The sequence below is a fragment of the Cellulomonas sp. Root137 genome, from assembly GCF_001426725.1.
Classification (GTDB): Bacteria; Actinomycetota; Actinomycetes; order Actinomycetales; family Cellulomonadaceae; genus Cellulomonas.
In genome coordinates this window covers 568141-624620 of record NZ_LMFG01000001.1, presented here as the reverse complement: position 1 = coordinate 624620, position 56480 = coordinate 568141, and the positions used below count along the sequence as shown (strand labels likewise).

The following is a 56480-nucleotide window of genomic DNA, read 5'->3' as shown; positions in this document are numbered from 1 at the left end:
ACCACGCACCTGCGCGCGTCCGGCTCACCGACCGGATGACCATCGTCACCACCGGCCTGCGCGACGCGCTCGACCAGGCAGTCGCCGTCGCCGGTGACAAGGACGTGTTCATCATGGGCGGCGGTGAGCTCGGCGGCTCGGCACTGCGCGACGGCGTCGTCGACCGGCTGCACCTGCACGTCGCACCGCTCCTGCTCGGCGCAGGAACCCCGCTGTTCGTCGGGACGCGGCAGACCCTGCGGCTCGACGAGTCCGCGACCGTGATCACCCGCAACGCGGCGCACCTGTTCTACGACGTGCTCTGACCCTGATCCGCCCAGACCGACGCCGCCTGCCACGCGAACCCGTCCGGGTCCGCGAACGACCCGAGATCGCCGACGACCGTGAGCCGGTGCGAGCCGGAGCCCGCCGGGTCGACCCCGGCGTCCTTGGCCAGGGCGCGTCGACCGTAGAGCCCGAGCGTGATCCGGCCGCCGCCCTTCTCGAACTCGACGTATTTGCGGCCGAAGCTCTTCGCCACGGTCAGCCCACTCTCGACGTAGAACCGCTTGGTCACGGCCACGTCGTCGACTCCCAGCAGGAGCACCACCTGGTCGACCTCCCCCGTGGCAGGGCCAGTGTCCTTCTTCGCCGACGTCGCGACCTTCCAGATCGTGCCGTCCGGTGCCTGGACCGAGCCGCCCACGCCCCAGAACGACTTCGTCACGGGCGTGAGGCTCACAGCGCCTGCGTCGAGTGCGGCGTCGACGAGGGCGCGGACATCGGCCGGCTGGGCGACCGTGAGGGACAGGGTGAACCCGCGGAAGCCGGTCGTCGGCTCCTGCGATGCCGTGACGTGCACGGGGAGGTGCGGACCGAAGGCCGCGGCGTAGAACTGCTCGGCGGCCGACGGGTCGGCCGCACCGATGAGGACGGAGTCGATGGTTGCCATAGCCACGACGCTACGAACGAGTGCTCGCCCGGTGCTTCTCGGATCCTGCTCCGTGTGTCAGAGGTCCGTGCCACGGTGGATCCCATGGAGATCACCCGCCTGCAACCGGCCGGTCTCGTGGTGAGCCCGGCATTCAGCCATGTCGCCGTCGTGCCCGGGGGCGCGACGACCATCTACGTCGGCGGCCAGAACGGCGTCGACGACACCGGGGCGGTGGTCTCGGACGACGTCGCCGAGCAGTCCGTCCGCACCATCGACAACGTCAGCACCGCGCTCGAGGCCGCCGGGGCGTCGCTCGCCGACGTCGTGCAGTGGACCGTGCTGATCGCACAGGACGCCGACCTCGGCGCCGCGTACGGGGCGATCGCGCCGCGGCTCGCCGGCTCCGACAAGCCCCCGCTCGTCACCGCCGCACGCGTCGCCGGCCTGGGGGTGCCCGGCGCGCTCATCGAGGTGAGCGCGATCGCAGCCGTCCTGCCGACCTGAGCTCCCGGAAGACGGACCAGCCCTCGGACCAGTCACCCAGGCCCGAGCTCGCGTTGAGGTGCCCTCCGGATCCCACGGTCACCAGCTCGCCGCCGACGAGCTCGACCAGCTCCTCCGCGTGCGCCGGGGAGCCGTAGGGGTCGTCGTCCGAGACGACCACGACGGTGCTGAACGGCAGCCGCGCGGGCACCCATCGGTCGAAGCCCACCGCGCGCGCGGGGAAGACCGGTCCGTGCACGTCCGGCGGGGCGACGAGGAGCGCGCCGACCACGCCGTCGGCGACGTGCTCCGCCGCCCACTGCAGGACGAGCGTGCAGCCCAGGCTGTGCGCGACGAGGAACGCGGGGCCGTCGATCCCGTGGACGGTCTCCTCGAGATCGCGCACCCACTCGTCGCGCACCGGGTCGTCCCAGGAGCGGTGCTCCACCCAGACGCTGCCGGGCAGCCGGGCGTGCCAGAGGCGCTGCCAGTGGTCCGGGTCGGAGTTGCCGATGCCGGCGACGAACACCACGGTCGGATCGCTCATGCGCGGACCTCGTTCCACGTCGGGGGTTCTGGAGCGTAGGGCCGGTGCCCCCGACGAGGGCGGCGAGGCGGAGCGGCTGTCGGGATCCTGACGGAACGCGGCAGCATCTCGACGCGCTCGGTCGCGCAGTACCATCGCCCGATGCTGAGCGAGGACTGGATCGAGCACGTGCGCCCCGGCGACCGGGAGCGTCTCGGCTGGATCCGCCCGGACGGTGAGAGCTTCGTCGCGCTGGACATCCTGGGGCGCGAGGTCACCGGGCCGGTCGAGTGGCTGGAGGCCGAGGAGGCCCTGGAGGAGCGCGGCCTGCACTGGCTCTCCGACCTGTGGCAGCTCGACCTGCCGGACGGCACCCGCGCACGCGTCCGGATCGTCGAGGTGACCCCGGACCGCCTGGTCGTGCAGACGGACGACTTCGGCTCGGTGGACGTCGAGGTGACCCGCCACGTCCTCGCGTTCCCCGCCCCGGACACCCTGCGCCCGTTCGAGGGCGACCGCTCGACGATCGACGTGCTCGGCTAGCGCTCGAGAATGCTCTTGAGGAGCGCCAGGTCACCGGTCACGAGGGCCGCATCGCGCTCGAGCTCGGCGTCGGTCATCCCCGGCGCCCGGCGCAGCGTGAACACCACCTCGCACCCGTCACCGTCGGCGATCGCCCGCAGCGGCACGTAGACGGTCTCGCCCGTCGGAGTCACCACCACGTGGTCGAGGACGCCGAGCTCGTTCTGCGGGGCGAACGTGACCTGCACCCGCCCCTGCGACGTCTCGACGAACCAGCGACCGTCCTCGTGGACCACGGAGGTCCCCAGCCCGGGAGCCCACCGGGGGAGGTTCGCCGGGTCGGAGACGAAGGCGTAGACCTCCCCCACCGGGCTGTCGATGTGCACGCTCAGATGCCGCGACTCGGTCGTCATGTGACGAGCGTGGCACGGCCCTCCCACACCCTCGCGCAGCACCGGCACGTATCCTGGTGCTCTGCCCGGCGACCTGGTCGGGGCGGTCGCGGATGCTGAGGAGCACCGCGGTCCGGGGCTAGAAACCTCCAGCGACTTCGTCCGATGAAGCCCTGGAGGTTTCTTCATGTCCGCATTCCTGGACAAGCCCGCCGCCCGCTGGTGGGCCCTCGCCGTCCTCGCCCTCACGCAGCTCGTCGTCGTGCTGGACACGACCATCGTGGCCATCGCCCTGCCCGACGCGCAGGCCGCGCTCGGGATGTCCGACGACCAGCGGCAGTGGCTCGTCACCGCGTACGCGCTGACGTTCGGCTCGCTCCTCCTGCTCGGTGGGCGGATCGCCGACTACTGGGGCCGCAAGCGCACGTTCATGGTCGGCATGGTCGGCTTCGGGCTGGCCTCCGCGTGGGGCGGCCTCGCGCAGGGCGGCACCGAGCTCATCGCCGCCCGTGGCGTCCAGGGTGCGTTCGCGGCGCTGCTGGCTCCCGCGGCGCTGGCCATGGTCACGGTCACGTTCTCGCACGGCAAGGAGCGCAACACGGCGTTCGCGATCATCGGGATCGTCGCCGGCACCGGGGCGGCGATCGGTCTGCTCCTCGGCGGGGTGCTCACCGAGTTCGCCAGCTGGCGCTGGTGCCTGCTGGTCAACGTCGTCTTCGTCGTGATGGGCATGATCGGCGGCGCGCTGCTGCTCACCGAGAGCAAGGCCGAGGGCGACAACCGCTACGACGTCTGGGGCACGGTCACGGTCGTCCTCGGGCTCGGCTCGCTGGTCTACGGCTTCACGCGGGCCGAGCACGGCTGGGGCTCGGCCGACACCCTCGGCTTCCTCGCCGGCGGCGTGGTCCTGCTCGCGCTCTTCGTCTGGATCGAGACCCGCGTGGAGCAGCCCCTGCTGCCGCTGCGCGTCGTCGCCCACCGGGTCCGCGCCGGGGCGTTCCTCATCCAGGCCGTCATCGGCTCCGTGATGCTCGGGTCGATGCTCTACCTGACGCTCTACTTCCAGATCGTGATGGGCCTGACCCCGCTGTTGGCCGGCGTCGCGAACGTCGCCATGACCGTCGTGATCATGGGCTGCACGCCGGTGTCGACCAGGGTGCTCGACCTGTTCGGTCCTCGACCCCTGCTCATCGCCGGCCCGCTGTTCTGCGCTGCGGGGCTGTTCTTCCTCGCGATGGCGATCACCCCGGACGGCAGCTACTTCACGCGCGTGCTGCCCGGCCTGGTCCTGCTCGGCATCGGGTTCTCCGGGCTGTTCGTGCCGCTGCAGAACCTCGCGCTCACCGGGGTCCAGCCGCACGACGCCGGCGTCGCGTCCGCGACCGTCAGCTCGACGTTCCACATCGGCGGCTCGATCGGCATCGCGGTGTTCACGGTCCTCTACGCGAACACCGTCGCGGACTCGCTCGGCAGCGGGGCGGGACAGCTCGCCGCGATCACCGACGGGTACTCCACCGCGTTCCTCGCCTCGGGCGTCGGCATGCTCGCAGCTGCGGCGATCGCCGCGTTCCTGGTCCGCGGCACCAAGGACCAGCTGATGCCGCAGCGGACGGAGCAGGAAGCCGTCCTCGCCGGCGCGCACTGACCCCGGCCGAGGGCGCCCCCTCCGGGCGCCCTCGGCGGGACCTCACTCGTACGCGACCGCGTCGAGCACCTTCATGCGGGCGGCACGCGAGCCCGGCCACACCGCGGCGAGCACCCCGACCACCACCGCGAGAACGAGCATCCCGGCGAGGCTCCCCCACGGGATGACGAGCGTCGAGAGGCCCTCGTCCGCGAAGAGGGTCGGCAGGGTCGAGGCGAGCGCCACGCCCACCACCAGGCCCAGCACCGTGCCGAACACCGCGGTCAGCACCGACTCGATGGTCACCGTCCCCGCGAGCTGTAGGCGCCCGAGGCCGACGGCCCGGAGCAGCCCGATCTCCCGCGTCCGCTCGATCACCGACAGGGCGAGGGTGTTGACGATGCCGAGCACCGCGATGACCACGGACAGTCCGAGCAGCGCGTAGAGGATGACCAGGACCTGGTTCACCTGGTCGGCCAGGCTCGACACGAACTCGGCACGGGTGAGGACCGACACCACGACGTACGGAGCGACGGTCTCGGCGACCGCGTCCTGCAGCTGGGCCGTGCTCACCCCGGCGGCCGCGGACACGAGGATCGTGTCGACCATCTGCTGCTCGCGCGGCAGCAGGCCGTCGAGCACGCCCCGGTCCACGACGAGCGGCGACCCGAGGATGTTCGTCGTGAAGACCGCCGTGACGGTGAGGTCCTGTGGCCCTCCCGTGCCGCTGACCTTGAGGGTGTCGCCGACGCCCCAGCCGTGCTCCTCGGCGGCGGACTCCAGGACGGCGACCTCGCCGGCACCGAGCCCGTCGAGCGAGCCGTCGACCACGTCGACCTCGACCGAGCCGCCCAGCGTCCCGGAGTCCAGACCGATCACGTACTGCACCTCGGGCGTCGCGTCGCCGACCGCGACCCCGAGCGGGGCGAACGCGATCGGGTCCGCACGGCCCGCCTCCGGCAGCGCGACGACGTCGTCCACCGCACCGGCCGGGATCACCTGCGTCGCGGACCGCACCACGACGTCGGCGTTCGTCTGCGCCTCGACCACTCCCGCGACGGACTGCTGCGCGGTCACGGCGATCACCGAGACGGCGCCGACCAGCGCCATGCCGATCATGAGGGCACCGGCTGTGTTGGCGGTCCGGCGCGGGTTGCGCACCACGTTGCCGCGGGCGAGCCGCCCGACGGGCCGCAACAGCCGCACGAACGGCCAGGCCAGGACCCCGACGGCGGTACGCGCGACCACCGGCGAGAGCATGAGCACCCCGACGAGCACCGAGGCCGCGCCCACGCCGAGCCAGACCTCCGCGGAGTCCGCCTCCGGCCGCAGCAGGGCGACCACCAGCGAGGCCACGCCGGCACCCGTGACGAGGAGCCCGCCGAACGCGCGCCAGCGCAGCGACTTCTCCGGGGTCGCGACGTCGTCGCGCATCGCCTCGACGGGAGGCACGAGGGCCGCCCGCCGCGCGGGCAGCGCGGCCGCGAGGACGCTCACGAGCGTGCCGACCAGGAGCGACACGACGACCGTCGTCACGTCGAGCGGGATGGTCCCCACGAGGTCCATGCCGGCCGAGCCGAGCCCGACGCGCAGCGCCGAGACGAGCCCGAGCCCGCCCGCGATGCCCAGCGCCGACCCGAGCAGCCCCACGACCGCGGCCTGCACGAGCACCGAGGAGAACACCTGCACCGGCGACGCGCCGACGGCGCGCAGCAGCGCGAGCTCGCGCATCCGCTGCCGCACCGACATCGCGAAGGTGTTGGAGATGATGAACGCCCCGACGAACAGGGCGATCGCGGCGAAGACCAGCAGGAACGTCGTGACGAAGCCGAGCTGGCTGGCGATCTCGGTCTTGTTCTCGGCGCGCAGGGCGTCCCCCGTGACGACCTCCAGGCCGTCGGAGGCGAGCGGGGAGATCCGGTCGACCAGCTGCGCGACGGACGTGCCGTCCGCCGTGTACACCGCGATGTCGTTGACCCCGCCCTCGGGTGCGAGCAGGTCCTGGCCGGTCTGCGGGTCGACGAGCACGATCGTCGCGCCCGCCATCGGGCCCCCGAGGTCGACGCGGCCGACGACCTCGACCTGGGTGACCTCGCCGCCGAGCACGGCGTCGGTGGTGTCGCCGACCGCGAGGCCCGACGACTCCAGCGTGGCCGACTCCAGGGCGACCTCGCCGGGCCGCTGCGGGCCGCGCCCCTCGACCACGTCGAGCGACGGGTCGTCCGGCACGTACATCAGGGCGAAGGACGGAGCCTGCGTGCTCTGCACGGCCGTCCCGTCGGCGCCGACCAGCACGATCGGCCCCGAGACGCCCGGGACCGCGTGGGCGACCCCGTCGACGGCGGCGATCTCCTCGACCAGGTCCCGCGGCACGCTCTCGCCCGTGGCGTTGGCCGTGCCCGTGACGACGGACGACCCCTCGGCCTGCTGCACGCGGACATAGACGTCGGCGGGTGCGGCGGCGTCGACGATCCCGTCGAACGTGCCGGAGAGCATGGTCCGCAGCGCGAACGTGCCCGCGACGAACGCGACACCCAGCGCGACGGCCAGCACGGACAGCAGGAACCGCACCAGGTGCGCGCGGATGCCGCGCAGCGCGACGCGTCCCATCACGCACCCACGGTCTGGGCGAGCAGGGCCGACGCACCCTGCCGGGCCGGGCGCAGGGCCGCGAGCGCGGCGAGGACCGACTCGGGCGTCGGGTCGGTGAGCTCACCGACCACGCGTCCGTCCGCCAGGAACAGCACGCGGTGCGCGTAGGACGCGGCGGTCGGGTCGTGCGTCACCATGACGACGGACTGCCCGAGCTCGTCCACGGACCGGCGCAGGAACCCCAGCACCTCCGCCGAGGACGTGGAGTCCAGGTTTCCGGTCGGCTCGTCGGCGAACACGACGGCGGGCCGGGACACCAGGGCACGCGCGCACGCGACGCGCTGCTGCTGCCCGCCCGACAGCTCCGACGGCTTGTGGCTCAGGCGGTCCGCCAGTCCGACGGCCTGCACGACCGCGTCGAGGTGCGCCTTGTCGACGGGCCGGCGCGCGATGTCCAGCGGGAGCGTGATGTTCTCCAGCGCCGTCAGGGTGGGCACCAGGTTGAACGCCTGGAAGATGAACCCGAGGCGGTCGCGGCGCAGCTTGGTCAGCCGGCGCTCGTTCATGCCGCTGACCTCGAGCCCGTCCACGACGACCGTCCCGGCGTCGGTGCGGTCGAGGCCGGCCATGCAGTGCATGAGCGTCGACTTCCCGGAGCCGGAGGGGCCCATGATCGCGGTCATCTGGCCGCGGCCGAAGTCGACGTCCACCCCCGCGAGGGCGTGCACCGCCGTGTCGCCCTTGCCGTACGTCTTCACGAGCCCACGGGCGCTCGCGATGGGAGTGGTCGGTTGGTTCGTCATGGTCCTCACCTCAGTGCACGTCCGGACAGCTGTTCCGTGACGATGGTCCCGTCACCCGGACGCGCGCGGCATCGGTGAAGCCCCTGGTCAGGCCCTGGTTCGACCCTGACCCGCCGGGCGGTCGAACCCTGGTGGTCCCCTCAGACGACGTACCGCTCGGGGTGCTCCCCCAGGGCCACGGACCGCTCCCACTCCTCGAGCGTCCGGGAGCCGACCGGCAGCGCGGGGGCCAGGACCTCACGGAGCGCCGCGATGTCCTCGGGCCGGACAGCGGCGGGGTCCGGGCCGAGCGTCAGCCACGTCCGCCCCGATCCGGCATCGCGGAGCTCGACCGTGGGGAGGACACCCCGGAGCGCGTCGAGCCCACCGACGGCCTCCACGTGCACCGGCGACAGCAGGGTGCCCCAGCCGTACCCCCACAGGGTCCGCGTGACGTCCCGCAGCGACGGAGCGCACCGGGTCACCCGTTCCCACGGGCTCTGGTCGTCCTCCGCGGTGACCTGGTCCAGCGTCGCGTACCCGGTGTCGGCGCCGAGCCGGTCCGTGGCGTCCAGGAGCCAGGGCGTCAGCAGCTCAGCGACCCGCACCAGGTCCTCGCCGCCCCCGTACATCGCCCAGCGGTGCATCGAGAGCCCGACCACGAGCCCTCCGCCGTCACCCCGGCCGTGCGCGACGGAGACCGGCATCCTGGCGTGCACCGTCACCGGGAGCCACTTCGGGTGCCAGTCGTAGCCCTCCAGCGCGGTCGCCATCCCGGTGAGCGTGACCGACCGCAGCGGTTCACCGCGGCCGAGCGCGAACTCCCAGTCGATGCCCGGCCGGCCGATGTCCGTGTCCTCCGAGGACAGGTCGTCCGACGCGACGACCGCCGTCGTGGTCCACGAGAGGTCGATCCCGATGCACTGCGCGACCACCCGCTCGAGCCCGTCCCGCAGCACGGCGACGACGGCCTCGTCCGAGGGCTGGCTGGACTGGACCACGACGCCACCGAACATCGCCGGCTCGCGCACGTGGTCCCCGCCCTCGCCGTCCGTGGTCATCCCTCCACTGTCCTCACCAGGCTGCCGCCGTGCCGAGGCCGAAGAGCGTCGCCCAGCCCCAGGTCACCATGCCACCACCGGCGGTGAGCGTCGCGGGGTCGTCGAGGATGCCCACGCCGCCGGTCGCGACGTCCTCGGCGAGCGTGCCGACGATGAGCGCGACACCGCCGACCACCACGATGCCGCCGACCACCGGGCCGAGCCAGCTCGGCGGCTGCCAACCGGTGGTGGGCGAGCTCGGCACCGGCTCCGGGGCCGGCTGGGGCACCGGCACCGGGACGGGCACGGGCACCGGCACAGGGACCGGCACGGGCACGGGCACGGGTCGGGGCGTCTGCGCGGGGCGGTAGTAGTACCAGAGCATGCCCGGCATGCTGTGCGACTTCACCACCATCTGCCCGCGCTGGTACGGGAACCAGTACTCGCCGTAGGCCGCGCCCCTGACCCCAGGGAGATGGGTCACGTAGGCCGCGAGCTGGTTGACGGCCATCTGGCGCTTGACCGGATCACGGTGCCAGCGGGCGGTCTTGACCTCCCAGATCTCGGGGTCGTCGACGATGTCCGCCCGGCCGCCGTTCCCGTTCACGCCGGCGTTCGGCACCCACACCTCGAGGCGCGCACCCGGCCGCTTGACCGCGGCGAAGTGCACCTGCACCGCACGGTGCTGCGCAGACCACTCGGTGATGTCGGGCGCCGACGCCGAGGCCGCCGCGATCGTCGAGCCGACCCCGAGGCCGGCCATCGACGCGTCGGAGATCGGGCTCAGCCCCAGCGGGTCCACCAGGTCGAGCGGGTCGTTGGCCACGTACGCGTACTCGTTCGTCGCCGACGCCGAGCCACCCGGCTGGCTGACCGGGTCGGGGCTGAGCAGCTGCCCGGTCTCCGGGTCGTAGTTCCGCTCGACCAGGTAGTAGTCGTCGCCGACGGTGAGCTCGCCGCGGTACCCGAAGGTCGGCGTGAGCGTGAGGTCGGAGAGCGACAGGCTCAGGTCGGCCTCACCGAACGCGTCGTACCCGGAGGCGGTCGCGACGTCGGCCGTCGCGAGGGTCGTCGTGACCGACCCGAAGGCGTCCTTCGCGAAGGTCCCGGTGGTGCCGTTGTCGCGCACGACGCCGAGCGGGCCGAGCACGCCGTGCACGTAGGACTGCGCACGCCCCCCGGCCGTCGTCGTGAGCACCTCGGGCGTCGCGGCCGTCCGGTCCCAGGCGAGCGAGGTCGCGACGGTGCGCGAGCCCCGCGTGGACGTGGTGCCGACCAGCAGGCCGTCACCGTCGTACGTCCGGCGCTCCGTCACCGAGAGGAGACCTGACCGCGAGACGGTGGAGGCGAGGCGACCGGCGGGGTCGTAGGTGAACGCCTGCGACGTGCCGGAGCCGGTCTCGCCCACCCGACGCCCGGCGGCGTCGTACGCGAACGTCGTCGTGCGACTGCGGGTCGTCTCCGAGGCCAGGCGCTGCCCGGCGTCGTAGGTGTAGCGCGTCTGGGTGCCGTCGGTCGTCTCCGTGACCCGGTTGCCGGTCGCGTCGTACGTCCAGGCCTGGTTCGTCGGCGTGAGCAGGTTGAGGTCGAGCGTCCGTGCCGAGACCAGCTGGCCCGCGGCGTCGTACCGGTAGCTCGCGGTGCCCGTGGCGAGCCCGCCGACCGTCGTCGTCCCCGTGACGCGTCCGGCGGCGTCGCGGGTGACCCGCACGTCGGACGTGGCGCCGAGCACCGACTGGTGGACCCGGCTCAGCAGGCCGTTGCTGTCGTAGGACATGGTGCGCGACTGCTGGCGAGGGAGGCTCTCCGTGGTCACGCGGCCGTCCGCGTCGAGCGTCCAGGTGGCGGTGCCCCAGGTCGGGTGGCTCGCCGACACCCGGCGGCCCGCGGCGTCGTAGGTCTGCGTGAGCACCTTGCCGCCGGGGTAGGTGACGCCCGTCGTCCGACCGGCGGCGTCGTAGGCCCACGCCTGGACGGTGCCGTCCGGTCCGGTCTGCCGCAGCAGGCGGCCGGCGGCGTCGGACTGGTACGTCGTGGTGCCGCGCGGGTCCGTCATGGAGGTCCGCACGCCGTTGGCGTCGTAGGTGTACCCCACGGACGCACCGCCACGGTAGGTGCGCTGCGTGAGCCGCCCCAGGGCGTCGTAGGCACGCTGCTCGCCGCGGTCGGTCGGGTCGACGACCGAGACCGTCCGCCCGAGCGCGTCATACCCGTAGGTCGTCGTGCCGCCGCTGCGGTCGGTCACGGACGCGAGGCGCCCGGCCGCGTCGTAGGTCCGCGTCTCGGCGGCGCCCGAAGCGTCGACCGTGGACGTGAGGACACCCGCGGTCCAGACGTACGTCGTGAGGGCGCCCAGCGGGTCCGTGGCCGAGGTTAGCTGACCTGCGGCGTCGTAGCCGTACACGATCCGACCGCCGGTCGGCTGGACCAGGCCCACCAGGTTCCCGGCGGCGTCGAGCTCCCGCACCTCCGCCGAGCCGTCCGGCCGGGCGGTCCGCACCGAGCGACCCGCTGCGTCGTAGCCGTAGGTCACCGACCGGCCTGCAGGCGTGGTCTCGCCGACGAGCAGGCCGTCCGCGTCGTAGGCCATCCGGTGCACGCCGCCCAGGGCGTCGCGCACGGTCACGTTGTTGCCCGCGGCGTCGTAGCCGTACGTCACCGTGACGCCGGTGGCGTCCGTGCTCGAGGCCACCCGGCCGCCGGGCGTCCATGCCGTGCGGCTGGTGGCGCCCGTCGCGTCGGTGACCGCGACCGGCCGGCCGAGCACGTCGTACTCCGCGACCGTCCGCCCGCCCGCCGGGTCCACCGACGCCGAGACGGCACCGCGCGCGTCGTACTCGTACGTCCGGACGCCGCCCGCCGCGTCGGTCGCGGAGGTCACGCGGCCGAGCGCGTCGACCGCCTGCGTGGTCACCCCGCCGGCGGCGTCGGTGACCGTGGCCACGCGACCGTCGGCGTCGTAGGTGTAGGTCGTCACGTCACCGGCCGGGCCGGTGACCGACTCGACACGGCCGAGCGCGCCGTACGCGTAGGTGGTCGTGCCACCGCGCGCGTCGGTCGTCGTCGCGATGCGGCCGGCCTCGTCGTACGTGGTGCGGCCGGCGTCGCCGACGGCGTTGGTCGCCGTGACCTGGCGGCCCTCGGCGTCGTACTCGTAGGTGGTGACGCCACCCGTCGGGCTGGTCTCGGTGAGCACGTTGCCCACCGCGTCGAAGGTGGACGAGCGGGTCCCGGCAGCGTCCGTGACGCTCGCCGTGCGACCGAGGGCGTCATAGGTGTAGGACGTCACGCGTCCGGCGGGGCTCGTCTGCGTCACGATGCGACCGGCGGCATCCCGTGCGTAGGTGGTCCGTCCACCGAGCCCGTCGACCAGGGCCGAGACGTTGCCCACCGCGTCGTACTCGAACGCCTGCGTGACGCCGTCCGCGTCAGTGACCGACAGGAGGCGTCCGTCCTCGACGACCGAGGTCGTCACCGCTCCGTCCGCCGTCGTCGTCGTCGTGGCCAGGCGCTCGTCGCCCTCGTAGCCGAACGTCGTGCGCGCGCCGCCGGCGTCGGTCTGCGCGACCACGCGACCGACCGCGTCGTACTCCCACGTGGAGGTCCCGCCCAGCGCGTCCGCGGCGGACAGGAGGTTGCCGTCCTCGTCGTACGTCACCGTGGTCGTGGCCTGGCTGCGGTCGGTCGACGAGACGAGGTTGCCCTCCGCGTCGTACGCGAGCGTCACGCGCTCGCCGGCCGCGTCCGTCAGTGCCGTCGGGTGACCCTGCGTGTCGTGCGCGACGACCGTCTGCTCGCCGGTCCGCGCGTCACGGACCGTCGTGGTCCCGTCGAGGTCGTCGTACGTGAACGACACCTCGCCGCCGTCGACGACCTGCGTGAGGACGCGGCCCGACGCGTCGAACGTGTTGGCCATGACCTCACGGCCGTCGGGACCCACCTCCGTGAGCAGGTGCCCGGCGGAGTCGTAGGTGTAGGAGGTGACCCCGCCCGCCGCATCCGTGACGCTCACCAGGTCGGTGCCGTCGTACGCGTACCGGACCGTGCGACCGTCGGAGGCCGCGACCTCGCTGACCAGCCCGGCGGAGGTCGAGGTCACGGTCAGCTCCGGGCCGGCCGTGTCGACCACGCGGGCGACCTCTCCGCCGGCGTCGCGGACCAGGGTGAGCTCCGTGCCGAGTGCGTCGCGCACGACCGCGAGCCCGCCCTCGTCGTCGAACGTCCACGAGGACCCGTCGACGAAGTCGATGCGGTCCCGGCCCTGCTCGTCCAGCGCCGGGACGCCGGAGAACTCCTCCGGGGCGGACCAGCCACCGGTGCCGTCGGGCGCGAACGACACGATGCGTCCGTCCGGCTCGGCCAGCTCGAGCACGCCGCCGTCCGCGGTGGTGAGGCGGACGTCGAGCAGGCTCGACCAGCCCTGGCCGAAGCGTCCCGTGCGCCCGTCGCGCGAGTTGTACGTGCGGGAGACGTCGAACCCGCTGCGCCCGCCGACCCCGTCGAGGTCCACCGCCGGCAGCACGAGGTTGCCCGTCGCGGAGTTCACCGGGTCGCTCACGTAGAACGAGCTCGCGCGGATGCCGTTGAGCTCGTCCGCCGGACGCGCCAGGTGGTTCGGGGACCCGTTGGTGATCGCGAAGACGTACCGGCCCGCCACGGACGAGCCGCGGCTGCCGTGAGCGAGGCCGGTGGGCGAGGAGTCGAGCAGCGCGCCGTTGGTGCCGGACCCGGGGAACGAGTACGACGTCTCCGCGGTGCCGGAGCCGCTCGAGAAGCCGGCGTGCGCGGAGCTGCCCCCGAGCCCGCCGTTGCCGCCGGACGCCGAGCCTGTCTCCCACTCGATCTGGTCGTAGTTGAAGACGATGTCGAAGTCGGCGTCGCCGCGGTCCGAGCGGTCCACCAGGAGGAGCTGGAACGTGTTGAGCTTGTCCACGGCGTTCGGGAAGTAGCCGACGCTCGGCCACATGACGCAGAAGGCGTCCCGGCCGGAGTACGTCGTCGACCCGTAGGTGACGACCCCCGCGCCTCCACGCGTGTCCACGTCCGCGAAGAACGGCGCGATGATCGGCCGCATGGTCGCCACCAGGCCGAAGGGCGTGTACGTCCCCAGCTGCTCGTCGAACGTGATGTTGCCGTTGTTGTTGACGAACGCCTGCGAGTAGCCCTCGCCGTAGAAGTTCAGCTCGAACGGCAGGTCCACCACGCCGGTGGACAGGTCGTCGTTGCGCGCGAGGACGTTGTCCGAGCACCCGGGCAGGTCGAGGACGGCTCCGGGCGCGGCGTGCGCCGCCGGTGCGACGACGAGGCCGACCAGGCCGGTGGCCAGCACGGCCAGCCCGCCGATGAGTGTGTGCGTACGTCCGCGAGCGCGCCCTGCAGGCATGCCGTTCCCCCCGAGCTCATTGCCTGGACGGCTCCAGGGCGAGGCTGAACGTATAGAGCCGCACGGCCGACGGGCGACGGTTCCGCCCAGGTTTCACCTGATCGGAGGCGGTTTCGGACGATCGTCACGCACGAGGCGAGATCTCGTCCCTCCAGGGGGAGGCCGCGGTGCTCGACGACGGATCGCAGGATCACCCGCAAGGATGCGGTCATGGACGCACTGACCCTGCAGACCACGTTCCTGGACCTGACCACGCCGCACGTCGCGGACGCCTGCCTCCGTCTCGGCGTCGCCGTCCGGTGCGGCCCTCCCTCGCTGCGACCCCTGTGGGCGGGCGTGCACGTGGTCGGCCGCGCCCGGCCCGTGCGCCACGTCGGGAGCGTCGACGTGTTCCTCGAGGCTCTCGAGCGCGCCGATCCCGGGGACGTCCTCGTCGTGGACAACGACGGACGGACCGACGAGGCCTGCGTGGGTGACCTGGTGGCGCTGGAGGTCGCGCGCGCGGGGCTCGTGGGGATCGTGATCTGGGGGCTGCACCGCGACACGGCCCAGCTGCGCACCATCGCACTGCCGGTGCTCAGCCTCGGCGCCTCCCCCGGTGGGCCCGAACGCCTCGACGCCCAGCCCGCCGATGCGCTGGCGTGGGCACGGTGCGGCGCGCACACGATCACGGGCGACGACGTCGTGCTGGCCGACGACGACGGCGTCGTGTTCCTGCCCGCCGCGCGTGCGTCCGAGATCGCCGTCGCCGCCGCACGGATCCGGGACACCGAGCGGCTCCAGGCCGCCCGGATGCAGCTCGGGACGACGCTGCGCCACCAGACCCGGTTCGCCGACTACCTCGTGTCCCGGGACCGGGACGGGACCACCTTCCGCCAGCACCTGCGCACCCTCGACGCCGCGATCGAGGAGTGACCGGGGTGGTCTGCTACGACGGTCCGGCCGCGGTCGTGAGGACGACGAGCTGGTGGGTCGCCCGGGTCATCGCGACGTAGCGGTCGACCGCGACGAGCGCCTCCGGGTCGACCAGCACCACCAGGTCGAACTCGAGCCCCTTGGCCAGCTCGGGGCTCAGCGACCGGACGCGGGCGGTGGCCGGGAACGTGGGGTCGCCGATGACGCAGGCGATCCCCTCGGCGTGCGCGGCCAGCCACGCGTCGAGGATCGCGTCACGCGCCGCTGCGTCGTCGTGGACCACCGGCACGCCGCTCGCGCGGACCGACGTCGGGACGTTCGCGTCCGGGACCGCGGCCCGGATGACCGGCTCGGCCTCCGCCATGACCTCCTCGGGCGTCCGGTAGTTGATGCTCAGCGACGCGGTCGTGACGCGCTGGAGGCCCACCCGCTGGAGCCGCTCCTGCCACGACTCAGGGAAGCCGCGGCGGGCCTGCGCACGGTCGCCGACGATCGTGAGGCTCCGGGACGGGCAGCGCAGCAGGAGCATCTGCCACTCCGCGTCGGTCAGCTCCTGTGCCTCGTCCACCACGACGTGCGCGAACGGCCCGGCGAGCAGGTCCGGGTCGACGGTCGGCAGCGTGGAGCCGTCGACCAGGGCGGCCTGCAGGTCCCGGCCGCGCAGCATCGACATGACGAGCAGCTCCGAGTCGTCCGCCGCGATCAGGTCGTCGACCACGTCGGCCATCCGGGCGCGCTCGGCGGCCAGGGCGGCCTCGTTCCGGCGCCGGCGCCTGGACACCTCCGGGTCGCCGAGCCGCTGCCGGGCGGCGTCGAGGAACGGCAGGTCGGACACCGTCCACGCCTGGGGGTCCTCGCGCTGGAGCGTGCGGATCTCCTCGGTGGTCAGCCAGGGGGCGCACAGTCGCAGGTAGGCGGGGACCGACCACAGGTCACCGACGAGGTCCGTGGCCTCGAGCACCGGCCACGCGCCGCTGAACGCGCCGGCCAGCTCCCTGTTCCTGGCCAGGGCGCTCCGGAGCATCTCGGGCGGGACGTCCTCGTCGTCGTGCTTGTCGACCAGGAGGTCGAGCAGCGCCTCCCAGATCTGGTCGCGCGCGTCGTTGTGCGGCGTGCCGGGGTCGGGGGCGCCGAACGCCTCGGCCCAGTCGGCGGTGCTCAGCCAGAGGTCCGCCCACTCCGTCTCGACGAGCATCCCCTCGGTGGGTGGCCGCTCCGAGAACCGCACGGCCGGCTCGATCGCCTCCACCAGCCTCGCCGACGCCTTCAGCCGGGCCACCTCCGCGTCGGTCTCGACGGTGGCCGCAGCCCCCTCGGGCGTGAGATCCCGCAGGGTGCACGTCTGCACCCCTTCTTCGCCGAGGCTCGGCAGCACGTCGGAGACGTAGGCCAGGTACGGCTCGTGCGGGCCGACGACCAGCACGTCACCGCGGTGGTGCCCGAGGCGCGGGTCGGAGTACAGGAGGTAGGCCGCGCGGTGCAGGGCGACGACCGTCTTGCCGGTGCCAGGACCGCCGTCGACGACGAGGGCGCCCCGGGAGCCCGCGCGGATGATGGCGTCCTGGTCGGCCGCGATGGTGCCCAGCACGTCGCGCATCCGGTCCGACCGGTCGCTGCCCAGGCTCGCGATGAACGCGGACTGGTCGTCGAGGGCGAGGTTCGGCTCGACCCCGTCGGTCGAGAAGACCTCGTCCCAGTAGTCGCCGATCCGGCCGCCGGTCCAGCGGTACCGGCGTCGGCTCGCGAGGCCCATCGGCTGCGCATAGGTGGCCCCGAAGAACGGCTCCGCCGCGGGGGAGCGCCAGTCGACCAGCAACCGACGCCCGGCGCGGTCGGTCAGGCCGAGCCGTCCGACGTACACCGGCTCGGCGTCGTCCGTCCCGACCATGCGACCGAGGCACAGGTCCAGGCCGTACCGGCGCAGGGTGCGCAGGCGAGCGGTCAGGCGGTGGATCTCCTGGTCGCGGTCCAGCGCCTGCTGACCGGCGCGCCCGGGGGCGGCGCGCTGGGCCGCGAGGCGGTCGGACAGCTCCGCGATCTGCTGCCCGAGGGTCTCGCCGATGGCCGCGAGGTGCTGCTCGTCGCGGGCGATCAGCGCGGGGTCCGCCTTGGCGGCGAGGTGGTCGGGAAGGTCGAACGCACGGGTGGTCACGGGGTTCACGGTCGGAGATTCTTCGCCGCGACGGGGGCCTTGCCGCAAGCCCCCCGGCCCGCTATACCTTGAAATGGAGGAGGAGCCGCGCCCACAGTCCGCGGCGCCAGCGGGCTCCCTGCTCTCCCGCCCAGACGCGCACGCACACGGTGTCGGGTGTCACGGGACCACCACACCCTTCCCGCCGACGGCGTCCGCCTCCAGGTCCCGGTGCGCCTGCGCGATGTCGTCGAGCCGGTACGTCCGCCCGAGCGGCACCCGCGCCTCGCCGGCGGCGACCGCGTCGAGGAACCCCTGCAGCACGTCCGCCGGCAGGTCGGCCGAGCCGCCGGAGTACGCGGTCAGCCGGACGCCGTTGGGCAACCAGTCCATCGGGTAGAACTCCGGGATCGTCCACTGGTCCGAGAGCATGCCGGTGAAGCAGACGGTGCCACCGGCGCGGGTGGCGCGCAGGGTGTCGGCCAGGGTGTTCACGCCGACCAGCTCGACGGCTCCGTCGACGCCCTCGGGCACGAGCTCGCGCACCTGGCGGGCCACGTCGCCGTCGTCGACGAGCGCGTGCGCGACGCCGACCCCCTCGAGCAGCCGGAGCTTGTCCGCCGAGCGGGTGGTCGAGAGCACGGTCAGCCCGCGGAGGCGTCCGAGCACCGCGATGGCCAGGCCCACCGACGACGTCCCCCCGCGCACGAGCACCGCGTCACCGGGGCGCGCCCGCACGCCGATCGCGAGCGACCCGTGCGCGGTCTGCAGCATCTCCGGGACCGCGCCGAGCACGTCCCAGGGCAGCTCGCTGGTGAAGGGGATGACCTGCGCGGCGGGCACGACGACGAGCTCCGCGTAGCCGCCGTCGAACGTGCGACCCATCCCGCCCATCATCGTCATGACCTGCGTCCCGACCGCGACCTCCCCGCCCGGCGCCGACTCGACCACGCCGGTGGCCTCGATCCCCGGGATCCGCGGGAAGCTGCCCGACGACGCCTGCCCGCGGCGGAAGTGCAGCTCGGACCGGTTGAGCCCGAACGCGCGCACCCGCACCAGCACCTGACCGGCCGCGACGTGCGGGGCCGGCACGTCGCGGACCTGCAGCACCTCCGGGCCGCCCGGGGCGTCGACGACGACGGCGCGCATCACCGCACCCCCAGCCGCGACCGCAGCCGCAGCAGGACCGCGGTGGCGTCGGCGACACCCGGCTCGTCGCCCAGCTGCTCGCGGAGCTCCCGTTCGAGCAGCGCGGAGCCGGCCGCGAGCGCGTCGGAACCCGCCGGCGTCAGCGCGACGAACGACGAGCGCCGGTCGCCCGGGTTCGCGCTGCGCACCGCCCACCCGTCGCGTTCCAGCCGGTCCACCAGCTTGCTCGCGGCACCGACCGTGATCGCCAGCTCGGTGCGGATCTCGTGCACCCGGCAGTCCTGCGGGTGGCGCCCGACCACCCGCAGCGCCGAGAGGGTCGCGAGCGAGACGGCCTCGGCGTCCCCGAGCCGCTCGTCGAGGTGGTTCCACAGCTCGGTCTCATACCGGACGAGTGCGTCGAAGAAGTCCATGTCGCCCTCAACTAGATGTCGACGAACTATATTCCTGTCAATCTTTCTCGCGCGGGTGAGGACGTTAGGCCTGCGTGACCTGCCCGGCAGCAGGGGACTGTGAGTCCATGAGTGCGCTGCTGGTCTTCGAGTCGATGTACGGCAGTACCGCTGCGATCGCCGAGGCCATCGCCGCCGGGCTGGCCGACCTGCGCATCCCGACCACCGTGTGCGAGGTGGGACTGGCGGACGTCCCGTCGTTCAGCACGCGGCCGAGCCTGCTCGTGATCGGCGCACCCACCCACCAGCGCGGACTGTCCACCGCGCGCACCCGGGACGTGGCACGGGGAGACGTCGCCGAGACCGTGTCGCGTGGTGACGGCGTCCGCGAGTGGCTCGACCAGCTGGTCGGCCGCGTCTCCGGCCAGCCGACCGCCGTCTTCGACACCGCGGTCGCCGGCCGGCTCTCCGGCTCCGCCGCTGCCACGATCGGCAAGCGGCTCACCAAGGCCGGAGCGGTCCTCGTGGTCCCGCCCGAGTCCTTCACCGTGACCGGCCGGAGCAGCGGGCTGCTGCCCGACGAGCTCGAGCACGCCCGGTCGTGGGGCCGCAGTCTCGCCCTGTTCGCGGCGGCCGCTGCCGCCGGCGGCGCCTGACCGCGAGCGACTCAGCCCTGCGCCGGCTCGGCCGCGACCAGGGTCGTCGCCGCCCAGGACGCGAGGACCTTGAGCCCGTCCGCGGACGGTGAGCCGGGGACGGCGGTGTACACGTTGAGCTGCAGCCCCGGGTCGGCTGGCAGGACCAGGGCCTCGTAGTCGAGCTCGAGCAGGCCGACCGCCGGGTGGTGGAAGACCTTGGTGCCCGAGCGGTGGTAGCGCACGTCGTGCGAGGCCCACAGGCGGCGGAAGTCCTCGCTGCGGGTGGACAGCTCGCCGACCAGGTCCGTCAGCCGCTTGTCGTACGGGTTGCGGCCGGCCTCGGCGCGCAGGATCGCGACGGCGTCGTGCGCCATCCGGTCGGCCTTCTCGCCCCAGAACGCGCGCGCACCGGCCGGGTCGAGGAACTGGAACCGGGCCGTGTTCACCGGCCCTCCGGGCGCGAGCTGCGGCGAGTCGTACAGGGGTGCGTAGAGCGCGCGACCGAGCAGGTTGGACCCGAGCACGTCGAGCCGCGCGTTGCGGACGAACGCCGGTGCACCGTCCAGGGCGTCGACGATGCGCTGCACCGCGGGACGCAGCACCGGTGCCGGGGCGCGGCGGGCACGCGTGCGGGAGACCCCCGAGGCGTTCGCGGCGCGGGCCAGGTCGAACAGGTGACCCCGCTCGGCCTCGTCGAGCTGGAGCGCCTCCGCGAGGGACTCGAGGACCTCCTCGGACACCCCCGACAGGTTCCCCCGCTCCATGCGCGTGTAGTAGTCGATGCTCACGCCGGCGAGCATCGAGACCTCCTCGCGGCGCAGCCCGGGCACGCGCCGGTTCCCGCCGTAGGCAGCCAGGTTCGCGCGCTCCGGGGTGATCCGGCCGCGCCGCGTCGTGAGGAACTCACGCGTCTCGGCTCTCAGGTCCATGCCATCGACGGTACGTCTCCCGGGACCTGCCGGGGAGGTAACACCAGACCCTCCCGGTCGTCCGGAACCCTTCGTACCGTGGCAGGCATGACGATCCCCACCCTCACCCTGAACAACGGCGTGACCATCCCCGCCCTGGGCTTCGGCGTCTTCCAGACCCCGCCCGACGAGACCGTCGCCGCCGTCCGCACCGCCCTGGAGGTGGGCTACCGGCACATCGACACGGCCGCCGCGTACGGCAACGAGCGGGAGGTCGGCCGGGCGATCCGCGAGTCCGGGCTGCCCCGCGACGAGGTGTTCGTCGAGACCAAGGTCTGGATCAGCGACTTCGGGTACGACGCCACGCTGCACGCGTTCGACAAGTCCGCCGGCAAGCTCGGCGTCGACACGATCGACCTGCTGATCCTGCACCAGGCGCTGCCCAGCCGGTTCGACCTCACGATCGACGCCTACCGCGCCCTCGAGCAGCTGCTCGCGGACGGCAAGGTCCGCGCGATCGGCGTCTCCAACTTCATGGCCGACCACCTGGCCGACCTGCTCGAGGCCACCACCGTGGTGCCGGCCGTGAACCAGATCGAGGTGCACCCGTACTTCCGCCAGCCCACGGTGCTCGCAGCCGACGCCGAGCACGGCATCGTGTCCCAGGCGTGGTCACCGATCGGCGGCATCACGTTCTACCGCGACGCCGGCCACACCTCCACGCTCGAGGACCCGGTCATCGGCGCCGTCGCGGAGGCTCACGGCAGGACGCCCGCGCAGGTGATGCTGCGCTGGCACCTGCAGCAGGGCCGCTCCGCGATCCCCAAGTCCGTCACGCCCGCGCGCATCGCGGAGAACTTCGCCGTCACCGACTTCGACCTCACCGACGACGAGCTCGCCTCGATCGACGCCCTCGACACCGGCCACCGCGGCGGCCCGGCCCCGGAGGTCGTGACCCTCGAGACGTTCGGCCGCGACATCCCGGAGGCGTGAACCGCTGAGTGTCGATTCTCGGCTCGGTCGCGAGTCTTTCCTGGTGACCGTCGTCGAGACCTGGAGGACACCATGACAACCACACCGCCGGCCCACCCGCCCGTCGTCGACCTGCCCACCTGGCAGTCTGCCCGCGACGCGCTGCTTGTCCGCGAGAAGGCGCACACCCGCGAGGGCGACGCGCTCGGAGCCGCCCGCCGACGGCTACCGATGGTGGAGCTCGACGGGACGGCCGAGGTGGTCGGACCCGACGGCCCGGTCCCGTTCGTGGACCTCTTCCAGGGTCGCGACGAGCTCGTGGTCTACAAGCACATGTGGCACGACGGCGCGCCCCACCAGGGTCAGTGCGAGGGCTGCACCCTCACCGCCTGGCACGTCCGCGACGCCGTCTACCTGAACGCCCGCGGCGTCTCGTTCGCCGTCCTGACCGAGGGCCGCTGGGACGAGGTGGAGCCGTTCGTCGCGTTCATGGGCTACACCCAGCCCTGGTACTCGGTGCGTGGCGTGGACGCTCCCGTCGGCGGCGACATGGGCTCGTTCGCGTGCTTCCTGCGCCAGGGCGACCGCGTGTTCCTCACCTACTCGACGACAGGCCGCGGGGTGGAGGTCGCCGACGGGTCGTTCGGCCTGCTCGACATGACTCCCTACGGGCGCGGCGAGGCGTGGCAGGACGTCCCGGCCGGACGCGAGCCGGGCTGGTTCTGGCGCTCGGACGCCGACGGCACGGCCGGCTGGGCCCCGACGAGCCGGCCCGCGCCGCAGTGGACCCGGCCCGGCGCGACCCCGGAGCAGAGCCTCGGGCGGCACGGCCACCACCACTGACCAGGTTCCGGCTACCGCTGCAGCCTCAGGACTCCCGCGCGCGTCGAGCCGAACCCGCACTGCCGGTAGAACGGTTCCAGGTGGGGCTCGTAGTCGACGTGCAGCCACTCGCACCCGGCCGACCGGACCTCGTCGACCAGCGCCTCGACCAGTCGCCGACCGATCCCGCGACGCTGCCGCTCGGGATCGACCACGGCGTCGAGGAGGAACGCGTGCGCGCCGCCGTCCCAGCACGCATGGACGAAGCCGACGAGGCGATCGTCCTCGAACGCGCCGATCCACGTGAGCGCGTGCCTGCTGAGCCGGCTCGCCCAGGGAACGACCTGCGCGGGCCTCCCGCCGTCGAACGCTCGGGCGTGGAGCCGGGAGAGGGCCTCGTCGTCGACGTCGAACCGCACGGCCAGATGCACGGTGCTCACGTCCGGGTGGCATCGACGGAGGATCTCGTCGACGACGCGCTCGACCGGTGCGGTGGAGTCGATCACCACGCCGCTCGTCGGCACGTCCTGCCTCGTCTGATGCCATCGCACGATGAGGTCCCGGTCCGTGGGCGTGCCGCCGCCCCACTCCTCGTCCGGCCGTGCGTCGAGCCGCCGGTGCAGCGTGGGGAGGTCGACCTCGAGCACGAAGACCTCGTCGAACAGGTCGAGGAACGTGGGGAAGTTCCTCGACCCACCGCAGAAGAACGTGGCCGCGACGCTGCGGTCCGCGGCGAGGGCTCGCACCTTGTCGACGTCCCAGAGGTGGTTCTCGTGCCCGCCGTCGACCGTCGGCACGCCGGTCGACGGATCGCCCTGGTAGGCCAGCTCCCGGTCGCCGTGGACGACCTGGTGGCCTCGCCGCTGCAGCTCGTCGGCCACGGTGGTCTTGCCGGTACCGGAGAGCCCTTCGACGAGATAGTTCCTCCTGCCCATGCGCGGGAACGTACCCGCACCGCGGCGGCGCGTCGGGTGAATTAGGTGCGCCGGAGCGCGCAGCGCACAATGGAGGCATGGCCACCGCGCGCGCACCCCGGTTCCTGGGTTCGCTGCGCCTCGCGCTCGTACCGTAGCCCTCGCCGTCCGTAGGACACCTGGCGAGGGCTCTCCTGCGCTCGTCGAGCAGATCTCGACTCGAGCGACGACTCCAGGACCGTACGGACGGACCACGACCATGCCTACCTCGACCACCCCCGGCGACCGCTATCGGCGCTGGCACGACGCCGGCGCCTTCGCGGCGACCGGAACCCCCGACGCACCGGCGTGGGCGATGATCCTGCCCCCGCCGAACATCACCGGAGACCTCCACCTGGGGCACGCCTACGAGCACACCCTCTCGGACACCCTGACCCGACGGCAGCGGATGACGGGAGCGGACACCCTGTGGCTCCCCGGCCTCGACCACGCCGCGATCGCCACGAACGCACTGCTCGAGCGCCGGCTGCGCGCGGAGGGCACCAGCCGCCACGAGATCGGTCGGGACGAGTTCGCACGCCGCGCGTGGGCGTGGAAGAGGTCGTGCGCCGACGGCATCGCCACCCAGATGCGTCTCCTCGGCGACAGCCCGGACTGGGACCGGCTGACGTTCACGCTCGACGACGGACCGAGCCAGGCCACCCGCTCGGCGTTCACGCGCCTGTTCGACGAGGGCCTGATCTACCGGGCCGAGCGGGATACCCTGTGGTGTCCCGGGTGCGCCACGACCCTGTCCGACATCGAGGCGGACGAGTCGACCGGCACGCCGGCCTGCTCACGGTGCCGGACCGCGCTGGAGATCCGCTCCACCCCCCAGTGGTACCTGCGCACCCGCCCCCTCGCTGCTGCGGCGACCGCGGCGATCACGAGCGGGGCGACGCGCATCGAACCGGCCGACGCCCAGCGGGACTACCTACGGTGGGCGGACACGCTCGACGACTGGTGCATCTCCCGGCAGCTGTGGTGGGGCCACCGGATCCCGATCTGGTACGGCCCCGACGGGGAGGCGCGCGCGTTCGCGTCGGACGAGCAGATCCCTGCCGGGTGGACCCAGGACCCGGACACCCTGGACACGTGGTTCTCGTCGGCGCTGTGGCCGCTCTCGACCCTGGGGTGGCCCGACGACACCCCTGACCTGCGGCGGTTCTACCCGAACGACCTGCTCGTCACCGGCAACGACCTGATCTTCTTCTGGGCGCTCCGGATGATGCTGCTCTGCACCCACCTGGCCGGACAGGCACCGTTCCGGCGCATGCTCTTCCACGGCATGGTCCGCGACGAGCGCGGCAAGAAGATGAGCAAGAGCTTCGGCAACACCATCGACCCGCTGCCGCTCATCGCCGAGCACGGGCCCGACGCGCTGCGGTTCTCGATGGCCAGGAAGGCTCGCCCCGGCGCGGACGTCCCGTTCGGTCTCGACGACCTCACGCGCGCCAGGGGGTACCTGACCAAGCTGCGCAGCATCGCCGGCCTGGCCGCCCGGCTCGGGTGCACCTGGGAGCCCGCGCGGCCGACGCCGCCGCACCTGCTGGACCGGTGGCTTCTGACCCGTCTCGACGACGCTCTGACGGAGGCGGACGCGGGCTACGACGGAGGAGACCTGGCCCGCGCGGCGGACGCCCTGACCCGCCTGGCCGAGGACGACCTGTCGGGCCTGTACCTCGAAGCGCGCAAGGACGACCTGTACGACGGCGACGGCGGTGCGATCGCCACGCTGTCCCACGCGCTGAGTGCGCTGCTCCTGGCCCTGCACCCGATGCTGCCGTTCCTCACCGAGGAGCTCGCCGAGGAGCTCGGCTGGACCGGGATCATGGACCAGGAGCCGTTCCCGACGCCCGCGCAGCCGGACGACGAGGCCGAGTCGGCGGGCGCGCAGCTCCGCGAGCTGCGCGACGCGGCCCGCGCCCACCGGGGTCGGCAGGGATTCGCCGCCGCGGCGTGGCTGCCGGCGCGGGGTGACGGCATCGCCCTGTGGGCCGAGCTGTGCCGCACGGCGCGCCTCACCGACGCGGACCCCGGGGAGGGCACCCGGATCAGCCGGCTGGGCGGGACGTTGACCCTTCCCGCCGCCCCGGAGCTCGACGACGCGCGCCGGCGCTCGCTGGAGCGGCAGCTGGCGCAGGTCCAGGAGCAGGAGGCCCGCCTGTCGTCGCGCCTTGCCGACCCCGGTTTCCTGAGCCGCGCACCGGCTGCCGCGCAGGCGAAGACCCTGGCCGACCTGGAGGCCAACCGCTCCGAGCGCGACCGCCTGCACGGGTTGCTCGCGCGCGCGGCCCGGCCGCGCACGTGACGCCACCGACCCAGCACGGGCGCGCGGGCTCCTGTGGCAGCCTGTCGGGCATGCCCAGCCGCTCGCGCGCCACGGCCGCGCTCGTCGCCCTCGTTCTCGTCGCCGCGAGCGCAGCAGGCTGTGCCTCACGCTCCGGCGCCGCCGCCACGAGCGACCCCTCGGCGTCCACGACGCCGACGGCGGCCTGCCCCGTCGTCGAGGGCCAGGAGATGCCGGACGACTGCGTCCCCTACGACGGCGAGGCGTCGATGGCCCTGAACGACGCGTACCGGCAGCGCTTCGAGCCCAGCGACGACGGCCGGGCCGAGGTCGAGCCGCAGCGCCTGGCCGCGCAGGAGGCTCTCACCTCCCTGGTCGGCGGTCCGTTGTCGGTCGACGCCGTGCAGGACGCGCTCGAGGTCGCCGGGTTCGACCGGGACCTGCCCTGGGTCGCGCCGGCCGGCGATCCGGCCGCACCATCGTCGATCGGCGTGATCATCTCCGTCGGCGGTCTGTGCCTGGTCGGCACGCTCGACGCCGAGCACGCCGAGGTGGAGACCGACGGCATGATCGCCGACGGCGGGTGCGTGCCCGCTCAGTGACGGGCGCACTGCCGAAAAGTGTGTGGCGGGATCTCGCGCCGCGCCTAGCCTGCGAGGGTGCCCTCCCGACTGACGGCCCTCGCGTTCGACGCCCACGACCCCCTCCGGGTGGCCGAGTTCTGGGCCGGGATCCTCGGACATGACGTCGTCGCGGACTCCAGCGGAGCCCTCCTGCCCGGGTCCGACACCCAGGTCGGACTGCGCTTCGTGCCCAGCCCGACGACGAAGGTCGGCCTCAACCGCACCCATCTCCACCTGACGAGCACCAGCCCGGCCGACCAGCAGGCGACCGTCGCGCACGCGCTCCGGCTGGGTGGCAACCACGTGGACGTCGGGCAGCTGCCCGAGGAGGGGCACGTAGTGCTCGCCGATCCCGAGGGCAACGAGCTGTGCGTGATCGAACCGGGCAACAGGTTCCTCGCGGGGTGCGGCTTCCTCGGCGAGGTGGCGTGCACGGGCACCCGGGACGTCGGGCTGTTCTGGGCGGAGGCGCTCGGGTGGCCGCTCGTGTGGGACCAGGACCAGGAGACCGCGGTGCAGTCCCCGCTCGGTGGCACCAAGGTCGCGTGGGGCGGTCCGCCGGTGCCGCCGAAGCAGGGCAGGAACCGCCAACGGTTCGACCTCGACCTCGTCGACGGTGACCTGGAGGCCGAGGTGGACCGGCTCGTCGCGCTCGGCGCCACCCGGTTGGGCGAGGTCGAGGACGGAGCCGTCGAGCTCGCGGACACCGACGGCAACGAGTTCCGACTGGGCTGAGCTCCTGGTCAGGCGTCGTCCGGCCGGGCCTCGCGGCTCCATCCCGGCGACGGCTGCGCGGACCGGGTGTGCGCGGGCGGTTCGGCGACCGGGCGGCCCTCGTACTGGGTGGAGAGCACGATCTGGGTGTCCATCTCCCCGTGCCTGCCGATGCGCTCGAAGATCTCCTCGAGGTGCGGCATCGACGCGGCACGCACCCGCAGGAGGGTGCACGAGCTGCCGCTGAGCTTGTGGATCTCGACGACCTCGGGGAACTCGTCGGACGCCGTGGTCCGGAGCAGGCAGCGTCCGGGTGAGCACCGCAGCTTGATGAACGCGGTCAGGGGGAGGCCCGCGCGCGCGGGGTCGATCCGGGCCTGGTACCCGGCGATCACCCCCGCCTCCTCCAGCCGCCGGACCCGGTCGGCGACCGCGGGCGCGGACAGGCTGACCTTGCGGCCGAGCTGGTTGAACGACAGGCGACCGTCGTCCTGCAGCTCGGAGAGGATGCGCCAGTCCGTGCTGTCGAGCGGTCTGCTCATCCGAAAACCGTAGCGCCGGAACGCCTCGCGATCGACAGGCAAAGTGACGGCAACGCCTCTGATCGGCCATTCACCGAAGGACAACGACTTCGTAGCGTCGATCGCATGACGCCGGGAACCGCACGACTCGCACTCTTCACCGGTGCCGCCCTGAGCAGCGCGGTCATCGCGACGACCAGCACCGTCGCCGCGCTGGTGGCGGTCGACGTCCTCGGGCGAGCCTGGGGCGGGGTGCCCGGCACCGCGGCGGTCGTCGGCACCGGGCTCGGTGCCCTCCTGGTCACCGCGCTCACCCACCGCGCCGGCACCGGGACAGCCCTGCGGCTCGGATACCTGGCGAGCGCGCTCGGCGCCGCGGCCGGTGCGGTCGCCGTGCAGCTCGGCCACGTCCCGCTGCTGGTCGGCGCCATGCTCCTGATCGGCCTGGGGAACGCCGCCGCGCAGCTGTCCCGGTACGCGGCCGCCGAGCTGGTGCCCGCCCGACGACGCGGCGTCGCCATCGGCCTGATCGTCTGGGCCGGCACCGTCGGGGCCGTGGGCGGCCCCCTCCTCCTGCTCCCGACCGCGCGCCTCGCGGAGGCCGTCGGACGGCACGCCCTGTCCGGGGCGTTCCTGCTCAGCGTCCCGGCGGGACTGCTCGCCGCGCTGGCGGTGAGCGGGCTGCGCACGGCCCGGCGACCCCGGACCGGGCGCGGGGTACCCGTGCGGACCGTCCTGGGATCCCCGGCCGGGCGCGACGGCCTCGCTGTGATGGTCACCGGGCAGGTCGTGATGGCCGCCGTGATGACGTCAGTGCCGGTGCAGCTCCACCTGCACCATCACGGGCTGGACGTCGTCGGCGTCGTCCTCGCCGCCCACACGCTCGGCATGTTCGTCCTGTCGCCACTCACAGGTCGCCTCGTCGACCGTCTGGGTCCGGGACGGGTGATGGTGCTCGGCCTCGGCACGCTGCTGGCCTCGACGGTCGTGGCCGCGTCCGGCGCCCTGGTCCCGCAGGCGGTGGGCCTGTTCGCGCTCGGCTACGGGTGGAACCTGTGCTTCGTCGGCGGCAGCGCGTCGCTGGCCGTCGGGCTGCCGGCGGAGCAGCGGGCCGACGTGGAGGGCTCGGTCGAGGCCGTCGTGTGGGTCTCCGCGGCGGCCGGCACCCTCACCTCGACCGTGGTCCTCGCGCTCGCCGGGTGGTCCGCGTTGACCCTGGCGGCCGGCGCCCTCGTCGTCGTGCCCGCTCTCCTGGTGCTGGTCGACCGACGGCGGACGCAGCCTCGGCGTACCGGATCGCCCGCGGACAGCCGGCGGTAGGCTGCCCAACGGCGGTGGTGGCCGACTGGCCGGGGGGTTCGCTCGATGCCGTTGTGGCTGATCATCACGCTCGTCGGGGTGGCGCTCGTGATCGCCGGGTTTGCCGGACTGGGCACGATCCTGCTCTGGCTCGGCCTGATCATCGTCCTCACCGGCCTCGTCACGGCCGTGCTGGCCCAGCGACGGAACCAGCGATGACCCCGACACCGCCGCAGACCTGGCATCGTCGCGCCGCCCGGCTCGGCTGGGTCACCGCCGCGCTCGCCCTGGCCGCCGCGCTGCTGCTGGGGTGCGCGATCTGGCTCCTGGCGACGAGCGCTCCCAAGATCGTCCCGGACGCCGAGCTCACGATCGCCATCCTGCCGGTGGACGTCGAGCTGACGGCACCGCGGCCCATCATCGTCCTGGGTGTGGGCCTGGCGGTCGCGGCGTTCCTGGTCGCGATGGCGGCCCAGCAGACCGCCGCCGCGATGCGCGTCCTGTCGCGGGGTCGCGGGCTCGAGCAGCCGGTTCCCCGCGGCACCGCGGCGCTGGGGCGTCGCGTCCTCGGCGCCTCGGCCACGCGCGCGCTCGCGCTGGACGACCCGCCCCCCTGGCCACGATCCGCCATCCCCGCCGACGCCGCCGCGGGACTGGTCGTCCACTGCACCGTCCTGATCCCGGCGCACGACGAGCAGGCCGTCATCGGTCGGACCCTCACCTCCCTGCTCGGGCAGGTCCGTGCACCGGACCGGATCGTCGTCGTCGCGGACAACTGCACGGACGCGACCGTGCAGATCGCTCGGGACCGCGGCGTCGAGGTCGTCGAGACCGTGGGCAACAGGCAGGCCAAGGCCGGGGCGCTCAACCAGGTGCTGGCCGGACTGCTGCCGACCGCCGGCCCGGCGGACGTCGTGCTGGTGATGGATGCCGACTCGACGATCACGCCCGACTTCCTCGAGGTGGCTCTCGGCCGGCTGGACGACGAACCCGACCTGATCGCGGTCGGCGGTCTGTTCTCCGGCGAGGAGGGTGGGCGGGTCCTCGGGCAGATGCAGCGCAACGAGTTCGCCCGCTACCAGCGGGTGCTCCGCCGTCGGGAAGGCCACGTGTTCGTCCTGACCGGTACCGCGTCGGTGATCCGCGCCTACGCGCTGCGCGCCGTCGCCGAGGCCAGGGGCTCGCTGATCCCCGGCCGGCCCGGGGACGTCTACGACACGCTGGCGATGACCGAGGACAACGAGATCACCCTGGCGCTGAAGACGCTCGGTGCGGAGCTGTCGTCCCCGCCGGAGTGCCGGGTCGTCACCGAGGTCATGCCGACGTGGCGGGACCTGCGCCGGCAACGCAACCGGTGGCAGCGCGGTGCGCTGGAGAACATCGCGGCGTACGGGCTGACGCGCACCACCGCCCACTACTGGTGGCAGCAGGTCGGGCTCGCGTACGGGGTCATCGCGCTGAACTCCTACCTGCTGCTCATGGCGATCGCCCTGCTCGCGGCCGACGGGTTCCGCTGGTCGGCGTTCTGGACCACGGTCGGGCTGGTCTTCCTGATCGAGCGCGTCGTGACGGCCTGGGCTGAGGGGTGGCGGGGACGGTTGGTGGCGTTCCCCCTGGTGATCGAGCTGGGGTACGCGCTGTTCCTGCAGTCGACGTTCATCACGTCGCTCGTGCAGATCGCCACCGGCAAGAAGTCCGGCTGGAACTACGTCCCGCGGCCCACGGTCACGGCGTTCGCCCTGCCCGTGCTGCTCGCCGCGCCCCTGCTGGGCCGGTGGAACCCACTGCCGTCCTCGGTGCTCCAGTCGACGTGGTTCGAGGCGTTGAGCCTGTTCGTGGGCGTGAACACGTTGGTGTTCGCGGTGCTGAGCGTGTTCCAGCTGCTGCCACCGATCCGTAAGTCCGCGCACCGCTTCCAGGCACGTCTGGCAGCGGCACGAGTGCGTCGCGCCGGGTCGGTCGTCGTGGGGCAGTGACTGGTGGCTCTCCTCAGCCTTCGTCGAGGGACAGGGCGGAAGACAGCTCGCGGTGGGCGTCGACCTGGTCGAGGAGAAGCCGCGCCTTCTGCTCGACGCCCTCGACGACGTCGGCCCCCGCGACGAACCGCAGTGGCGGAGTCTCGAGGGCGGCGATGGTGACGAGGGCCGCGCCGAGCTTGGCGGGGTCCCCGCCCTGCTGGCCGTTCATGCTCTTCCACGCCGCGATCGTCTGCGCGGTGCGGTCCGCGTAGTCCTCGATGGACAGCTCCGGCCAGATCGAGGAGGCACCCTCGACGAGGAGCTCGGTCCGGAAGAAGCCGGGCTCGACGATCGTCGTGCTGATCCCGTAGGGCTCGACGTCGTACCGGAGCGACTCCATCCAGCCTTCGAGGGCGAACTTCGACGCCGCGTAGGCGGCGCAGAACTCCTGCCCGATGATCCCGGCGGCCGAGGTGATCGTGATGACGTGACCGCTGCGCTGCTTGCGGAGGACCGGGAGGACCGCGCGGGTGACGTTCAGCGGGCCGAAGAAGTTGGTCTCCATCTGCGCGCGGAACTGCTCGGGGCTGATCTCCTCGAAGAAGCCGGCGTAGAAGTTGCCGGCGTTGTTCACGAGCACGTCGATCCGGCCGAACCGGTCGACCGCCGCACCCACTGCCGTCTCGGCCGCGGCCGCGTCGGTGACGTCCAGTGCGACGGTCAGCAGGTCCTCGTGCGCGCCGATCGCGTCCTCGACCCGCCTCGGGTCGCGACCGGTGGCCACCACCGCGTGCCCTGCGCTCAGTGCCGCCTGGGCGATCTGCACGCCCATCCCACGGCCTGCGCCGGTCACCATCCACACCTGCTGCTGCTCGCTCATGCTCGTGCCTCGATCTCGTCTCGGTCCGCCGCTTCGTGCGGCACCAGCCATGCAACCCGCCACGAGGAGGCTGGAGAAGTCACTGCTGGAGGGCGTACCGACAGCCCACCCCAGGACCGGCGATCCGACCGTACGGTGGCTGGGTGGACAACCGGGACGAGGTCAAGGACTTCCTGCGCACCCGCCGGGCACGGCTCACCCCGACGGACGTCGGCCTGACCGCTTTCGCCAGCACCCGGCGCGTCCCCGGGCTCAAGCGCAGCGAGGTCGCCGACCTGGCGGGGGTCAGCGTCGAGTACTACGCCCAGCTCGAGCGCGGCAACCTGGCCGGGGTCTCGGACAGCGTCCTGGACGCCCTGGCCCGCGCCCTGCAGCTCGACGAGGCCGAACGCACCTACCTGGCCGATCTGGCCCGCGCCGCTGCGCCGGCGACCCGGTCGCGCCGTAGGTCGACCGCCGAACAGGTCCGGCCGGGCGTGCAGCGCCTGCTCGACCTCATCGGCGAGACCGTCCCCGCCATCGTCAACAACGCCCGCCTCGACGCGATCGGTGCCAACGTCCTGGGTCGCGCGCTCTTCGCACCCGTCTACACGACACCCCACCCCGCCGACACCCCGGCCAACCACGCCCGGTTCACCTTCCTGGACGACCGAGCCCGCGACTTCTGGGTCGACTGGGATCGTGCCGCCGACGACGCCGTCTCCCAGCTGCGCACCGAGGCCGGCCGTGACCCCTACGACCGTGCGCTGAGCGACCTGGTCGGCGAGCTCAGCACCCAGAGCCCGGAGTTCCGCACCCGCTGGGCCGCGCACGACGTCCGCCTGCACCGCACCGGGCGCAAGCACGTCCGACACCCCGTCGTCGGCGAGCTGCACCTGGACTTCGAGGTGCTGGAGCTCCCCGTCGACCCGGGCCTCACCCTGATCACCTTCACCGCCCCCGCCGGCTCACCCGACGAGGACGGCCTCCGCATGCTGGCGAGCTGGGGCGCGACCCATCCGGCCACGGAGATCGGGCTGTCCGGGCCGCCTCGCTAGCATCCAGACGTGCCCATCAGGCTGGAGAACGTCGGCATCGCGGTCCGTGACCTCGACGAAGCGATCTCGTTCTTCACCGACCTCGGCCTCACGGTCGCCTCGAGCTCTTCGAGTACATCCACCCCGACGCGATCGAGACGGAGCCCACGCTCCCCACGAGATCGGCATGCACCGCGTCGCCTTCTCCGTCGACGACATCGACGCAGCCCTGGAGATCGCCGCGAGGCACGGCTGCCATCCGCTCCGCGGCGTGGCGACGTACGAGGACGTCTACAGGCTCACCTACGTCCGCGGCCCCAGCGGCATCCTCGTGATGCTCGCCGAGGAGCTGAAGACGACGTAGGGGCGACCCTCCGAGGGCTCCATGGCCCAACTCCACCCGACCCGGAATACTGACCACGACCGTCATCCGGAGGGAGATCGTCCGATGGACTCGACAGGGACCGGAACGGACTGGCGCGTGGTCGACGGCGTGGCGACGGCGTGGTTCGACGCGCCGTCGCTGGTCGGCGGGGCTGCGCTGGCCGGGCGCATCGTGGAGCTGTCGACCGAGGCCGTGGTCGACGTGCGCGCGACAGGCGTCCGGGTGCGCCTCGACCCGGACGAGCACGCCGAGGCCGTGTCGGCGGCCGCGCGGGAGCTCGGGCTGGTCGCGAACCCTGCGGTCCTGCAGCACCTGAGCATCGTGTTCGACTCCGCGGACCCGTCGGCGATCAGGCCGTTCTGGCAGCGCGCGCTCGACTACGCGCCCGGGGAGGACGGCGGTCTGGCGGATCCGTTGCGGCGCGACCCCGCGATACGGCTGCGGTCGTCGACCGAGCCACGGCCGTTGCGGAACCGCATCCACCTCGACGTGGTGCGGCCGGCCGGGGCGGTCGAGCAGGCGGGTCTTGGCGAGGCATACGGCTCGTACGGGGTCTGTCACGCCGACCCCGACGGCAACGAGGTCGACCTCGTGCCGGGCGACGCGCTCGGCGAGGGCAGCGGCACGGCCGACTGGCAGGCGGTCTTCAGCGCGATGGCGTGCTACCGCACCACCTCGCCGACGCAGCAGCGGGACCTGGCCACCGCGGCGGCGGCGCTGGCCGACGACGCCGGCTTCCCGCTGCTGATCGACCTGCGCCCCGGGCTCGTGATCCTCGACAGCGGCAAGGACCAGTGGGTCGACGATGCCCACGGCCTCGAGCTCGACTTCACCGACCTCGCCGCCACCCTCCAGACGGCTGCCCGCGAGCTCGGGGCGACGGCGGATCCGGGCCTGCCGCGCTTCGCCCAGCTCTTCCTCGACGCCGCCGACGTCGACGCGGTCCGCGCGTTCTGGGTCGCCGCACTCGGATACTCCCCCGACCGGCGGGACTGGAACACCGACATCATCGATCCGCGGCGGCTGAACCCCGTGCTGGTGTTCCAGGAGATCGACACGTCGGAGACGGAGCGTCGCCGGCAGCGCAACCGCCTCCACGTCGAGCTCGCGGTGCCGTCGGACCTCGCGCAGACCCGCCTCGCCACGACCCTCGCAGCAGGCGGCCGGCTCCTCGACGAGTCGGAAGGTCGCTGGCAGGTCGCCGACCCCGAGGGCAACGAGCTGGTGATCGTCAGCGGGGCATGAGCTCGCCGTTCCGGGCCGCAGTGGGATGCTGGCCGCATGCTCGAGGCGCTCACCGGCACCGGCCTGGCCACCGCGGCCGGTCTCAACGCGTACATCCCGCTGCTCGTCATCGGGGCGCTCGCGCGGTGGACGGATCTCATCAACCCGCCTGCCGGGTGGGAGTGGCTCACCAACGGTTGGGTCCTGGCCGTGCTGGCCGTGCTCCTGGCGCTCGAGGTGGTCGCCGACAAGGTCCCCGGCGTCGACAGCGTCAACGACATCGTGCAGACGGTGGTGCGGCCCGTCGCGGGCGGCATCGCGTTCGGTGCGGGCTCGAGCTCGCAGACCACCGTCGTCACGGATCCTGAGGCGTTCGTCGAGTCCGGCCAGTGGGTCCCGATCGTCATCGGGATCGTCCTGGCCCTCGTCGTGCACGGCGCGAAGGCCGCCGCGCGGCCCGTCGTCAACGTCACGACGCTCGGCACGGGGGGACCCGTGGTGAGCACCGTCGAGGACGCCACGAGCGTCGGGCTGTCGTTCGCCGCGATCCTGGCGCCCCTGCTGGTGCTCGTCGCGCTGGTCGGGCTCGCCATCGCGTGGTTCCGCTTCCGCGCACGACGCAGACGCGGCCGGTCGTCGGGAGAGACGTCGCACGAGGTGTCGCCACCGCCACCCCCGGTCGACGTCCCGTAACCGCTGCGCGGGCGGCCGCCCGCCGCCCGAGGAAACAGCCGGGCTGGCCCGGACTACGGCATGTCGATACCAGCCTCCGCCAGGTACGCACGCGAGGCGGCCAACGCCGCTGCGACCGTCGCGCGGTACGCCGACACATACTCCGGCGCCGAGTCGAGGTACGCCTGCTGGTTGACGGCGTCGATGTCCGCCAACCGTTGACGGAGGTTCGTCGACTCCTTGCAGTCGATGTCGATCAGGCCGATCCGCACCTGCTCCTGCAGGCTCGTGCTCAGGACGCCGGCGGGTTGCAGCGAGCCCTCCTCGTCCGGCGCGGTCACGTCATGAGCAGCGAGACAAGCGGCCCACTCGGCGATCACCGCCTGCCCTTCGGGCGTGCGATACGCAGACTGGACACCCATGGCGGGCGCGACGTCGTCGAACGAGGTGGGCTCGAAGATGAAACCCATCGGCCGTACCTGGTCCGCGCACGTCTGCATCGCCGCGTCGACCGCAGGTGAGGAGACGTGGATCTCGCTGCCTTCACCGTCGTACGGATCGAAGGTCGGGCCTGCGTACCCGCGCTGCCGGAGCTCGTCTCGGTCCCAGATGCCGTACTGCCTCGACAGGTCCGGCTCGGGGGTGCGCGTGACGGCGAACACGAAGTTGTCGGCATAGCCGGCGTCGGCCATGCACCGCGACCGGGCGAGGTCCCACGCGCTCATCATGATGTCGAGGTCGTGCTGGCTGGCATGGAAGCTTGAGAGGGGCGTGGTGACCAGACCGGTCACCGGGTCGATCACAGCGTGCGCGGACGTCGGCGACGGCTCCGGGGCGGGCGCGGTCGTCGGTGTGTTCGTCGCCGTCGTCGCCGTCGTCGCCGTCGTCGCTGGCGGAGCGGCGTCGCGCGTACTCGGCAGTGCGGCCACCGCCGCAGTGACCAGCCCTGCGACCGCGACCGCACTGATGGCGGAGACAGCGACCGCGCGCGTCCCGCGTCGGCGGCGACCGGCCGCGAGAACGCGGCGGTGGTCGACGGGCAGCGGCGGCGCCGGCGTCTCGAGATTCTTCAGGTGGGCGATGAAGGCGTCGTCGTTGCTCATCGGGACTCCTCAGCGACCGTAGAGACAGACAAGAGCGTGCGAAGTTGGTCGAGACCGCGCGACGCAGTGGACTTCACGGTGCCCACCGAGATGCTCAGGTCGTCAGCGACCTCACGCTCCGACAGGTCCAGCAGGTACCGCAGGACAACCACCCGACGCCGACGCGGGCTGAGCTGGAGCAGGGCGCGGACGAGGACGTCCCGGTCGGCGTGCGTGTGAGTGCCCGCTCCACCGGCGGCGATGAGCTCGGGCATTCCCTCGGGCGAGGTCAGCAGCTCTCGTCGGTGCCTACGCCAGGTGTCGATGCGCAGGTTGGTGAGCGTCTTGCGCGCGTAGGCCAGCGGGTCGCCCGACCGGGCTCGGGGCCAGGCCACGTACGTGCGGACGAGAGCCTGCTGCACGAGCTCCTCGGCACGGTGGACGTCGCCGCACAGGAGCCATGCCATGCGATTGAGCAGCGGCTCCGCCTCGACCATGAACGCCGTGAACTCCGCCGCCCGATCGTGCAGCGTGTGGTCGACGATCACCTCGACCATGCCGTCCGGCTCCACCGGTACGCCCCCGATCAACGTCGTCATGCCCAGAACACGCAGCGGGTGGCCGAAAGGTTGCTCCGTCTGCCGGACGTCCGCGGCGCGGGCCGCCACGACGTACTCGGTGGCATGGCGTGCGGGCCGACGCGGCGGAAGCCTTCGCGGTGACGGTCAGTGCGGCTCCGTGCCGCGCGATCACCGGTCTGCTGCCTGCGCCAGCTACGCGCCAGGACCCAGCGGCTCCCCATCCGGACCGTCTCCGGCAGCCGCGGCAACTCCGTCGCTACGGACCGCGTGATACGGGAGGACGACCAGCTTGAGGCAGTGCCAGGTCGCATATACCGCCGCCGCACTCCACGACCCGTCATCCGCCAGCAGCCCGTGGGCGAGGTCGTTGCGTAGGTTGACGCCGAGTTGCTCGCTCAGCAACGTCCGAAGCTCGAACGTCCAGTTCCGACCGAACGTTGCTTCAGTCTCGGGTGCTTCCAGCAATGAACCGAGGGCCTTCTCCTGCTCGGTGCCGTCCTCCGCGACGTACAGGGTGTGGACGCCTGCGAGCTTGAGGTGCCGACGCACGAGCTGTTCGACCTGTGGCACCAGGACTGACACCGCCGAAGGGAAATCACCCGACAGGCCGTGCAGCAGGCCGCGCGCCCAAAGGCCCTCATGCCCGGCCGGAACGAGGGGTGACTCCCGGCACAGCTGGAGGAGGAAGGCCATGTCGTAGCGCTGCTCAGAGGCCACGACCTGCCATGCCGGGTGAATGAGAACCTGGACCGTGAGTCCGACTCGCTGGTTGAAATTGCGGGCGACACCCCGGAGTGCCTCTTCGTCCGTGACACCACTGCCGCTGATGCCGTCCTGACGGCCGACCTTGCGGCCATCGCCAGCGAAGATCGTGCTGCCCAAGATGCGGGAGAACAGCCTGCCGGCTCTATCTCGCTCGTCATCCAGCTCCGACGGCAAGTCGATCAGCGGCGCGACGGTGGCCAGCCGCACGAGGGCCTCGAGCCGGTCCGTTCCCGAGACCGACCGTTGGGCGGCGGCAACGAAACTGGATACGTCTGGGCCCTCGCTGGAGATCATGCTCATCTCCTCCAGGGTTTCCTCTCGCAAGTCGACGAGCTCACGTCGGAGCTCGCGAAGCCAAGGCTCGATGCCACGAGCGGCTCGGTACTTGCGGGGCAGCCGACGCAGGGTGGCGATCGCCTTCTCGACGGAGAGGCTCGCAACCATCGCCGACCCGTCGTGCAGCAGGCGTGATTCGGCTTCGACCGAGTACAACTCAGCGATCGTCTCTAAAGCCTCATTCGCGGAATCGGCGTCATGCCGACGCTGCCACTCGACCACCTCGCGCAGCAGAGCGCGCCCAAGATCAGGGGCAGCCGTCTCTGTCAGCGCCCAGAGGTGCGCAACGACATCGGCCGCCTCCTCGGCGCTCGGCCGGCCAGCAGCCGCCCTCAGCAGCTCGGCTGCCCCGACGACCGCCCACTCGTCGGCCTGTCGCGACGACAGGACAAACGTCCGCAACGCATCCACCAGCCGCGTGACGACGTCTGCGGCCCTCCAGCGTCGTGCGATCTGCAACGCCCGTCGGTACCCGGCTTCTCCGCTGCGACGCCATGTATCGGAACTCATCGGGACATCGAGGTACGCGTCGAGCGCCACTGTTAGCAGCCCAGGATCGGAACGTCCGCCGTAAGCCCAGGCGATGTCGGCCACGCGCGAGCGCAGCGGAGCGGGAGTCAGCATCGGGGCGATCAGCGCGAGCAGAGCCAATTCTTCCGGCCTGAGGTCCCGCGGCAGGACGCTGCGCCCGCCGTCGATCATCTCCCACATCGGCCTGTAGGGATCGCTCCAGTCATCGGGTTCCAACATTGACGATGTTGCCCGCGCGAGGACCGCCAACACCCGCGCTTGAAGCGCGTCGGGCCCGAACGTCTCGGACGCCTGGTTGGCTGCGGCGAAGAAGTGGAGCGAGACCTGTTCCGGCTCCTCGAACTCGGAACCCGCTCCCGCGGCCTCGTACGCGGCCACCCACCAGGTGGGGTCGATCATCTCGACCCCGTCGGCGGGTACGGGTTCGTCCGGCTCGCTCATGAGGTGACCCTAGAGGCGAGCGCAGATGACGGCGGCGGGTCCAACCTGAGCGCCACCTGCGTCCGAGACCCGGCGGAAGCTCGTGCTGCTACGTCCGCGGCCATACTTCAAGTATCCGGGCCCGATTTTCAAACTATCTTGCATCTCGACACCTGTCGCGCTTCGAGCAGCAGGCAGTCAGGCCTGCATGTCCACGAAGCGCGAGTAGTGACCCTGGAACGCCACGACGAGCGTGTCCGTCGGACCGTTTCGGTGCTTGGCCACGATCAGGTCGGCCTCCCCGGCGCGGGGTGACTCCTTCTCGTACGCGTCCTCGCGGTGCAGCAGGATCACGATGTCGGCGTCCTGCTCGATGGACCCCGACTCACGCAGGTCGCTCATCTGCGGGCGCTTGTCGGTGCGCTGCTCGGCGCCACGGTTCAACTGCGAGATGGCGATGACCGGGACCTCGAGCTCCTTGGCCAGCAGCTTGAGCGCTCGGGAGAACTCCGAGACCTCCTGCTGGCGGGACTCGACGCGCTTGCCCGACGACATGAGCTGCAGGTAGTCGATGACCACGAGCTTGAGGTCGTGCTTCTGCTTGAGCCGCCGGCACTTGGCGCGGATCTCCATGAGCGACATGTTGGGGGAGTCGTCGATGAACAGCGGCGCCTCGGAGATCTTGCCCATGGTCGCGGCGATCTTGGCCCAGTCGTCCTCGCCCATCTGGCCGTTGCGCAGCTTCTGCAGGTGCACGCGCGCCTCGGCCGAGAGCAGACGCATGGTGATCTCGTTGCGGCTCATCTCGAGGGAGAAGACGACGGACGTCATGCCGTGCTTGATCGACGCGGACCGGACGATGTCGATGCCCATCGTCGACTTGCCGATGGCGGGACGGGCGGCCAGGACGATCATCTGCCCGGGGTGCAGCCCGTTGGTCAGTCGGTCCAGGTCCGAGAACCCCGTCGGCACACCGATCATGCCCTCGCCGCGGTGGCCGGCCGCCTCGATCTCGTCGACGGCACCGCCGATGATGTCGCCCAGGATCATGTAGTCCTCGGACGACCGGCGTTCGGTGACCGCGTAGACCTCGGCCTGCGCGTTGTTCACGATCTCGTCGACGTCGCCGCCGTCGGTGCCGTAGCCGAGCTGCACGATGCGGGTGCCGGCCTCGACGAGCTTGCGGAGCACCGACCGCTCGCGCACGATCCGTGCGTAGTAGCCGGCGTTGGCGGCGGTGGGGACCGACGAGATGAGCGTGTGCAGGTACGGGGCGCCGCCGATGCGCTGGATCTCGCCGCGCTTGGTCAGCTCGTCCGCGACCGTGATGGCGTCGGCCGGCTCCCCGCGGCCGTACAGGTCGATGATCGCGTCGTACACGACCTCGTGCGCCGGGCGGTAGAAGTCGGTGCCGCGGATCTGCTCGACGACGTCCGCGATCGCGTCCTTCGAGATCATCATGCCGCCGAGCACCGAGCGCTCGGCGTCCAGGTCCTGCGGAGGGGTCCGGTCGTAGCCGCCGCCACCGCCGCGGTGGGTGCCCGACGGCGCGCCGTACTCGAGCTCCTCGATCGTCACCTGATCCCCATCGTCGTCGTCGTACACATGTTCCATGGGGGTACTGACATCCGTGCTCTGGCAGGTCCCGCACACGCGACGTTAGGGGGCCCGGGCAGCGCCGCCAAACCGGCGCGCGCGCCTGTGGGCGACACGACCTTCGGCTGTGGGGGGACACCGGCGCGTCTGTGGAGGAACGCTCGCCTACTGTGAGTCGCGCTGTGGATCGTGTCCGATTTTGTCCACAGGCCGTGGACAGGGGTGTGGACGAGCGGGTGAATCGGCGCCCGAATCTGCCTCTCACCCGGGCAAACGCTGTGCACGTGCTGTGGACGCGAGAAAGGTTGGCCGAGATTTCACCTGTCGGACACCGACCCCAAGGCCTGGACGGGCAGATACTCGCGCTCGCCGTCCCGGCGCTCGGCGCACTCGTCGCCGAGCCGCTCTTCGTGCTGGTCGACTCGGCCGTCGTCGGCCACCTGGGTACCGCCCCGCTGGCCGGTCTGGCGCTCGCGTCGACCGTCCTGATGACCGTCATCGGGCTGTGCGTGTTCCTCGCCTACGCCACGACGGCGGCCGTCGCCCGGCGCCTGGGAACGGGGGACCGGACCGGCGCCCTCCAGGTCGGGGTCGACGGGATGTGGCTCGCGCTCGGCCTCGGGGTGGTGCTCGCGGCGGCCACGTGGCTGAGCGCGCCCTGGCTCGTGGAGGCGCTCGGGGCGTCCGGCGAGGTCGCCCAGCAGGCCGTCATCTACCTGCGCTGGTCGTCGCCGGGCCTGCCGGGGATGCTCCTGGTCCTCGCCTCGACGGGCGCCCTGCGCGGGCTGCTCGACACCCGCACGCCGCTGGTCGTGGCGGCCGGCGGTGCGGTCGTCAACGCCGCGCTCAACATCCTGCTCGTCTACGGCGTGGGCATGGGGATCGCCGGGTCGGGGCTCGGCACCGCGCTCACGCAGCTGGGCATGGCCGTGGCGCTCACCGTGGTCGTGGTCCGGGGAGCGCGCGGCACGGGTGCACAGCTGCGGCCGGCCGCCGGCGGCATCTGGGCCAACGCGCGCGCCGGCACCCCGCTGTTCGTCCGGACGCTGTCGCTGCGCCTCGCCATCCTGCTGACCGTGTGGGTGGCCACCGGCCTCGGCGCGGTCGAGCTGGCCGGGCACCAGGTGGTCAACGCGGTCTGGGGGCTCGCGGCGTTCGCGCTCGACGCCCTCGCCATCGCCGCGCAGGCCCTCGTCGGGCACGCCCTGGGCGCCGCCGACGTCCCCCGCGTGCGCGCGATCCTGCGCCGGACCCTGCAGTGGGGCGTCGGGGCGGGGGCGGCGCTGGGTCTCGTCGTCGGCGGGCTGTCAGCGCTGTATGTCCCGCTCTTCACGTCCGACGCCGACGTCCGCCGGGCCGCCGTCGCCGCGCTCGTCGTCGCCGCGGTGACCATGCCGATGGCCGGCTGGGTGTTCGTGCTGGACGGCGTGCTCATCGGCGCCGGCGACGGACGGTTCCTCGCGTGGGCCGGCATGGCCACGCTGGTGGTCTACGTGCCGTTCGCCCTGGCCGTCCGGGAGGCCGCGCCGCCGGGAGCCGCCGGGCTGGCGTGGCTCTGGGCCGCGTTCGCGGGCGTGTTCATGCTGGCCCGCGCGTCGACCACCGGCTGGCGCGCCCGCGGCACGGCCTGGATGGTGACGGGCGCATAGAAGCGCCCCGCTCCCCTCAGGGGAACGGGGCGCTCCTCAGGAGTGCTCAGCTCAGGCTGCGACGACCTTGACGGTCACAGTCGCGGACACGTCTGCGTGCAGACGGACCGACACCTGGTACTCGCCGAGGGCCTTGATCGGCTGGCCGATCTCGACCTTCCGCTTGTCGATCTGCGGAGCGCCGGACTTCTTGACCGCCTCGGCGATCTCGGAGGTCGTGACGGCACCGAACAGACGGCCCGACTCGCCGGCCTTGGCCGACACGACGACCGGCTTGCTCTGCAGCGAGTCGCGGATCGCCTTGGCGTCGTCGAGCGTCGCGATCTCGCGGGCCTTGCGGGCCTTGCGGATCGCGGTGACGTCCTTCTCGGCGCCCTTGGTCCAGGGCGTCGCCAGGCTGCGCGGGACGAGGAAGTTCCGGGCGTACCCGTCCTTCACCTCGACCACGTCGCCGGGCTCACCGAGACCGGTGACCTCGTGGGTCAGGATGATCTTCGCCATGATGGTCCCCTTTCTCAGCGTGCCGACGACGAGTACGGCAGCAGGGCCATCTCGCGGGCGTTCTTGACAGCGCGCGCGATCGCGCGCTGCTCCTGCGTGGACACACCGGTCACCCGGCGAGCGCGGATCTTTCCGCGGTCGGAGATGAACTTGCGCAGCAGCGCAGTGTCCTTGTAGTCGACGACGTCGATCTTCGCCGCCTTGAGCGGGTTCAACTTCTTCTTGGGCTTGCGAACCACGGGCTTGGCCATCGTGGTGCTCCTTGTCTGCTGGAGCCCTGGGCGTTGCCGTGCCCAGGGATGGGGAATGTCTGAGTGTCAGGCGCCGATCAGAACGGGGGCTCGTCGGAGTAGCCGGCACCGCCAGCACCACCCGCGGGCGTCGCCCACGGGTCGTCCTGCTGAGTGCCGCCACCGCCGCCGGAGCCGCCGAACCCACCGCCGCCGCCACCGTTGAAGCCGCCGCCGCCGCCACCGCCGAAGCCACCGCCGCCGCCACCCGAACGCTGGGTCCGGGTGACCTTGGCCGTGGCGTAGCGCAGGGACGGGCCGACCTCGTCGACCTGGAGCTCGTACACGGTGCGCTTCTCGCCCTCGCGGGTCTCATACGAGCGCTGCACGAGCCGGCCGGTCACGATGACGCGGGTGCCCTTGGTGAGCGACTCGGCGACCGACTCGGCCGCCTCCCGCCAGATCGAGCAGCGGAGGAACAGCGTGTCGCCGTCCTTCCACTCGTTGCTCTGGCGGTCGAACGTACGGGGGGTGGACGCGACGGTGAAGTTCGCGACAGCTGCCCCCGAGGGGGTGAAGCGCAGCTCGGGATCCCCGGTCAGGTTCCCGATCACCGTGATGACGGTCTCACCGCTCATGCCCAGCTCCTCGTTCGTTCGATCAGTCGGAAGATGTGGAGCCGCACATTACGGGCGGCCGCCCACAAGAGATCAGGCGTCGGCGCGCAGGACCTTGGTCCGCAGGACGACCTCGTTGAGGCCGAGCTGGCGGTCGAGCTCCTTGGCGGTCGCAGGCGTCGCGTGGAAGTCGATGACGGCGTAGATGCCCTCGGACTTCTTCTGGATGTCGTAGGCAAGCCGACGACGGCCCCAGATGTCGACCTTGTCGACAGTGCCACCGTCGGTCTTGACGACCGTCAGGTACTTGTCGAGCGACGGAGCAACGGTGCGCTCCTCGATCTCGGGGTCAAGGATGATCATGAGTTCGTACTGACGCAGGCTCATACCCACCTCCTCTGGTCTCAGCGGCCACGGTCGATCCGTGGCAGGAGGGTGTGTGCGTCGCTGCGCGGAGCGATCCGTCCATGACGACGGTCCCCTCCGGGCACAGCAATCTCCAAGGCTACCCGGCCCGGGGCCACCGCCGAAATCGGCTGTGGACGAGCAGGGGCCCGGAAGCTCCAGCGAGGGGCGGACGGCCGACCCTCGCCGAGGATCACGGGACTGCTGCCGTCTCGGTCGGAGTCGGCTGAGGCGGCGGCTGCTGCGTCGGCTGGGCCTTCGGCCCGGTGGAGATGACGAGGGTGACCGCGCTCCCCGAGGCGACCGTCGAACCGCCCTTCGGGTCCACCCGGATCACGCGCCCCGACGTGACGGTGTCCGACGGCTCGGAGACCACGTTTGCCACGAGCCCGGCGTTCACGACCGCCGCCGTGGCGTCGGCCTCGAGCTTGCCCTCGAGCCCCGAGGGGACGGCGACCTCCGTCGGCGCCTGCTCGGTGGGGGCTTCCGTCGGAGCCGCGGTCTCGGTCGGCGCCTGGGTCGGCGTCGTGGTCGGCTTGGAGCCGACGTTGGCCCGGGGCGGGAAGTCCACCACGGCCGCGTACGGCGGCTGCGCGAAGACCACGTTCATGTACGACTGCCAGATGAACGCCGGCCACGTCGCGCCGGTGATCTCCTCGATCGTCCGGCCGCTCTTCGTCTTGCCGAACGGCGTGATGGTGTCCTGGGCCTTGCCGTCCGCGCCCGTCTGACTGAGCGACACCTCGGTGACGATGTTCGGGGTGAACCCCACGAACCAGGCGGACTTGTTGTCCGTCGAGGTGCCGGTCTTCCCTGCGATCGGGCGGCCGAGCGGCTTGATCCAGTCCTTGCCGGAGCCCTTCTCGACCACCTGGGTCATCGCGTAGGTGGCGTCGGCGGCCACGTCGGGCGAGAACGCCTGCACGGAGGTGTCCGGGTGCTCGAACGCCACGGTCTGGTTGGGGTTGGTGACCGACCGGACGATGAAGGCGTCGTGGCGCGTCCCGTTGGCGGCGATCGTCGCGTAGGCCGTGGCCATCTCGATCGGGCGCACAGAGGTGCTGCCGAGCACGTTGCCGGCATTGGGCTCGACGACGGTGCTGATGCCGGCCTGCTTGGCCGCCTCGGCCGTCTTCTCCGGACCGATCTGGAGGTTGAGCTGGGCGTACACCGTGTTGACCGACTGCGCGGTCGCCTCGACGAGGTCGATGTTGCCGAACGACGTGCCGCCGAAGTTGCTGACCTTCTTCGACGTCGAGTCCCACCCGTCCAGCGTCTGCGGGGACTTGCCGCTGAACCGTTCGGTCAGGGACACCCCGGACTGGAGCGCGGCGAGGAGGGTGAAGGGCTTGAACGTCGAACCGGCCTGCACCTTGTCGTACGTGACGGCGTTGCGTTGGTCGGTGAGGTAGTCGCGGCCGCCGTAGAGCGCCACGATCGCCCCGTCCCGCGGATCCACCGATGAGACCGAGACCCGGATCGCAGGGTTGGGCGGCGCGGCGCCGTCCTGGTCCAGGAGCGTCCCGTCGAGGAAGCCGTTCGCGGTCGCCACGGCCGCGTCCTGGAGCGGCTTCTGGATGGTGGTCTGCACCCGGAAGCCACCGCGGTTGATCTCGTCGTCCGTCAGGGCGAGGGGCTCGCGCTTGAGCTCGTTGCGCACCATCTCGAGCAAGAACCCCGCCGTGCCGCCCATCGAGTCCGCGCGCTTGTACTCCACGGTCAGCGGGAAGGTCATCGCCGCACGGTCCGCGGGCGCCAGCCAGCCCTCCTCCTCCATGGAGTCGAGGACGATGTTCCAGCGCGCCTCGGCCTTGGAGGGGCTGACCTGCGGGTCCCAGTTGTTGGGCGACGGGATGATCCCGGCCAGCAGGGCGGCCTCGGACGGCGTGAGGTCCTTGGCGTCCTTGGCGAAGTAGGCCTGCGCCGCCGCCTGGATGCCGTACGTGTCCCGCCCGAAGTAGATGGTGTTGAGGTAGCGGCCCATGATCTGGGGCTTGGTCTCCTTCCTGGCGATCTTGATCGCCAGGAGGGTCTCCTTGAACTTGCCGACGTAGTCCGTCGTCGTCTTGTCCACGTAGTACCGCTCGACGTACTGCTGCGTCAGCGTCGACCCGCCCTGGGTCGCGCCGCCCCGCAGGTTGTTCAGGAGCGCGCGGCCCATGCCGGTGATCGAGACGCCGCTGTTGTTGGTGAAGAACGTCTTGTCCTCGGCGGCGGCGACCGCCTGGCCGACGTACGGAGGCAGGGTCGCGTAGTCGACGAGCTGGCGCTTCTGGGCGGCGAACGTGCCCATGACCTCGCCCTGGCTGCCGTCGGTGTTGGCGTAGTAGACGGTGGTCGTCTGCGCGCGGGTGTCGTCGGCCGGGTCGGGGACCTTCGTGTACGCGTACGCACCGGCGACCGCGCCGGCACCGAGGAAACCGACCGCGAGGATGGTGCCGACCATGAACCGCCACGAGGGCAGCCAGCGGTGCAGGCCGTGGAAGCCCGACCGGGGGTAGTCGAAGAACCGACGCTTGGGGGCGCTGCTGCGCGACGAGGTCGCCGTGCCGCGGGGCGCGGTGCGCTTGCCCCGAGCGGGTGCCCTCCGATTCGTGCCTGCCAACGCGCTGCCTTCCGTCCGACGACTGGGTCCGGCCGGTCCGCCCGGATCCGGGCAGGCGTCAGCCGCGTTGCTCAGTATGGGGGACCTCCCTGTCCCGGTCGCGAGGGCTCAGGCGTGGATCCGACGAGCCTTCACATGATCGGCACGCCGTGCGCGAACCGCCGCCGCACCTGGGAGGGCAGAGGTGACGGGGGTCACCGTGGGGGCCGGACTTGCTCGTATCCTCGTTCTCGACATACTCTCCGGATGTATCGAGTTGATACATCGACTCACCAACATCCCGAGGAGGTGCCCCCGTGCGCGGTCGTTCCGACGTGCTCGAGCCGGCCATCCTCGGGCTGCTCCACGAGTCCCCGATGCACGGCTACGAGCTGCGCAAGCGGCTCAACCTCGTGCTCGGGTCGTTCCGCGCCCTGTCGTACGGCTCCCTGTACCCCTGCCTCAAGTCGCTGGTCGACCGCGGGTGGATCCAGGGGATCGAGTCGCTCGCGACCCCGCACGGTGTGGCGTCCAAGCGTGCCCGGATCGTCTACCAGCTGACGGCCGACGGCAAGGAGCACCTGCAGCAGGTGCTCGCGTCGTCGGGACCGGCCGCGTGGGAGGACGAGAACTTCGACGTCAGGTTCGCCTTCTTCGGGCAGACCGACGCCGAGACCCGCCTCCGGATCCTCGAGGGTCGGCGCTCGCGCCTGACCGAACGCCTCGAGACGGTCCGCCAGTCCTTCGCCCGCACCCGCGAGCGCATGGACGAGTACACCCTCGAGCTCCAGCGGCACGGCCTCGAACAGGTCGAGCGTGAAGTCCGCTGGCTCGACGGGCTGATCGACAACGAGCGCGGCGTGCGCCGCACCCGTCCCGCAGGCACCGGTCATCCGGCCGTTGCTGACACACCCGTGGAGGACGACGACGTCGCCCCCGCGCGAACCACCGAGAAGGAGCGAGGATGACCTCCATCCGCGTCGCCATCGTCGGCGTCGGCAACTGCGCCGCGTCGCTCGTCCAGGGCGTGCACTACTACGCCGACGCCGACCCGAGCGGCACCGTGCCCGGCCTGATGCACGTGCAGTTCGGCGACTACCACGTCCGCGACATCGAGTTCGTCGCCGCGTTCGACGTGGACGCGAAGAAGGTCGGATTCGACCTGTCCGAGGCCATCGGCGCCTCGGAGAACAACACCATCAAGATCGCTGACGTCCCGCCGCTCGGCGTGCCCGTGCAGCGTGGTGTCACCAACGACGGCCTCGGCAAGTACTACCGCGAGACCATCACCGAGTCCGACGCCGAGCCGGTCGACATCGTCGCCGCCCTGCGCGAGGCCCGTGCCGACGTCCTCGTCTGCTACCTGCCCGTCGGGTCCGAGATCGCCGCGAAGTACTACGCCCAGTGCGCCATCGACGCCGGCGTCGCGTTCGTCAACGCCCTGCCCGTCTTCATCGCGTCCGACCCGGTGTGGGCCGCGAAGTTCGAGGCTGCCGGCGTCCCGATCGTCGGCGACGACATCAAGTCGCAGGTCGGCGCGACCATCACGCACCGCGTGCTCGCCCGCCTGTTCGAGGACCGCGGCGTCGTGCTGGACCGCACGTACCAGCTGAACGTCGGCGGCAACATGGACTTCAAGAACATGCTCGAGCGCGACCGCCTGGAGTCCAAGAAGCTCTCCAAGACGCAGGCCGTCACCTCCAACCTGAGCGGCCCGCTCGGCGGCAAGAAGTCGGACCGCAACGTCCACATCGGCCCGTCGGACTACGTCGCCTGGCTCGACGACCGCAAGTGGGCCTACGTCCGCCTCGAGGGTCGCGCGTTCGGCGAGGTGCCCCTGAACCTCGAGTACAAGCTCGAGGTCTGGGACTCGCCCAACTCGGCCGGCATCATCATCGACGCCGTCCGTGCCGCGAAGATCGCCAAGGACCGCGGCATCGGCGGCCCGATCCTGTCGGCGTCGACGTACTTCATGAAGTCCCCGCCCGTGCAGACCGAGGACACCGAGGGTCGCCAGCAGGTCGAGGCCTTCATCCGCGGCGAGCGCGAGCGCTGAGCTCGACTCACCCGCTGATCTGACACGAAGGCGCGCATCCCCGCGGGGGTGCGCGCCTTCGTCGTGCCCCTACCCGGCGAGTACCCACGAACCGAGGCCGCTCACCAGTCGGGCACCCCGGCGATCGGTGGGCTTCCGGGCCGGGTCAGTAGGACGTCCCCGGGATCCAGGACTGCGTGCCGGACACCCAGAGGATCTCTCCGAGACCGTACGGGGCGCCCGACTCGGTCGGGATCGACGCCAGCTCGACGGACCGTCCGGTCGACACGTCGTGCGCCGTCAACCCGACCGCGTCGATGACGTACACCACGTCGCCGGCGACGGTCAGCGAGCTGAACCCGCCTTCGCCCTCGTCCTGCTCGCTCAGGTCGTGCAGCAGCGTGGTCTGCCCGGAGGTGGTCATGATGTAGACACCCCAGACTCCGTCCACGCCGGCGATGCCGACCAGCCGACCGTCGGGCAGGAGGCTGAGGTCCCGCGCCGAGGCGAGATCGGGATCCGCGAAGAGGGCGTCCGCGGGCAGGATGGTGTCCGCGCCCTCGGCGGCGACCACCGTCGTCGTCCGCCGGAGCACGGACGCACCGGTGCCGTCCGAGCAGCTGACGACGGGGCTCGACGCGTCCAGCCATGTGACGACCATGCACGAGCCCCCCGCGGGCTGACTCACGATCATCTGCTTGGCGGTCGCCCAGTTCTGCAGGAGGTTCGCGCTTCCGTACCAGCTGCGCGTCGGATCCCACCTCGGTCGGCCGTCGAACCACACGAGAAACATCCTGGTCGTGCCGTCGGGTGCGACGACGTAGAACCCGTCCTTGTCCTGCCACACCGTCGACCCCGTCGAGTCGATGCCGACCCAGCGAGAAGCCTGCCCAGGCGAGACGACGTCGGTCATCTGCCCGGTCAGCAGGTCGATCCATCGGGGGGCCGTGCCCGTGAACTGGAACTCGCCGTCGTCGCCGGTGGTTCCGACGTAGACCTCGACGAGCGCCCGACGATCCCCTGCCTTCCAGTGCTGCAGCTGGCTCACCCGCACGGTCGGACCGTTCGGTAGGTCGACGAGCCTGTACCGGTCGGCCGTCGGGGACAGGAGGTAGAGGGCGGGTGTGCCGGACACCCCCGCCCCGGTCGATCCCACGTAGTACGTCGGCTGGTCCACGACCAGCGACCACCCTTCGGTCGCGGAGCTCAGGATGGCGTCCGTGACCGGCTCCGAGGCGGGCTGGCCGAAGGTGGCCGGCACGGGGAGGTACGTCGGCGCGGAGGTCGGTGTGGGAGACGGGGTCGGGGTCGGGGTCGGGGTGGCCGATGGCGTCGGGGACACCGTGGGCTCCGACGTGACCGGCGGCGTCGCGGGCTGCGGCGCCGGCGCGAGCCGCAGCCCGGCCCAGACCGCCGTCCCGACGACACTCGCGACGGCGACCCCGGTCGCAGACTCGACGGCGTGCCGGCGCACACGCCGCCGTCGTACGGTGCGCACGACGCGCGACAGACGCGCGTCGTCCAGGCCGTCGATCGGGGACAGCTCCTCGGCCGCCCGTACCAGCAGAGAACCCAGCTCAGCGCTCATGCCGCACCTCCGGTCAGTCGCACGTCGGCCGTCTCGCGGTGGTCCGAGCTGGTCCCGAGTGTCGCGTCGAGCTTCTTGGTCCCGTCGGCCGTGTAGCGCTTCACGGCACCCTCGGTCAGCCCGAGCGCGGCCGCCGTGTCGCGGATCGACATGTCCTCGACCTGCCGCAGCACGACGCACGCCCGCTCGCGCGGGGCGAGGGTCTGCAGCGCGCGCTGGACGTCCGCTCCGAGCCCGCGCGCCTCGATCTCGACCGGCGGCGCGGGCCGGGCACCGAGCCGGGCGGCCGCTCCCCGCTCGCTGCTCCGCCGACGGGACTCGTCGATCGACCGCGTGACGACTGCTCGGCGCACGTACTGCTCCGCCTGCGCGATCGAGCTGAACCGGGCCCGGCCGGCGAACGTCGCGATCAACGCCTCCTGGACGAGGTCCTGGGCGTCGTCCCGCGATCCGCACACGAGCATGGCGTGGCCGACGAGTCGCGTGTACCGCTCGCGGACCAGCTCCTCGAGCAGCGTCTCCCACCGTGCACTCACCGGACGTGCCCTCATCTCTTCGCATCGTCGGCCGACATCGCCAACAAGAACGGAGCAGGGCCCGCAAAAGTTGGGGTGCTCACCTGGATCGGCACCCGCGGCCGTCTGCTTGATGTGAAGGAGGACGGCCCGTCGGCGGCCGTCTGGGCGTCGACGGTCCGGTCCCGCGACGTCGGACGGGGGGGCCGCGCCCGGGTGGGAGGATGACTCGGTGCAGGTGATCGCCGACCTCAAGGCCCTGTGGCCCCTGAAGGACTTCCGCAAGCTGTTCGCCGTCCGGCTCGTGAGCCAGACGGCCGACGGCATGTTCCAGGTCGGGCTCGCGACCCTGTTCTTCTTCTCGCCGGAGAACGCCAGCACCGCGGCCGGTGTCGCGACCGCGTTCGCCGTCCTCCTGCTCCCGTTCACGATCGTCGGCCCGTGGGCAGGCGTCCTGCTCGACCGGTGGCGCCGGCGCCAGGTGCTGTTCGTCGGCAACCTCGTGCGCGTCGGGATCACGGTGGTCATCGCCCTGATCATGGTGACGGACGGGGTCGGGCCGGCCGTCTACGTGCTCGCGCTGGTCAACCTGTCGATCAACCGGTTCCTGCTGTCGGCGCTGAGCGCGTCGCTGCCTCGCACGGTCGACGGTCCGCTGCTGCTCACCGCCAACTCGCTCACCCCGACGCTCGGTGCCGCCGCGGCCGGTGTCGGTGCCGGGATCGGCTTCGTGCTCGGCCTGGTGCTCCCCGCCGGTCACACCCGCGACGGAGCCGCACTGTTCGTCGCCGCCGCGGTCATGGCGGCCGCTGCCGCGCTGGCCACCCGGCTGGGCAAGGACCGGCTGGGCCCCGACGAGCGCGCCGACGCCCGCCAGATGAAGGCGGCACTGAGCAACCTCGCCCACGGGCTGGTCGCTGGCGCGCGGCACCTGATCGAGCGGCGGACCCCCGCCCGGGCGCTCGGCATCATGGCCGCGCACCGGTTCCTCTACGGCGTCACGTTCATCGCGAGCATCCTCATCGCCCGCAACCTGCTGTCCGACCCCGCGGACGCGGACCAGGGGCTGCGGACGTTCGGGCTGGTGCTCGGGGCGTCGGCGGCCGGCTTCGTGCTCGCGGTGGTTCTCACGCCCGTGCTGTCACCGCGCACCGGCCCGCACGTGTGGATCGTGCTCTGCCTCGGCCTCGCGGCCGTCAGCCAGCTGCTGCTCGTCGCCTCGGCGTCCCGGGTCGCGGTGCTGGTCGCCGCCGGCGCGCTCGGTCTGGCCGCGCAGGGCGCCAAGATCGCGGTGGACACGATCGTGCAGCGCGACACCGACGACGCCTTCCGCGGCCGGGCGTTCGCGCTCTACGACGTCCTGTACAACGCCGCGTTCGTCGGCGCCGCCGCGCTCGGGGCCGTCACCCTGCCCGACACCGGCTACTCCCAGGGGCTCTTCCTCGTGCTCGCCGTCGCGTACGCCGGGTTCGCCGCGCTGTACGGATCGGCCTCCCGGGGGGTACCCGCGGGGCGGGTCACCGAGGCACGATTGGCCTCGTGAGCAGCGACGACAAGGTGGTCGAGCACGAGGACGACCTGCCGCTGAACGCCGTGCTCTCCAGCGACCTCGCACTGTCCATCTCGGACGCGCTACGGCCGGACGACCCCCTGGTGTGGGTCAACGGCGCGTTCAGCCGGCTCACCGGCTACCCGGCGGACGAGGTGCTCGGCCGCAACTGCCGGTTCCTGCAGGGCGCGGACACCGACCCGATCGCCGTCGGGCGCATCCGGACCGCGATGGACGACGGGCGGGCGGTCGCGGCCGTCATCCGCAACTACCGTCGCGACGGCTCCCCGTTCTGGAACCAGGTGGTGATCAGCCCGGTCGTCGACGAGACCGGGCGGGTGACGCACCACGTGGGGATCCAGGCCGACGTCACCGAGCGGGTGGCCGCCGACCAGGTGCGGGACCTCGAGCTCGACCTCGTCGACGAGACGGCGGCCCGGCTCGACCTGCTCGCCCACATCAGCGACGAGCTGGCCAAGAACCTCGACTACGACGCGGCGGTCGACGCCCTCGGGGACATCGCGATCCCCGCGCTGGCGGCCTGGGGATTCGTCGCCATCACCGACGACCGCGGTCGGTTCTCCCGCGTGCACCTCGTCGCCGGTGACCTGCACGACCGCGAGACCGTCCGGGCCCTGGCGAACCAGGACATCAGCTGGCTCACGCGCGCCCCCAAGATCGCCGAGGCACTGACCAGCAGCCCCGGGTTCGTCGCGACCCCCTACGCCATCGACACCGCGTCGCTCCCCGGGCGGACCACCCCCGACCAGCTGGACCTGCTGCGTCGGCTGGGCCTGGGTCAGGCCATGGTGGTGCCGCTGCGCGCGCGCGACCGGGTGCTCGGCGTGCTCACCCTGGTGGCGGTCGACGGGTTCGGTGCGGACGCCGTGGTGACGGCCGCGCACCTGGGGCGCCGGGCCGGGCTGGCGCTCGACAACGTCCGGCTGTTCCTGGCCGAGCGCACCGCCGTGCTGACCCTGCAGCACAGCCTCCTGCCGGAGATCCCCGAGATCCCCGGGCTGGACGTCGCTGCCGCGTACATCCCGTCCGGCCGCCAGGCCGAGGTGGGCGGGGACTGGTTCGACGTGCTCCCGCTGCCGGACGGCGCCATCGGGCTCGCCGTCGGCGACGTGGTCGGCCACGACCTGCGCGCAGCGGCAGCGATGGGCCAGCTCCGCTCGCTGCTGCGGTCCTACGCGTGGGAAGGGTCGTCGCCGGGCGAGGTCCTGGCCCGAGCCGACGAGCTGGTGCGGGGCCTCGACATCGCCGACATCTCGACGTGCGCGTACCTGCGCTGGCGTCCGAACGGGGAGGGCGCCCACGTCACCTACGCACGGGCGGGGCACCCGCCGCCGCTCCTGCGCCTGGCGGGGGGCGAGGTCCGCGCACTGGACGAGGGTCTGTCCACGCCGATCGGCCTCGCCGGTCCGGGCGGTGCCGAGGCCACGATCGACGTGCCCCCGCGCGCGACCCTGGTCCTGTACACCGACGGACTGGTCGAGCGGCGCGACCGTGGCCTGCGCGAGGGGATCGCCCTGCTCACCGCGGAGCTCTCGTCGCTTCCCGACGACGTCGACGCCACGACCGTCAAGGACCGGCTGGTGGAGAGGTTCATCGGCCCGTACCAGGAGGACGACGTCTGCCTGCTCGTGGTCAGGCGCGCGCTGCCCACCAGCTGAGCAGCTCCTCGCGCGCGGCCTCCGACCCCAGCGGACCGCGTTCCATCCGCAGCTCGAGCAGGTGCTTGTAGGCCTCGCCGACCTCGCGCCCGGGCGCCAGCCCGAGGATCTCCATGATCTGCGTGCCGTCGAGGTCGGGGCGGATGGAGCTGAGCTCCTCCTGCTCCCGCAGCTGCGCGATCCGGGCCTCGAGGTCGTCGTACGCCGCGGACAGCCGGGCCGCCTTGCGCAGGTTCCGCGTGGTGCAGTCCGACCGGGTCAGCCGGTGCAGCCGCTCCAGCAGCGGGCCGGCGTCCGTGACGTAGCGGCGCACCGCCGAGTCGGTCCAGCTGCCCTCGCCGTAGCCGTGGAAGCGCAGGTGCAGCTCGGTCAGCCGCGCGACCGCCTGCACGGTCGCCTTGTCGAACCGCAGCTCCTTCAGCCGCTTGGCCACGAGCTTGGCGCCGACCATCTCGTGGTGGTGGAAGCTGACGCCGCCGCCGTCCTCGAGCCGCTTGGTCCTCGGCTTGCCGATGTCGTGCAGCAGCGCCGCCAGCCGGAGCACCAGGTCAGGGCCGGGCACCGCGCCGTCGGGGCCGGTCTCCAGGGCGATCGCCTTGTCCAGCACCGTCAGCGAGTGCTCGTACACGTCCTTGTGCCGGTGGTGCTCGTCGATCTCCAGGCGCAGGGCGGGGAGCTCGGGCAGCACGTGCTCCGCCAGCCGCGTGTCGACCAGCACCTCGAGCCCGGCCCGCGGCTGCGCGGAGACCAGCAGCTTGCTCAGCTCGTCGCGCACGCGCTCGGCGGAGACGATCGCGATCCGGTCGGCCATGTCGACGATCGCCGCGTGCGCCGCAGGATCGACCGCGAACCCGAGCTGCGCGGCGAACCGGGCGGCGCGCATCATGCGCAGCGGGTCGTCGTCGAACGACTGCCGCGGGTCCACCGGGGTGCGCAGCACTCCTGCGGCCAGGTCGGTCAGCCCGTCGAAGGGGTCGACGAAGGTCAGCTCCGGCACGCGGACGGCCATCGAGTTCACCGTGAAGTCGCGGCGGGACAGGTCACCCTCGAGCGAGTCGCCGAACGCCACCTGCGGCTTGCGGGACGCCGGGTCGTACTCGTCCGTGCGGTACGTGGTGACCTCGACGACGACGTCCTCCGCCAGCGACGAGCGGCGGCCGGCGAACCGCCGGGCGCCGATGGTGCCGAACTCCTTGCCGATGTCCCAGTGCGCGTCACCCCAGCGCGCGAGGATCGACTCCGTCTGGTCCGGGGTCGCCGACGTGGCGAAGTCGAGGTCCGCCGACGTCCGGCCGAGGAACGCGTCCCGCACGGGTCCGCCGACCAGCGCCAGCTCGTGGCCGGCCGCGCGGAACAGCTCGCCCAGCTCGAGGGCGTCCGCAGGCAGCCCCGCCAGCACGCCCAGCGCGCGCTTCTGCAGCGCCACCAGGGCGGCGCTCAGGTCGGGTGACTCGGGGCTGACGGTCGGATCGAGGGACGGCACTCGTCCAAGCCTGCCAGACCCGAGGCTCTGCTCAGGCGTCTGCGGGCAGGAGCGCACCGTCCCAGTCGTTACAGTGTCGATATGTCGAGCCCGGCGCGCCCACCCGTCCCCGGGGGCGTCCCAGCGCCGCCGGGCGGCCATCCGCTGCGGATCGACCCCCGGCACTCGCTGGTCCGCGTTCCCGCCGCGCCGCTGCCCGTGGTGGACGAGACCTCGGCCGGCGGCATCGTCGTCAGCCGTCGCGACGGCGTCGACCACGCCGCCGTCATCGCGCGGCGCAACCGTGCGGGCCGGCTCGAGTGGTGCCTGCCGAAGGGCCACCTGGAGGGAAACGAGACGCCCGAGGAGGCCGCCGTCCGCGAGATCGCGGAGGAGACGGGCATCACCGGACAGGTCCTGCGCCGGCTGGGCGTCATCGACTACTGGTTCAGCGGCGACGACCGCCGCGTGCACAAGGTCGTGCACCACTTCCTGCTCGGTGCCACCGGCGGGACCCTCTCGGTCGAGGGTGACCCCGACGGCGAGGCCGAGGACGCGGCGTGGATCCCGGTGGCCGAGCTGCACGGGGTGCTCGCCTATCCGAACGAGCGGCGGCTGGCCGAGGCAGCGCTCGTCGTCCTCGTCGGCGAGGCATGAGCGGGCGCTCGCTGCGGCGCCGGGTGCTCTGCGTGGCCCTGGCTCTCCTCGGCGCGCTCGCGGCAGCGCCCCCTGCGACGGCCGCCACCACCGCCGACCCCGACCTGCCCGTCACCGTGCAGATCACCGAGGTGTCGCCGAGCGTGCTGCGGCCCGGCGAGGACCTGCTCGTCCGGGCGACCCTGCGCAACGACGGCGACGTGGCGATCGAGGAGCCCGCGGCCGCGCTGCGGCTGAGCCGGTTCCGGGTCTTCTCGCGCGCCGACGTGGATGCGTGGGCCTCCGCCGGCACCAGCGGCCTGTCCCGCACCAAGCGCGACACCACGGTGCCGGTGGCCGCACCGCTGCTCCCCGGCGCCAGCGTCCCGGTGGAGCTCAGGATCCCCGCCGAGAGCATCGGCCTGCTCAAGGGCGCCGACACCTGGGGTCCCCGCGGGCTCGTGGTCGAGGCACTGGACGGGTCCAGCCGGGTCGGGCTCCAGCGCACGTTCGTCCTGTGGCTCACCACCGACGACGTGCCGCAGACGGACGTCTCGGTGCTCGTGCCGATGGTCGGTCCGCCCACCGGCACGGACGAGAGCGCAGCCGAGCTCGAGGAGCAGACGGGGACGGGCGGGCGCCTGCACGACCTCGCGGCCGTCGTCGCTGCCGACGCGGACGTCGGCGTCGCGATCGACCCGGCGCTGCTCGAGGCCGCCGAGGCGGGCTCGCCGAGCACCCGGGCATGGGCCACCGACCTCACGAGCCGGCTCCGCACGCACGACGTCGTGGCGCTGCCGTGGTCCGACCCCGACATCGCCGCTGCCGCGCACGCCCAGCACCCGGACCTGGTCCAGCTGGCCGTGGACCACACCGCGCAGACCGGGATCCCCGGGCTCACCACGTCCTCCGGTCTGCTGTGGGCACCCGGCACCGAGGCACCCGACCAGGCGACCGCCGGCGTCACCGCCCAGGTGGGTGCCGACGCGATCGTCTTCCC

Annotated in this window: 50 protein-coding genes and 1 pseudogene (2 of these 51 only partly in view); 25 read left to right on the top strand and 26 right to left on the bottom strand. The window is 72.3% G+C overall.

What is annotated here, in order from left to right:
• Positions 1-305, top strand: partial view of a dihydrofolate reductase family protein gene (locus ASD18_RS02895; protein ID WP_056086392.1) — the 3' portion only. The gene continues 289 nt to the left of window position 1, outside the view; only the last 305 of its 594 coding nucleotides appear in the window; its start codon lies off the left edge, out of view; it ends in the stop codon at positions 303-305.
• On the opposite strand, the gene ASD18_RS02890 is transcribed toward ASD18_RS02895, so the two are convergent.
• Positions 290-931, bottom strand: coding sequence for a hypothetical protein (locus tag ASD18_RS02890; RefSeq protein WP_056086389.1), 642 nt, complete (start codon positions 929-931; stop codon positions 290-292). The two genes, ASD18_RS02895 and ASD18_RS02890, sit on opposite strands and share 16 nt — an antisense overlap.
• Positions 932-1015: 84 nt before the next feature.
• Here ASD18_RS02890 and ASD18_RS02885 point away from each other — a divergent pair, with 84 nt between their 5' ends.
• Entirely contained in the window at positions 1016-1417 is a 402-nt protein-coding gene (locus tag ASD18_RS02885; RefSeq protein ID WP_056086385.1) for a RidA family protein, read from the top strand.
• On the opposite strand, the gene ASD18_RS02880 is transcribed toward ASD18_RS02885, so the two are convergent.
• Positions 1377-1943, bottom strand: coding sequence for an alpha/beta hydrolase (locus ASD18_RS02880; RefSeq protein WP_056086381.1), 567 nt, complete (start codon positions 1941-1943; stop codon positions 1377-1379). The genes ASD18_RS02885 and ASD18_RS02880 overlap by 41 nt on opposite strands.
• A gap of 141 nt (positions 1944-2084) precedes the next feature.
• On the opposite strand from ASD18_RS02880, the gene ASD18_RS02875 reads away from it, so the two are divergent.
• Entirely contained in the window at positions 2085-2465 is a 381-nt protein-coding gene (locus ASD18_RS02875) for a hypothetical protein (protein ID WP_056086379.1), read from the top strand.
• On the opposite strand, the gene ASD18_RS02870 is transcribed toward ASD18_RS02875, so the two are convergent.
• Positions 2462-2857: an SRPBCC family protein gene (locus tag ASD18_RS02870; protein ID WP_056086376.1), complete on the bottom strand. Its 396-nt coding sequence runs from the start codon at positions 2855-2857 to the stop codon at positions 2462-2464. The two genes, ASD18_RS02875 and ASD18_RS02870, sit on opposite strands and share 4 nt — an antisense overlap.
• A 166-nt stretch (positions 2858-3023) precedes the next feature.
• Here ASD18_RS02870 and ASD18_RS02865 point away from each other — a divergent pair, with 166 nt between their 5' ends.
• Complete coding sequence (locus tag ASD18_RS02865) at positions 3024-4481, top strand: MFS transporter (protein ID WP_056086373.1); 1458 nt, start codon at positions 3024-3026, stop codon at positions 4479-4481.
• A 42-nt stretch (positions 4482-4523) separates the two neighbouring features.
• Here ASD18_RS02865 and ASD18_RS02860 read toward each other — a convergent pair whose 3' ends face one another.
• The 4 genes from ASD18_RS02860 to ASD18_RS02845 all read right to left on the bottom strand — a co-directional run bounded on the left by ASD18_RS02860 (position 4524) and on the right by ASD18_RS02845 (position 14257).
• Entirely contained in the window at positions 4524-7070 is a 2547-nt protein-coding gene (locus ASD18_RS02860) for an ABC transporter permease (protein WP_056086370.1), read from the bottom strand.
• On the bottom strand, positions 7070-7855 hold the full coding sequence (locus tag ASD18_RS02855) for an ABC transporter ATP-binding protein (RefSeq protein ID WP_056086368.1): 786 nt from the start codon (positions 7853-7855) through the stop codon (positions 7070-7072). Before ASD18_RS02855 ends, ASD18_RS02860 begins: the two co-directional genes overlap by 1 nt.
• A 140-nt stretch (positions 7856-7995) precedes the next feature.
• Positions 7996-8895 carry a hypothetical protein gene (locus ASD18_RS02850; RefSeq protein ID WP_056086360.1) on the bottom strand — a complete coding sequence of 300 codons (900 nt, stop codon included), beginning with the start codon at positions 8893-8895 and terminating at the stop codon, positions 7996-7998.
• A 13-nt stretch (positions 8896-8908) separates the two neighbouring features.
• Positions 8909-14257: a nidogen-like domain-containing protein gene (locus ASD18_RS02845; RefSeq protein WP_082573474.1), complete on the bottom strand. Its 5349-nt coding sequence runs from the start codon at positions 14255-14257 to the stop codon at positions 8909-8911.
• Positions 14258-14467: 210 nt separating this feature from the next.
• On the opposite strand from ASD18_RS02845, the gene ASD18_RS02840 reads away from it, so the two are divergent.
• Complete coding sequence (locus ASD18_RS02840; protein WP_056086354.1) at positions 14468-15172, top strand: RraA family protein; 705 nt, start codon at positions 14468-14470, stop codon at positions 15170-15172.
• A 13-nt stretch (positions 15173-15185) separates the two neighbouring features.
• Here ASD18_RS02840 and helR read toward each other — a convergent pair whose 3' ends face one another.
• The 3 genes from helR to ASD18_RS02825 form a co-directional block, all read right to left on the bottom strand.
• Complete coding sequence (gene helR / locus ASD18_RS02835) at positions 15186-17333, bottom strand: RNA polymerase recycling motor ATPase HelR (RefSeq protein WP_056086351.1); 2148 nt, start codon at positions 17331-17333, stop codon at positions 15186-15188.
• Positions 17334-17483: 150 nt separating this feature from the next.
• A complete protein-coding gene (locus ASD18_RS02830; protein ID WP_056086347.1) occupies positions 17484-18452 on the bottom strand; it encodes a zinc-binding dehydrogenase in 969 nt (322 codons plus the stop codon).
• The gene (locus tag ASD18_RS02825) at positions 18452-18865 is read right to left on the bottom strand and encodes a MarR family winged helix-turn-helix transcriptional regulator (RefSeq protein WP_056086344.1); all 414 of its coding nucleotides are present in this window, start codon (positions 18863-18865) and stop codon (positions 18452-18454) included. Before ASD18_RS02825 ends, ASD18_RS02830 begins: the two co-directional genes overlap by 1 nt.
• Positions 18866-18972: 107 nt before the next feature.
• On the opposite strand from ASD18_RS02825, the gene ASD18_RS02820 reads away from it, so the two are divergent.
• Positions 18973-19500: a hypothetical protein gene (locus ASD18_RS02820; protein WP_056086342.1), complete on the top strand. Its 528-nt coding sequence runs from the start codon at positions 18973-18975 to the stop codon at positions 19498-19500.
• A gap of 11 nt (positions 19501-19511) precedes the next feature.
• On the opposite strand, the gene ASD18_RS02815 is transcribed toward ASD18_RS02820, so the two are convergent.
• Positions 19512-20411, bottom strand: a complete 900-nt coding sequence (locus tag ASD18_RS02815) for a helix-turn-helix transcriptional regulator (protein WP_056086339.1) — start codon at positions 20409-20411, stop codon at positions 19512-19514.
• Between the two features lie 87 nt (positions 20412-20498).
• Between ASD18_RS02815 and ASD18_RS02810 the strand changes: the two genes are divergently transcribed.
• Together ASD18_RS02810 and ASD18_RS02805 are read left to right on the top strand one after the other, a co-directional pair.
• Complete coding sequence (locus tag ASD18_RS02810) at positions 20499-21383, top strand: aldo/keto reductase (protein ID WP_056086337.1); 885 nt, start codon at positions 20499-20501, stop codon at positions 21381-21383.
• Between the two features lie 72 nt (positions 21384-21455).
• Positions 21456-22205: a DUF899 family protein gene (locus tag ASD18_RS02805; protein WP_056086333.1), complete on the top strand. Its 750-nt coding sequence runs from the start codon at positions 21456-21458 to the stop codon at positions 22203-22205.
• 11 nt (positions 22206-22216) lie between these two features.
• On the opposite strand, the gene ASD18_RS21440 is transcribed toward ASD18_RS02805, so the two are convergent.
• Complete coding sequence (locus tag ASD18_RS21440) at positions 22217-23119, bottom strand: GNAT family N-acetyltransferase (protein ID WP_235522238.1); 903 nt, start codon at positions 23117-23119, stop codon at positions 22217-22219.
• A 238-nt stretch (positions 23120-23357) separates the two neighbouring features.
• Between ASD18_RS21440 and ASD18_RS02795 the strand changes: the two genes are divergently transcribed.
• Genes ASD18_RS02795 through ASD18_RS02785 form a run of 3 tightly spaced genes read left to right on the top strand, consistent with a single transcriptional unit; the run spans position 23358 to position 26785 of the window.
• Positions 23358-25448 carry a class I tRNA ligase family protein gene (locus ASD18_RS02795; protein WP_056086330.1) on the top strand — a complete coding sequence of 697 codons (2091 nt, stop codon included), beginning with the start codon at positions 23358-23360 and terminating at the stop codon, positions 25446-25448.
• A 50-nt stretch (positions 25449-25498) separates the two neighbouring features.
• Positions 25499-26029, top strand: a complete 531-nt coding sequence (locus ASD18_RS20955) for a hypothetical protein (protein WP_056086327.1) — start codon at positions 25499-25501, stop codon at positions 26027-26029.
• Between the two features lie 57 nt (positions 26030-26086).
• Positions 26087-26785: a VOC family protein gene (locus ASD18_RS02785; protein ID WP_056086324.1), complete on the top strand. Its 699-nt coding sequence runs from the start codon at positions 26087-26089 to the stop codon at positions 26783-26785.
• Between the two features lie 8 nt (positions 26786-26793).
• Here the strand turns inward: ASD18_RS02785 and ASD18_RS02780 are convergent, their stop codons facing one another.
• Positions 26794-27306, bottom strand: coding sequence for an Lrp/AsnC family transcriptional regulator (locus ASD18_RS02780; RefSeq protein ID WP_056086322.1), 513 nt, complete (start codon positions 27304-27306; stop codon positions 26794-26796).
• 105 nt (positions 27307-27411) lie between these two features.
• On the opposite strand from ASD18_RS02780, the gene ASD18_RS02775 reads away from it, so the two are divergent.
• The 3 genes from ASD18_RS02775 to ASD18_RS02770 are packed head-to-tail and all read left to right on the top strand — an operon-like array spanning position 27412 to position 30560.
• Entirely contained in the window at positions 27412-28605 is a 1194-nt protein-coding gene (locus ASD18_RS02775) for an MFS transporter (protein WP_056086320.1), read from the top strand.
• A 45-nt stretch (positions 28606-28650) separates the two neighbouring features.
• Positions 28651-28803: a hypothetical protein gene (locus tag ASD18_RS20950; RefSeq protein WP_156387861.1), complete on the top strand. Its 153-nt coding sequence runs from the start codon at positions 28651-28653 to the stop codon at positions 28801-28803.
• The gene (locus ASD18_RS02770; protein ID WP_056086318.1) at positions 28800-30560 is read left to right on the top strand and encodes a glycosyltransferase family 2 protein; all 1761 of its coding nucleotides are present in this window, start codon (positions 28800-28802) and stop codon (positions 30558-30560) included. Before ASD18_RS20950 ends, ASD18_RS02770 begins: the two co-directional genes overlap by 4 nt.
• A 13-nt stretch (positions 30561-30573) precedes the next feature.
• Here ASD18_RS02770 and ASD18_RS02765 read toward each other — a convergent pair whose 3' ends face one another.
• Positions 30574-31422, bottom strand: a complete 849-nt coding sequence (locus tag ASD18_RS02765) for an SDR family oxidoreductase (protein ID WP_056086315.1) — start codon at positions 31420-31422, stop codon at positions 30574-30576.
• 143 nt (positions 31423-31565) lie between these two features.
• Here ASD18_RS02765 and ASD18_RS02760 point away from each other — a divergent pair, with 143 nt between their 5' ends.
• From ASD18_RS02760 to ASD18_RS02745, 4 genes and pseudogenes are all read left to right on the top strand, one after another.
• Entirely contained in the window at positions 31566-32459 is an 894-nt protein-coding gene (locus ASD18_RS02760) for a helix-turn-helix domain-containing protein (RefSeq protein ID WP_056086312.1), read from the top strand.
• 9 nt (positions 32460-32468) lie between these two features.
• Positions 32469-32802 (top strand): annotated as a pseudogene (locus tag ASD18_RS02755) (VOC family protein).
• An 84-nt stretch (positions 32803-32886) separates the two neighbouring features.
• Entirely contained in the window at positions 32887-34068 is a 1182-nt protein-coding gene (locus ASD18_RS02750) for a VOC family protein (RefSeq protein WP_056086307.1), read from the top strand.
• A 36-nt stretch (positions 34069-34104) separates the two neighbouring features.
• Entirely contained in the window at positions 34105-34740 is a 636-nt protein-coding gene (locus ASD18_RS02745) for a DUF4126 domain-containing protein (protein WP_056086302.1), read from the top strand.
• A 53-nt stretch (positions 34741-34793) separates the two neighbouring features.
• Here the strand turns inward: ASD18_RS02745 and ASD18_RS02740 are convergent, their stop codons facing one another.
• From ASD18_RS02740 to dnaB, 4 genes are all read right to left on the bottom strand, one after another.
• Complete coding sequence (locus ASD18_RS02740) at positions 34794-35822, bottom strand: hypothetical protein (RefSeq protein ID WP_056086300.1); 1029 nt, start codon at positions 35820-35822, stop codon at positions 34794-34796.
• Positions 35819-36400, bottom strand: a complete 582-nt coding sequence (locus ASD18_RS02735) for a SigE family RNA polymerase sigma factor (protein WP_082573881.1) — start codon at positions 36398-36400, stop codon at positions 35819-35821. The genes ASD18_RS02740 and ASD18_RS02735 overlap by 4 nt, the downstream gene beginning before the upstream one ends.
• A 174-nt stretch (positions 36401-36574) precedes the next feature.
• A complete protein-coding gene (locus ASD18_RS02730) occupies positions 36575-38455 on the bottom strand; it encodes a DUF4209 domain-containing protein (RefSeq protein ID WP_056086297.1) in 1881 nt (626 codons plus the stop codon).
• A 177-nt stretch (positions 38456-38632) separates the two neighbouring features.
• Positions 38633-40012 carry a replicative DNA helicase gene (gene dnaB / locus ASD18_RS02725; protein ID WP_056091431.1) on the bottom strand — a complete coding sequence of 460 codons (1380 nt, stop codon included), beginning with the start codon at positions 40010-40012 and terminating at the stop codon, positions 38633-38635.
• 323 nt (positions 40013-40335) lie between these two features.
• On the opposite strand from dnaB, the gene ASD18_RS02720 reads away from it, so the two are divergent.
• Positions 40336-41679 carry an MATE family efflux transporter gene (locus tag ASD18_RS02720; protein ID WP_235522235.1) on the top strand — a complete coding sequence of 448 codons (1344 nt, stop codon included), beginning with the start codon at positions 40336-40338 and terminating at the stop codon, positions 41677-41679.
• 51 nt (positions 41680-41730) lie between these two features.
• Here the strand turns inward: ASD18_RS02720 and rplI are convergent, their stop codons facing one another.
• The 5 genes from rplI to ASD18_RS02695 form a co-directional block, all read right to left on the bottom strand.
• Positions 41731-42180 carry a 50S ribosomal protein L9 gene (gene rplI / locus ASD18_RS02715; RefSeq protein ID WP_056086294.1) on the bottom strand — a complete coding sequence of 150 codons (450 nt, stop codon included), beginning with the start codon at positions 42178-42180 and terminating at the stop codon, positions 41731-41733.
• 14 nt (positions 42181-42194) lie between these two features.
• On the bottom strand, positions 42195-42431 hold the full coding sequence (gene rpsR, locus ASD18_RS02710; protein ID WP_056018476.1) for a 30S ribosomal protein S18: 237 nt from the start codon (positions 42429-42431) through the stop codon (positions 42195-42197).
• 77 nt (positions 42432-42508) lie between these two features.
• The gene (locus ASD18_RS02705; RefSeq protein ID WP_056086293.1) at positions 42509-43048 is read right to left on the bottom strand and encodes a single-stranded DNA-binding protein; all 540 of its coding nucleotides are present in this window, start codon (positions 43046-43048) and stop codon (positions 42509-42511) included.
• Positions 43049-43120: 72 nt separating this feature from the next.
• Positions 43121-43414 (bottom strand): 30S ribosomal protein S6, encoded by a 294-nt coding sequence (rpsF, locus tag ASD18_RS02700; RefSeq protein ID WP_034611334.1) that lies wholly within the window; start codon positions 43412-43414, stop codon positions 43121-43123.
• A gap of 211 nt (positions 43415-43625) precedes the next feature.
• Positions 43626-46037, bottom strand: a complete 2412-nt coding sequence (locus ASD18_RS02695) for a transglycosylase domain-containing protein (RefSeq protein ID WP_056086290.1) — start codon at positions 46035-46037, stop codon at positions 43626-43628.
• A gap of 296 nt (positions 46038-46333) precedes the next feature.
• On the opposite strand from ASD18_RS02695, the gene ASD18_RS02690 reads away from it, so the two are divergent.
• A complete protein-coding gene (locus tag ASD18_RS02690; RefSeq protein ID WP_056086285.1) occupies positions 46334-46984 on the top strand; it encodes a PadR family transcriptional regulator in 651 nt (216 codons plus the stop codon).
• Positions 46981-48072 carry an inositol-3-phosphate synthase gene (locus ASD18_RS02685; RefSeq protein WP_056086282.1) on the top strand — a complete coding sequence of 364 codons (1092 nt, stop codon included), beginning with the start codon at positions 46981-46983 and terminating at the stop codon, positions 48070-48072. Before ASD18_RS02690 ends, ASD18_RS02685 begins: the two co-directional genes overlap by 4 nt.
• 145 nt (positions 48073-48217) lie before the next feature.
• Here the strand turns inward: ASD18_RS02685 and ASD18_RS02680 are convergent, their stop codons facing one another.
• Together ASD18_RS02680 and ASD18_RS02675 are read right to left on the bottom strand one after the other, a co-directional pair.
• Complete coding sequence (locus ASD18_RS02680) at positions 48218-49639, bottom strand: hypothetical protein (RefSeq protein WP_056086280.1); 1422 nt, start codon at positions 49637-49639, stop codon at positions 48218-48220.
• Positions 49636-50190: an RNA polymerase sigma factor gene (locus ASD18_RS02675; protein ID WP_056086277.1), complete on the bottom strand. Its 555-nt coding sequence runs from the start codon at positions 50188-50190 to the stop codon at positions 49636-49638. Before ASD18_RS02675 ends, ASD18_RS02680 begins: the two co-directional genes overlap by 4 nt.
• Before the next feature lie 196 nt (positions 50191-50386).
• On the opposite strand from ASD18_RS02675, the gene ASD18_RS02670 reads away from it, so the two are divergent.
• Positions 50387-51697 carry an MFS transporter gene (locus ASD18_RS02670; protein ID WP_056086274.1) on the top strand — a complete coding sequence of 437 codons (1311 nt, stop codon included), beginning with the start codon at positions 50387-50389 and terminating at the stop codon, positions 51695-51697.
• Positions 51694-53382, top strand: a complete 1689-nt coding sequence (locus ASD18_RS02665) for a PP2C family protein-serine/threonine phosphatase (RefSeq protein ID WP_235522234.1) — start codon at positions 51694-51696, stop codon at positions 53380-53382. Before ASD18_RS02670 ends, ASD18_RS02665 begins: the two co-directional genes overlap by 4 nt.
• On the opposite strand, the gene ASD18_RS02660 is transcribed toward ASD18_RS02665, so the two are convergent.
• Complete coding sequence (locus tag ASD18_RS02660; RefSeq protein ID WP_082573472.1) at positions 53357-54865, bottom strand: CCA tRNA nucleotidyltransferase; 1509 nt, start codon at positions 54863-54865, stop codon at positions 53357-53359. The genes ASD18_RS02665 and ASD18_RS02660 overlap by 26 nt on opposite strands.
• A gap of 81 nt (positions 54866-54946) precedes the next feature.
• On the opposite strand from ASD18_RS02660, the gene ASD18_RS02655 reads away from it, so the two are divergent.
• Positions 54947-55501 carry an NUDIX hydrolase gene (locus tag ASD18_RS02655; RefSeq protein WP_056086273.1) on the top strand — a complete coding sequence of 185 codons (555 nt, stop codon included), beginning with the start codon at positions 54947-54949 and terminating at the stop codon, positions 55499-55501.
• Between the two features lie 32 nt (positions 55502-55533).
• Positions 55534-56480: the beginning of a DUF6049 family protein gene (locus ASD18_RS02650; RefSeq protein WP_156387859.1), read on the top strand. 1096 nt of this gene lie beyond the right edge of the window; only the first 947 of its 2043 coding nucleotides appear in the window; its start codon is at positions 55534-55536; the stop codon falls past the right edge of the window.

Coding starts and splice junctions, on each gene's coding strand:
- ASD18_RS02815 (WP_056086339.1), bottom strand. CDS start 20,411: ATGGACCTGAGAGCCGAGACGCGTGAGTTCCTCACGACGCGGCGCGGC.
- ASD18_RS02750 (WP_056086307.1), top strand. CDS start 32,887: ATGGACTCGACAGGGACCGGAACGGACTGGCGCGTGGTCGACGGCGTG.
- ASD18_RS02880 (WP_056086381.1), bottom strand. CDS start 1,943: ATGAGCGATCCGACCGTGGTGTTCGTCGCCGGCATCGGCAACTCCGAC.
- rpsR (WP_056018476.1), bottom strand. CDS start 42,431: ATGGCCAAGCCCGTGGTTCGCAAGCCCAAGAAGAAGTTGAACCCGCTC.
- ASD18_RS02885 (WP_056086385.1), top strand. CDS start 1,016: ATGGAGATCACCCGCCTGCAACCGGCCGGTCTCGTGGTGAGCCCGGCA.
- rpsF (WP_034611334.1), bottom strand. CDS start 43,414: ATGAGCCTGCGTCAGTACGAACTCATGATCATCCTTGACCCCGAGATC.
- ASD18_RS02775 (WP_056086320.1), top strand. CDS start 27,412: ATGACGCCGGGAACCGCACGACTCGCACTCTTCACCGGTGCCGCCCTG.
- ASD18_RS20950 (WP_156387861.1), top strand. CDS start 28,651: ATGCCGTTGTGGCTGATCATCACGCTCGTCGGGGTGGCGCTCGTGATC.
- ASD18_RS02870 (WP_056086376.1), bottom strand. CDS start 2,857: ATGACGACCGAGTCGCGGCATCTGAGCGTGCACATCGACAGCCCGGTG.
- ASD18_RS02865 (WP_056086373.1), top strand. CDS start 3,024: ATGTCCGCATTCCTGGACAAGCCCGCCGCCCGCTGGTGGGCCCTCGCC.
- ASD18_RS02740 (WP_056086300.1), bottom strand. CDS start 35,822: ATGAGCAACGACGACGCCTTCATCGCCCACCTGAAGAATCTCGAGACG.
- ASD18_RS20955 (WP_056086327.1), top strand. CDS start 25,499: ATGCCCAGCCGCTCGCGCGCCACGGCCGCGCTCGTCGCCCTCGTTCTC.
- ASD18_RS02735 (WP_082573881.1), bottom strand. CDS start 36,400: ATGACGACGTTGATCGGGGGCGTACCGGTGGAGCCGGACGGCATGGTC.
- ASD18_RS21440 (WP_235522238.1), bottom strand. CDS start 23,119: ATGGGCAGGAGGAACTATCTCGTCGAAGGGCTCTCCGGTACCGGCAAG.
- ASD18_RS02860 (WP_056086370.1), bottom strand. CDS start 7,070: ATGGGACGCGTCGCGCTGCGCGGCATCCGCGCGCACCTGGTGCGGTTC.
- ASD18_RS02770 (WP_056086318.1), top strand. CDS start 28,800: ATGACCCCGACACCGCCGCAGACCTGGCATCGTCGCGCCGCCCGGCTC.
- ASD18_RS02890 (WP_056086389.1), bottom strand. CDS start 931: ATGGCAACCATCGACTCCGTCCTCATCGGTGCGGCCGACCCGTCGGCC.
- ASD18_RS02795 (WP_056086330.1), top strand. CDS start 23,358: ATGCCTACCTCGACCACCCCCGGCGACCGCTATCGGCGCTGGCACGAC.
- ASD18_RS02655 (WP_056086273.1), top strand. CDS start 54,947: ATGTCGAGCCCGGCGCGCCCACCCGTCCCCGGGGGCGTCCCAGCGCCG.
- ASD18_RS02820 (WP_056086342.1), top strand. CDS start 18,973: ATGAGTGCGCTGCTGGTCTTCGAGTCGATGTACGGCAGTACCGCTGCG.
- ASD18_RS02705 (WP_056086293.1), bottom strand. CDS start 43,048: ATGAGCGGTGAGACCGTCATCACGGTGATCGGGAACCTGACCGGGGAT.
- ASD18_RS02830 (WP_056086347.1), bottom strand. CDS start 18,452: ATGCGCGCCGTCGTCGTCGACGCCCCGGGCGGCCCGGAGGTGCTGCAG.
- rplI (WP_056086294.1), bottom strand. CDS start 42,180: ATGGCGAAGATCATCCTGACCCACGAGGTCACCGGTCTCGGTGAGCCC.
- ASD18_RS02680 (WP_056086280.1), bottom strand. CDS start 49,639: ATGAGCGCTGAGCTGGGTTCTCTGCTGGTACGGGCGGCCGAGGAGCTG.
- ASD18_RS02825 (WP_056086344.1), bottom strand. CDS start 18,865: ATGGACTTCTTCGACGCACTCGTCCGGTATGAGACCGAGCTGTGGAAC.
- ASD18_RS02730 (WP_056086297.1), bottom strand. CDS start 38,455: ATGAGCGAGCCGGACGAACCCGTACCCGCCGACGGGGTCGAGATGATC.
- ASD18_RS02840 (WP_056086354.1), top strand. CDS start 14,468: ATGGACGCACTGACCCTGCAGACCACGTTCCTGGACCTGACCACGCCG.
- ASD18_RS02855 (WP_056086368.1), bottom strand. CDS start 7,855: ATGACGAACCAACCGACCACTCCCATCGCGAGCGCCCGTGGGCTCGTG.
- ASD18_RS02685 (WP_056086282.1), top strand. CDS start 46,981: ATGACCTCCATCCGCGTCGCCATCGTCGGCGTCGGCAACTGCGCCGCG.
- ASD18_RS02765 (WP_056086315.1), bottom strand. CDS start 31,422: ATGAGCGAGCAGCAGCAGGTGTGGATGGTGACCGGCGCAGGCCGTGGG.
- ASD18_RS02805 (WP_056086333.1), top strand. CDS start 21,456: ATGACAACCACACCGCCGGCCCACCCGCCCGTCGTCGACCTGCCCACC.
- ASD18_RS02845 (WP_082573474.1), bottom strand. CDS start 14,257: ATGCCTGCAGGGCGCGCTCGCGGACGTACGCACACACTCATCGGCGGG.
- ASD18_RS02850 (WP_056086360.1), bottom strand. CDS start 8,895: ATGACCACGGACGGCGAGGGCGGGGACCACGTGCGCGAGCCGGCGATG.
- ASD18_RS02780 (WP_056086322.1), bottom strand. CDS start 27,306: ATGAGCAGACCGCTCGACAGCACGGACTGGCGCATCCTCTCCGAGCTG.
- ASD18_RS02745 (WP_056086302.1), top strand. CDS start 34,105: ATGCTCGAGGCGCTCACCGGCACCGGCCTGGCCACCGCGGCCGGTCTC.
- ASD18_RS02875 (WP_056086379.1), top strand. CDS start 2,085: ATGCTGAGCGAGGACTGGATCGAGCACGTGCGCCCCGGCGACCGGGAG.
- ASD18_RS02810 (WP_056086337.1), top strand. CDS start 20,499: ATGACGATCCCCACCCTCACCCTGAACAACGGCGTGACCATCCCCGCC.
- ASD18_RS02675 (WP_056086277.1), bottom strand. CDS start 50,190: ATGAGGGCACGTCCGGTGAGTGCACGGTGGGAGACGCTGCTCGAGGAG.